This is a genomic window from Methanomicrobiales archaeon, from assembly GCA_030019205.1.
GTDB lineage: Archaea > Halobacteriota > Methanomicrobia > Methanomicrobiales > JACTUA01 > JASEFH01.
The window spans coordinates 1-53,077 of record JASEFH010000019.1 but is presented as its reverse complement, the minus strand read 5'-3'; the positions used below and the strand labels follow the sequence as shown (position 1 = coordinate 53,077).

Genomic DNA, 53,077 nt, shown 5'->3' with positions numbered 1-53,077 from the left:
CCATACGTTCCATCCCCCTCTTTCGATTCTCCGGTGCTCCCGGGAGGGCTGTCGCCCCCGCCGCAGCGGCGCCCCCCCCGGTGCGATAGGCCTTACTCCAGGAGGCGATCGATCGGAATGGGCTCTGCTCCGTGAAGTTCCAAGAATATCCCAGCGCAGGACTCCGGCATCCTGTATCCTCTTGCAGTCGCACCAGCAGCGGAAGGGGGAGAGAGGGGATACAGGAGGTCGGGATGGATGGAAAAAAATCTTCGACGCGGCGGGATGCGCGTGCTCGGGGGATCATACGGATCCGATTATTCGGTCCCGGTGTCTGGTGTGTGGAGTCCCGGAATTATCGCAAGAAAAGCGGCGGGAAGAGAGGAGGATGGGGGCCTGACGGATTGGTCCCGGCTGCACGCCGGGAGGTTGCCGTTCTCTCTTCGCCGGCCCTACTCGTAACCCTCCTCGTAGGCCGGCAGCTCCGGCTGGACGGCCCGCCGACCGCTGCGGGCCGCGGGAAGGGCCCGCTCGATCGCCCCGGCGACGAACGCCTTCGAGCGCTGGAAGGCGCCGCGCTCGTCGCAGCCGAGCGCCAGGTAGGCGGCGAGGGCCGCGGCGAAACAGCAGCCCGTGCCGTGCACCTCGTAGGGGAAGCGCTCGCCTTTCAGGATCTCCTCGCCCTGGCGGTCCATGTAGAAGTCCATCGCCTCGCGGCCGGGGAGGTGGCCGCCCTTGACGATCACCGCCCTCGGGCCCATGTTGAGAATCCTCCGGGCCGCCTCGCGCACGTCGTCCAGGCTGCGGATCGTCTCCATTCCGGCCAGGGTCGCCGCCTCGGTGAGGTTCGGGGTGATGATCGTGGTGCGGGGGATGAGGTGGTCTTTGATCTCCTGGATCGCCTCCGCCTTCAGGAACGTATAGCCGGTCGTCGAGATCATCACGGGGTCGAGCACGAGGGGGATGTCGCGCGGGAGGTAGTCGTGCAGGGCGTGGATCGTCTCGCGGTCGCAGAGCAGCCCGGTCTTGATCGCCCCGACGGGGAAGTCCTCGAGGACGGCTGCAAGCTGGGCGACGACCGCCTCCGCCGGGAGCCTCCAGAGGCCCATCACGGTGCGGGTGTTCTGGGCGGTGACCGCGGTGACGACCGTCACCCCCCAGACCCCGATGGCCGTGAAGGTCTTCAGGTCCGCCTGGATCCCGGCCCCGCCGCTCGAGTCCGAGCCGGCGATCGTGCAGGCGCATGCCATCTCATCTGCCATCGTTTCCCCCCTTCGGTGCTGAAGTGACTTCTGCCATGGTGCTATCTTCCCCCATTGAGATCATTTAATACTTTTTGAATCTGGGGTTTCAGAAATGGAAAGTCTTCCTGGATGACCTTCCAGACTCTGATTGGATCAACCCCGAAATAGAAGTGGATGAGTTTGTCCCGCATACCTGCGATATCTGACCAGGGAATATCGGGGTAGCGCGATCGTACCGATGCAGGAACGTGTTTTGCGGCTTCCCCGATAATCTGGATGCACTGTATAACGGCAAAGTACGTCTTTTCATCGTGAGAGAGGGTATCGTACTCCATACCTCCGATGAACCTCTCGATGCGGTAGATATTGTCGAGAATGTCCGTGAGGTAGATCCTGACGTTCCTGGATTCTTCCTTCATGCATATACAGTTTCGCGGAGGATCCGATCCTTCAACTCGCTCCGGATATCGTCTTTCGGGACGACGTCGACCTTTTGGCCGAGGAGCTCGCTCAGGTAGTTCTCCAGGGATACCAGCTGCAGCAGACTGATGACTTCGTCAAATTCCACGATCACATCGACATCGCTCCCGGGATGCGTCTCTCCTCGCACGTACGAGCCAAACAGCCCGATTCTCTTTACCTTGTATCGCCGCCGCAGCGTATCCTCATGATCCCGAATTATCTTCATGATCTCGGGGAGAGTCTTCATGCATGATCAGCTGGGTTTCAGGTATATAAGGGTGTTGCGCCGTTTATCCCATTCTGATACGTTTGAATCTTCGATAGCCTGCGACATTCCATGGACTCTCTGTAATCCCTATCGTACCAGTCCTCCTCCCTGTGGGAGGGGGGCGGCCTTCAGGCCGCGGGGGTGGGGAAGAAATCGCGTATCTGCATTGGGAAATTTCATCTTCTCACGTCTCCTAGGAAGAAGCAGAGATGGCCGTTCAGAAACCCCCCGTAGGGAAGCGATCCGTTATCGGGAGGCTCGAATAGGTGCTCCCTTACATCCGGAAACGATTCGGCGTGGCCAAGATCGGGATTTTCGAATCCACCGTCCGGGGAGAGGACAGGCCGAACAGTGACATCGACATATTAGTCGAGTTTGCGCCGGGGGAAACCACGTTCCGGAATTTCATGGAGCTGGCATACTACCTTGAGGACCTCCTTGGTCGCCGCGTGGACCTGGTCACCGGACAGGGGCTTGGCCCGTACCTCCGGCCGTCCATTGAACAAGAGGTCGTCTGGGTTGAAGCGTGATGCGATCCGGCATATCTCTAAGTTCACAATCTCTCTAAGATCAAAATCGCCAGCTTTTGAAATGCGCACCTGGAGATGGCCGTGCGTGGTAATTCGAGACCGATGCATTTCTGAATAAAGACTCGGTCTGTAAGTTAATTATAAATATAGAATGTAAAATGAGATATATAAGTTAATTATAAATAATAGAACTAAAAAGTTACATATTCCTATGAAGAGCGCATCGAGTACAGATATCTATTATGGCGCGAAAACAGAGAGAATATATCGAGTTCTGCTGAGCAGGAAACTGAAAAATCCAACGCGGTACCGTATCGCAAAAGAGGCTGGCGTCAGCTACACGTACGTGTTCAATGTATTAAGGGAGCTTGAGCGGGAAGGAATCATCCGTGAACATATCCTCCGCGATCCGGAAAAACTGTTTTATCTCTGGGCAGGACGGAAAGAGACGCGCTTATACCGAGAATACAATATCCAGAACCCGGCACAGTTATTCAAAGACGTAAAAAAAGAATATGCGATCACGGGATATTTTGCGGAGAATCTAATGAGCCACTATCTGTTTCCGAGGTCCGTTGAATTCTACATCAAGCCCGGCGATCAGATCTATTGGCACAATCTTCTGATGAGCAATGGGTATGCCGGCAAAGGAAATGTCAAAATTATTCTCACCGATCCCCATGTGTTCTACGAACGGAGCAGAATTGACCATTATTTTGTGGTCTCCATTCAGCAGTTGATAGTGGATCTCATCCGCGAAGGGGCCGAATGCAGGGAAGCGGCCGATATCCTGATAAAAAGAGTGTATTATGACCGATGAGTTGTACAATCCATTCGAGACGGAATCTGCTCTTGCTGCCCTCACTCACCTTGCCCGCTCTTTACCGGAACCCTTTTTACTCCTTGGAGGATGGGCGGTGTATTTTACTGTCAATCATTCCTTTCGAGAATGCGCGGATCAAATTATCTGGGATCGAGGGATATCGATGTCTGTTTTCACATCGAGAGGGAGAGCGAGCCCCATGAATTCAAAGAATGCACGTTTGCCAGAGCAATCCGGATCATCCGGACGTTGGGCTACGTGCCTCACAGCAACGGCCGTTTCTGCAAAATAGTACACAAAGAGACAGGGGAAGTTCTCACGGAGGAGAATGCCAAAAGATTCGCCATGTATGATTTGTACTATTTGTACGTCGATGTCATGGTCGATTATATTCATCCCCTGCACGAGAGCCTATTCGGTTGCGGGGTGATCGATGAACCGATATTCGAGAGAGTCTTTAACGAGCATTCTGGGTTGTCGGTGGTCCACCTTGATTTAGATATTTTTGTGCCTCCCCCGCATATCCTGCTCGCATCGAAATTAAAATCAATTTCAAACCGAACCCAGGACGACAAACAGGTGAAAGATGCGTGCGATATCTTTGCGATTCTGTGGCACTCCCCGGCATCCTACGCAGAAATTCTATCGTATGTCCGAAGAGAGTATCCTGTTGAAACGATGAACGGCGTCAATGCCATCTCTGATGATATTGCACGAAAAGCCGCAAGACATCTGGGAATCGAGCTCGAAGAATATCTGGGAGTCATCGGAGGCTTAAGCAGGAGATAAGGCATCCTTGTTGAAAAAATCCGTCAATCTATTTTTACATAATCTAATAACCCCTTTCTTAAACCCTCTCCTTATCACAGCGGAAGGCCAGATCGCTCGACAAAATCGCCTATATCACGCGTGTTTTGCTCTCATCTTCCCGGACCTATCGTACCAGTCCTCCTCCCTGTGGGAGGGGGGTGGCCTTCAGGCCGCGGGGGTGGGGCGGAGAGAATGCTGGAGATTCCAGGCGAGAAGAAATATTCCGGATGCATGTGCGATAGGGACTGCTCCCCGAGGAGGACAGCCACGAATACCGCCGCCGCTGTCCGGCAACCCAAACACCTTAACTGATCCCCCGATCCATCTCTATACACCTATGGATGCGGAAGGATACGCCCGCCGCCTCCTGGCCCGGGGGGTTGGCGACGGGGAGATCGTGGAGAGGCTCGCCGAGCGGATCGTGGAGGTGAAGGGGGCCGATCCCGCCTACGCGCGGGAGTTCGCCCGGGCCGTCCTCATCGAGGTGAACAACACCAAGGGGCTCACCGGGGATCTGGTCACCTTCGTCCCCGCGGGCGTCAGCATGGGGGAGTTCGGCGTCGGATCGAGGGGGAGCGGGGACTTCTACGCCCACCGCAAGATCGCCGAGATCATCGGGCGGACGGGCGCCGCCGTCGGAGTGGACGAGATGGACGACTCCGGGGCCGTCGTGGCCTCAGGAAGGTATATCGTCAGCACGGTGGACGGCATGCACTCCCGCCTCTCGGACTTCCCCTTCCTCGCCGGGTTCCACGCGACGCGCGCCACCCTGCGGGACATCTACGTCATGGGGGCCCGCCCCGTCTCCCTCTTCTCCGACATCCACGTCGCCGACGACGGGGACGTCGCGAAGGTCTTCGACTACACCGCCGGGATCGCGGCGGTCGGGGACGCGATGGGCATCCCGCTCGTCACCGGCTCCACCCTCCGCATCGGGGGCGACATGGTGCTGGGCACCCGCATGACGGGGGCCGTCGGCGCCGTCGGGGTGGCGGACCGCCTGACGGCGCGGAAGGAGATGCGGCCCGGCGACCTGCTCCTGATGACCGAGGGGGCGGGCGGGGGGACGATCGCGACCTCCGCCCTCTACTACGGCTACCCCGAGGTCGTGGAGGAGACGATCAACCTGGCGTTCCTGAAGGCGAGCGAGGCGCTGCTCTCGAGCCCCTGCCTGGCGCGGATCCACGCGATGACCGACGTGACGAACGGCGGGCTGCGGGGCGACGCCTACGAGATGGCACAGACCGCCCGCTGCCGCATCGTCGTCGAGGAGCAGAACCTCCGCCGGCTCGTGAACCCCGCGGTCCTGGCCCTGCTCGACCGCCTGAAGATCGACTACCTGGGCGTCTCGCTGGACGCCCTCCTGATCGCCGCCCCGCCGGACGCGGCCGGGGAGATCATGGCGGTCGTCCGCTCGGCCGGGGTGGAGATCGCGGAGATCGGCCGCGTGGAGGAGGGAAAGCCCGGGGCGGTGCTCCGCGTGGACGGCGAGGACCGCGACTTCTCCCCCCGCTTCCGCGAGTCCGCCTACACGCCGCTGAAGAAGGTCGTGGAGAAGAGCGGCCGCAGCATGGAGGAGATGAAGGCGGGCATCGACCGCGCGGCGGCTGCCGCGATCGAGAAGAAGCGGCGGATCGTGGAGCGGCTGCGGGGCTGATCCTCGCTTTTGGCAGCCATCCAGCTGATATACTCTTTCATACCATCGAGGACGCTCCCGGGGCCATCGCCCCCGCCGCTGCGGCACCCCCCGGGTGCGAGAGGGCCTGATCAAAGAATCTCACCGGGGGTTCTGGCGATACCGAAGCCCCAAGTATCCGGGATGTTTGAAGCAGTGGAGTATCCAATACGTGCCAATCGCACCAGGCCCCTCCCCTTCGAGGGGAGGGGGCGGCCGAAGGCCGCGGGGAGGGGTCCTGGGCGGAATGGATACGGTCTTTTGACGGTCAGACCCCGTCACTCCAGCGGCTTCTTCCCGCTCGCCAGGATGTTGTAGGCGAGAGCCGGCAGATTCTCCTCGACGAACGGCTCCGCGGCCTTGAAGATCCGGAAGAGCGGGTCGGCCAGGTGGATGTTTGCGAACGAGCAGCGTTGCACCTGGATCGCCTCGAATCCGGCCCGGTCGAAGAGTTCGAGGATCTCCTCCTCCGAATAGTAGTGCTCGTTGAAATCCCCCACGCCGACACGGCGCACGCCCAGGAGCTCCCCCAGGCGGTAGACCGCCGGCACCAGAACGAGCGTGAGCAGGGAGGACCCCAGCGTGCAGATCGCCACGCTCCCCCCCGGCCGCAGCACGCGGTAGGTCTCCCGCAGCATCCGATCGGGGCGGGAGAGGTAGCTGAACGCGAGCAGACTCGCCACCGCGTCGAACTGCCCCTCGCGGAAGGGGAGCACCTCCGCGGTCCCGACCACGAAGTCGCTCGCGGGGCAGCGGCGGCGGGCCATCTCCACCATGCCGCCGCTGATGTCCAGGCCGACCGCCGTCCCCCCCTCCGCGGTGTAGCGCTGGATGAAGAGTCCCGTGCCGCAGCCCAGATCGAGGAGCGAGACCCCCCGCGGGAGCCGCTCCATCACCCGCCAGCTGATATGGCCGTGGTATGCCTTCCCCCGCGGGGAGTCGTAGCGGCGGTCGTAGATGCCCGCCACCGCGTCGTAGTGCTCGGCGACCTTCTTCAGTCCGATACCTCCGATCCTGCCGTGCCGTCTGGAATTGAAACCGCCCTTCTGTAGATGGAGCCGAATCTAAATGTTCCGCTTCGCGGGACGAATCTGTCGATTCTGTACATTCGCTTCGAGGTTTTAAGACTCTTTTTATCCATTCCGGACAGATGCGGCAGGGATGCTCCCTGCCGGCCCGCGGATACGGGACCGGGCTCCGCCGTGGATCCGATGCCCGTGTCGGTCGCCGGCGCCCCCGCGGGCGAGCAGCCGGGAGCGGCGGCAGGCGGGCGGTGCGGGCATGGGAAGATTGCCCGGATCCCCGGCGCTGCCGGATCTGCTGGATTTATGGAGACGTTCGCAGAGAGTAGGGTATGGCATACCCCCGGGCCCGCCCTGCCGCCGTGGCGGCGATGCTGCTCGCTCCCCTGAATATCTACATCATCGGCTCATTTCTGGGAACCGGAATCCAGTGCGCTCTCTTCCGGTACCAGCAGACGTACCTCGGCTCGAACTGGATCTCCCTGCTCCAGGATATCGGTTACGTGACGGGAGGCCACCTCGGCGGGCGGACGGCGTGGAGCATCGTCGTCTGGTGCTGCGCCGTCCTGCTGCTCGTTCTGGCCGTTCTGCTCGCGGCCGATGACGCCTCTCCCCGGACCGCGAAGAACCGCGCCGGATACGCGGTGATGGGAAGCGGCGTCCTCTTCCTCCTCTCGTGCGCGATCCAGTACGGTCCGCTGCTCCACGGCCCGGGCGGCATCTCGATTCCCGTCGGCATCCCGATGCTCCTCGCCGCGGGCTGGTGGATGCAGAGAGATGCGCGGGTCGCCCTCGAGCCGGAACCGCCGCACGATTCAGGCGTGCAGGCGTGAAGCGCCGCCATTTCGCTGCGGCACCCCCTCCATCATCGTCGCCAGGAGGGCGTTCACCTGGACGTACTCGTTCCCCCCCCGGGTCAGGCGGTAGTCCGCCTCCGCGATCCGCTCCACCAGCCGGGGATCGTTGTACTCCCTCCGCACCGCCCGCCGCAGGGCGGCGAGCACCTCGGTCGCGGTGAGGCCGTAGTCGATGAAGAGGGACTCGACCTGCTTCTGGGCCGCCGCGAACTCCCCGCTCCGCACCGAGGCGAACGCGGCCGCGGCGACGTTGTCGGTCTCGGAGATGGCGATCTCGGCGAGATCGGTCTTTCCACCGGACGCGACGTGGATCTGGATGAGCAGGATCGCCATCCGCAGGTCCCCCCGCGCCGCATGGACGATCAGGGCGAGATCCTCATCGGGGAGGACCGTGTCGGGCGCCTCCTGCCGCAGGATGCGGCGGAGCGTCTCCTCGATCCGCTCCGGGGGGAGGGGGGAGAAGAAGAGCGGCAGGCAGCGGGAGCCGATCGCGGGCAGGATCGCGGAAGGATTGGTCGTGACGAAGACGAAGCGGCAGGTGGCGGAGTATCTCTCCATGATCCGCCGCAACGCCGCCTGCGCGTCCTTCGTGAGCCCCTCCGCGCCCTCGAAGACCATCAGCTTGAACTCCGCGCCCAGGGGGCGGAGCGAGGCGTACCACTTCACCACATGCTTGAAGTTCGCGAGAAGGGTCAGGTCCCTGCGGTAGAGGTGGCCGAACCGCTCGTCCGCCTCCAGGTAGCGCTTCCCCTCCCCGAAGAGGTCGGCGGCCGGAATCACGGTCGTGTTCTCCTCCCAGAACTCCCCGTAGAGACTCCGCGCGAAGCACTCGACCGCGGCGCTCTTCCCCGTGCCGTGCGGTCCGCAGACGAGAAGGTGCGGCACGTTGCGGGTGGCGGCGAACGTGGCGAGGTGCTCCATCACCCGCTCCTGCCCCGCCACGTCCTCGAACCGCCGCGGGCGGTGCTTCTCAATCCAGAGCATGGAAAAGTCGTTCTCCTATCGCATCCAGGGCGGATCGCAGTAGATACGTATTGTCGAGACGGCTGATCAGCCTTGCGCTCTCCGCATCGGTGAGCGTTGGGTACGCCTCTGCAACCGCCGGAATCGCCCGTGTCACCTCGTCCACGATGGTGAGCGTGGCGGAGCGCGCAGTGCGGGAGAGGGGGTTCAGGTCGATTGCAATCACCTGCTTCCCGAGAGAGCGTAGGGCCTGGCAGCGGTCCCCGTCCTCCAGGGGGACCAGCACCACGTCAGCGGCGTATATCCCGTCCCGCAGGCAGTACGCCCGATCGTGGGATAGGGGGATCAGCCTCTCCGCCTCGCCCGCGAGGACCGACACCCCCGCGTCCTCCAGGATTCGTGCGATCCGCCGCACCCGCTCCTCCGTGCGGTGGAAGAGGTTCACCTCCACGGGGATCCCCGACACCCGCTGGAGGGCGGCGATCGCCCCGGCGGCGAGCGCCGCGGTGTTCCCGTTCACGGAGAAGACGGGGCGCTCCGCCATCCGCAGCATGGCGGCGGCGGTCCGTTCGGCCAGAAGGGCGCTCTCTATCGTCCGCTCCCCCAGGAGGTAGTCAAAGGCCTCCCCCCGCCCGTGGGCGATCAGGCCTTCGAGCGCCACCACACCCTCCCGGGCATACGCCGCCAGCCGCTCCCGCACCACGAGCGAGCGGTGGCGCGGGTGATCGGGGGGGATCACCCCCCCGCCTCCCGCAGCCCGAACCCGCTCTTCGCCACGGTCAGGGGGATCGCCTCGCCGAATTCGGAGAAGACCGCTCGGGCTCCCTCCCCCAGGGCGAACACCCCGCGCCCGAGCATCGTCATGCTCGCCGGCACCCCCGCCGCATCGCAGGCGGCCAGCACCTCCGCCACCTCCGGGGTGACAAGCCCGCTCTTCTCCGCGAAACTTCGCGAGAGGGCGAAGAAGTCGCGGATGTCCCGCGGAAACCGCGGGGGGTAGGCGGCCGCCACCCGCTCCATCGCGGCGGCGGAGCGGAGCACCGTCGGGCTGTCCAGCGGTCCGAACGTCACCGCGAAGATCGGCTCCCGCACGTCGGTACAGCGCACGATCTCCGCCCGGGTCCCGGGGCCCTTGCGGCAGGCGACCCCTCCCCCCTGGCAGGCGGCGACGTCCCCCAGGCCGGTGCGGTGGACGATCTCGGACTCGTGGGCCAGGGCGGCGATCTCCGCCCGCGATAGCCCGAGGGAGTAGAGGGAGTTCAGGGCGGCCAGGGACGCAAGGATCGAGGCCGCGGAGAGGCCGAAGCCCGATCCAATCGGCAGGCGGCAGACAGTGGTGACCTCGGCGGCGATACCCAGTCTCCGCAGCACGTAGGCGAGCGGCGGGGATCCCTCCTCCGTCACCGCCCGTCCCCCCGAGACGCTGTGCACCACGATCCGCGTCTCATCCGCCGGCGAGACGCAGGCCCACACCCCCTCGGCGATCACGATCCCGCCCCCGACCGAGCCCGAGATCGCGGGATCGCCGCTGCACACCGCCCGGAAGAATCCCGATATGTGGCCCGGGGAGTAGCCTACTGCAACCGGGCCCATAGCGCCGCCGCCACCTCCTCCTTCGAGCCGCAGAGCGGCAGCCGCCCGTTCCGGTCGATCAGGACGAACTCGCCGCGGGACGCCCCCATCGCGGCCGGGGTGTTCGCCACGACGACGGAGACGCCCCGCTCGAGCATCCCCCGCGCCTTCTCCTCCGCGTCCCATCCCAGTTTGAATGCCGCGACACGGGGAGGCGGATCCGCGGCGAGCACCGCATCCAGCAGCTTGGGGAGGGGGCGGAGCGAGACGGTGACCGCCCGACCACTCTCGATCTTGCCCTCCCGGCGCTCGGGGGCGAAGTCCGAGACCGCCGCGGCGCTGACATAGTAGTCCACGCCGGCCTCCACGCGGCGGAGCACCTGCTCCGCCATCTCGGCCGCGGTCTCCGCCATGACATTCTCCACGGCGGGGAAGGAGTCGCCGTGGACCACCGTCACCTCCGCCCCCAGACGGTAGGCCTGGAGCGCCAGGGCGCGCCCCATCCGCCCGCTCGAGCGGGTGGTCAGCACCCGCACGTCGTCGAGCGGCTCACGGCAGGCCCCGCTGGTGACGAGCACCCTCCTCCCCTGGAGCGGTCTTCCCATCACCGCCCGCTCCGCGTGCAGCACGATCTCCTCGATCCCGGCGATCTTCGCCCGCCCCTCCTCGATCCGCGGGGGGACGACATCGATCCCCCAGCCCTCCAGGCGGGCGAGGTTCTCCCTCACGCGCGGGTGGCGGTACATACTCCCGTGCATCGCCGGGGCGACGACGAACGGCATACCCCGCCCGATGGCGGTCGTCGCGAACGTCGTCACGGCGGTATCGTCGATCCCGGCGGCGATCTTGCCGATCGTGTTCGCCGTGCAGGGGGCGATCAGCAGCAGGTCCGCCCGCCCCCCCTCGCCGCAGTACTCCACGTGCTCCACCCGCCCCCCGCAGCGGAGGATCGTCTCCCGACCGGTCGCGTACGTCAGGGCATCCGGATGGAGGATCCCGCACGCCGCCGCACTCATCACGCCCTGGACCGCGGCGCCGCGGCGGCGGAGGGCGTGGGCGAGCCGCACCGTCTCGACGGCGGCGATGCTCCCCGTGACGGCGAGCACGATCACCTTCCCGGCGAGCGTCTGGACGGTCATGTAAGCCTCACATCCTGCACCACGTGGAGGGCGCGGGGCCCGTACTTCTTCACGCGGCGGACGCTCACCTCGGCCGAGAAGCCGTGGGCGGCAGAGAGGGCCCGGATCTCCGCCTCCATGCTCCCGATACTGTGGACGTGGAGCACGCTCCCCCCCCGCGCATGCTGCAGCGCGGCGGGGAGGAACGCCCGGCTCCCGAAGTGGCCCAGCACCAGGCGGTCGTAGCACCCCTCGAGCAGGTCGCGGCAGTCCCCGCAGGAGCACTGCACGCGGTCCTGCACCCCGTTCTCGGCCACGTTCCGCTCGAGGTAGCGGAACGCGACGGGGTTCAGCTCGATTGCGTGGACATCCCCCCCGCTCCGGGCCATCGGGACGGTGAAGTAGCCGATCCCCGCGCACAGATCGGCGATCCGTTCGCACCGCCTGCTCTCCCGTACGACCGCACCCATACGCGCTCTCTCCTCCCGGTTGCCCTGCGCGAACATCACCCTTTCGGGATCGAGCCAGTAGCGGCAGCCGTTCTCGCGCTGGCAGACCTCTCCGCAGGTCCCGTAGAGGAGGACGGTCTCCGGTGTGCGGGTCGCCCCCTCGAGGGATCGCAGGTGCAGGATCCCGCGGGGGCGTTCCCAGGCGACGATCGCCGCGAGCTCGCCGGCATCCGGCGGCCGCCCGTGCAGCACGATCACGTCGCCGAGCCGCTGGAACCCCCGTCCGCGGTAGGGCATCCGCTCGGGGAGTTCCGTATCCCAGGCGCAGCCCTCCCGCACGGGGACGTACGCCGTCTCCCCGCAGAGGTGGATGCGGCGGGAGGGATCGACCCACGCCTCCGCTGCGATCCGGGGGAGATCGCCCCTCCTGCACCTTCGCGCCCGCATCCCTCACCCGACCGGCACCAGCCGCTCCCGCTCGCGGTCCCGCAGGACCCGCACCGTATCCCCGCCCTCCAGGGGGAGCCAGCGGATCGGCTCCAGTTCGTGCAGGACATAGGTATCGGGGTCCAGGATGCCCAGGGCGGCGCCGTCCCGGTAGGCGACGATCGCGTCCCGGGCTTCGCGCACGTTGCCGATGCGGCGGGCGGGCTGATCCTCCGGAATCGACCGCGCCGAGCCGCTCACGAGGTCGAATACGCGGAGGTACTGGTTCTCCACCTCCCGCACCTCGTAGTAGCGCCCCTCCGCCTCGATCACGTCACCCTTCTGGTAGAAGGGGAGGCGGATGGAGTAGGTGATGCGGTAGAGCGCTTTTCCGTCCCTCTCCCCGACGAGTTTGGGGTGGGTGGTGAACCGCCCGCCGAGCTCGGCGGTGATCGCCTGGGCGAGGAGCAGCCCCAGGTGCTGGGTGCCCACCACGATGTCGAGCCCCTCGCGGAGTTCCTGCATCTCCGAGACGAACGAGAGACGCTCGCCGCTCTCCTGCAGCCGCCTCTCCAGATCGCAGGCGATCCGCGCCGCCGCCTGCACCTCGCCACCCGTCGGGGCACGGTCTTTCGCGCGGACCTGCACCACGCCCTCGTAGTAGCCTCCCCGGATGCGGCTGCAGCGGGTGCACTGCTCGCTCCGGAACCTGATCTCCGTGCGGCAGGTGGCCGAGAGCGGCACGGAGTAGAGCGTCCCGGAGACGGACGTGGTGGCGACCGTGCGGTTCTGGCTACGCTCCTGCAGCGCGGTCGAGACGCGGACGTCCTCCACCTCGGGATGGAGGTGCACTGCCCGCAGGGCGAGCTCGCGGGCGAGCTGCTCCCGCTCCGCGGCGGACGCGACCCAGGCGCCCCCCTGCTTCACCGCCCCGCAGATCGGACAGGCCACGCTCTCCATGCGGGGATCGCAGCGGATCCACACGACCTCCGCGGCGCGGCAGCGATCGCAGATCCCCTCGGAGGGTCGTCCGCACCGCGGGCAGAAACTCTCGAGGATGCCCTTCATGGACGTATCCGCATCACAGTCCGTAGATCTGGGCGTGCGGCACATCGCCCAGACGGATACAGCCATCCCGGCAGACGAGACCCAGGCGGATCGCGATCGCCGTGCACCGCTCCCCCATCAGGTTGACGTTGTCGGCAGCCGCGAGGGCCCTCTCCACATCCGCCTCCGTGGCCGGCGTGTTCCCGTAGAACTTCTCGGAGATGAAGATTTCGACCTCTCCGCTGCGGACGGTCGTATTGAGAAGCTCGCGGTCGCAGACGGCGACGACGGCATGGCCGTCCGGGGTGCGGTGGATTTTCATGTACATTGCCGGTAGATCATCGACGGGAGGCATGAAAAAATGAACGCCGGGAGCTCGTCCGGGTACGCCCATGACCGCGGGAACCGTCAGAGCGCGATCTCGACACCGTACACCGCCGCGGGGGTGTCCGCGTGGATGCGCCAGGCCTCCTCAACGCCGATCCGCCCTTCGGCGAGGAGTCGGTTCGTCGCGCGGGGGACGGACTTCGGCCCCAGCACGGCGCCGGGCCGGCTGGTCTCGTCCATGTAGTCGCTCTCCATCGTGAACCGCCTGCCCCGGAGGGCGAGATCCGCGATCCCCTCGTGGCGGGCGATGAGGGAGGGCACGAGAGGCGTCTCGGGCACGGCGAAGTGCTTCACCACCCTCCCCGGGTCCATGCCGACCGACTCCGCCATGCCGACGATATCGGCGCAGGGCCCGCTCTCGGCGTGGACCTGCAGGGCGCATCCGCAGTCGGCGGCCAGGGCGAGGGCGTGCCGCAGTACGCCGTTGCTGGCATCCCAGACCTCCGCCGGGACCGGGTAGTGGGGGCGCCCGCTCTTCAGGCCGACCGCCCGGCCCTCCCGCACGTAGGCGGCGGCGACCTCCAGCCCCCGCCGCATCGCCGCCGCGGCCTCGGGAAGGGGCATCCGTTCGGACAGGCGGGTGATCTCCGCCGGATGCACCCCGAGCACAGCGAATGCCACGACGCCCGCCTCCCGCACCCGCTCGGCGACCGAGAGGGTGTACTCGAACACCGCCCCGTACTCCGCACCGCTCGCGGGCTCGACCCCGCAGCTCCAGGAAGGTTTGGAGACCAGGAAGATGTGAGTGCCCCCCGCCCGCCGGAACTCCTTCGCAGCCTCGATCCCGCGGCCGTTGCGGGGATCGATGTGGATGTGATCGTCGGTGATGGGAATCCTCTCAGCCCTCATCGCAGGACACCAGATCCATCAGGGGGTAACCGTCCCGGCTCTCGAGAACGGCCCGGCAGACGGCCCGCCCCACACGGGTCGTCACCTCCACGCGGAACATCAGCCCGCGGAGTTCGGAGTAGCCGAAGAGGTTCGGCTCCATCAGGCTGCGGTCCAGCCGCACCCGCACCCCCTCAACGCAGGGCTGCAGGGCAACGGCCTGCTCGATCGCGGTCTCCACCGTCCCCGCGGTCTCCGGGGAGATGGGCGTGCCCACCCACTGGTGGTAGAGGGCCCCGAGTTTGATGCCGGCCTCGAATGCCGCCCTCTCTCGATCGGTGATCATGGAGAAGGGTAGGGGGTCCGGAGGATTTAGATGAGCTGGATGACACCGTGCCGGGGCTCGATCGCCTCGCCGTGGCGGATCAGGAGCTCGATCTGGGCCTCCACCTTCGCGCGGTCGAACCCCTGGGAGACGACGCTCTCGATCACCTGGTCGATCCGCGCGCGGTTCCCGCCCTCGCCGCTCAGGGTGCGGATCGCCTCCTTGATGGTGCGGATGATGTCCCGCTGCGTCTTCGGGACACCGGTGACCAGCTTGTCGATGTCGAACGTGTTCGTCTCGGCGTCGTAGGCGACCATGCGCAGGCAGGTGTCCACGATGCGGATCACCCGCTCGGCATCCTCGCGCTCGATCGTCTTTGAAAGACGGATGCGGGCGCTCGCCTCGGCGAGGCGCACGAGCGCCTCCAGCTGCCGGGCGGTCACCGGCACCGGTTTGTTGCTGTCGGCGAGCCCGCGGAGCCGCATGTAGTACTCGACGAGCGTCTCCTTCGCCTCCGCAGAGAGAATGGGGAAGCAGGTCCGCTTGGCGTAGGCGATGTACTTCCGCAGCCGCGTCGGCTCGATGTCGGGTGTGACCGGCGCCCGCTCGCGCTCGATGTACGCCTCGTCCACACCGGGGATGGGGGAATGCGCGTGCTGGACGAGAAGTTCGCCCAGGCGGTGGGCCTTCAGGATGTGCTCCGCGATCGCCTCGTCCCTCTTCTTCTCCGGCTGGTCCTGCATCACGAAGATCAGATCGAAGCGGGACAGCAGGGCCGGGGGCATATTGATCTGCTCGGCGATCGGCACGAACTGGTCGAACCGCCCGAGCTTGGGGTTTGCAGCCCCCAGGAGGGCGCAGCGGGACTTCAGGGTCGCGGTGATGCCGGCTTTTGCCACGGAGATACTCTGTTGTTCCATCGCCTCGTGGAGGGCGGAGCGGTCCTCGCTGCGCATCTTGTCCATCTCGTCCACGGCGGCGATCCCCATGTCGGCAAGCACCAGGGCGCCGGCCTCCAGCGTCCAGCGCCCGTCCCCGAACTCGTCTTTGACCGCGGTCGCCGTGAGCCCGGCGGAGGTCGAGGACTTCCCGCTGGTGTAGATCCCGCGGGGGGAGATCTTCACCACGTAGCGGAGCAGCTGGCTCTTGGCGATGCCCGGGTCCCCCACGAGGAGCATGTGGATATCCCCGCGGAGCCGGCTCCCGTCGGGCATCTCCTTCGGGATCCCGCCGAAGAGCTGGAGCGCGATCGCCTCTTTCACGTCGTCGCTCCCGTAGATCGTGGGGGCGATCGAGCGCGTGATCTTCCGCACGAGCCCCGGCTCCCGGCTGAGCGCCAGCAGATCCTCCTCGTCCTTCTCGCTGATCTCCACCTCCTCGAACTCCTTCTCCGCCACCTCGATCGAGTTGCACTCCAGGTAGATGTCAAAGAGCGTGCTCTTGTTCATGCCGACGACCCGCTGGAGGGAGCGGAGGATGCCATTCACGATCACGCGGTCGCCCGGCGAGACGATGCCGGTCAGGTCGTCTGTCACGTCCACGTCGAGCGTCTGCGGCTGCTCGCCCCCCCGCAGCCCCTCGGGGGACTCCTGGATGCGCAGCTTCTGGGCGTCGATGAACCGGGAGCGGGAGGGCAGCAGCTCCATCTTCACCCTCTTCTCGCAGTGCGGGCAGGACTCCGGCTCCTGGAACCGCCCGTGCTTCTGCGGCACCATGTGGGTCCGCCCGCAGGAGGGGCATCGGAAGACCGCCTCCACGATCCGCGGGCGCACTTCGGTCGTCTTCCGGAGGATCCCCTCCACCGAGAGGAAGGTGTTCATCTGGTCGGCGCGGATGTCCCGCACCCCCGTCCGCCGGGGGAGGTTCAGGAAGCGCACGTTCACCCGGCTCTTGTCCTCCTCACGCTTGACGGTGCCCAGGTTGTGGAGGGCGTCGCGGATCGTCTCGATGGTCGATCCCGGGCTGTCCAGCACGCTCTGCTGCAGCTTCAGGTCCAGGATCTTCCGAAAATCGATGTATATCGAGCGGCGCTTCGGGAACTCCCGCTCCAGCTCCCCGATCTCCCTCTTGTAGCTCCTCTTCAGGAACCTCTCCCACTGCCCGGTGACGTTCGTTACCGTCGTCTGGGGCTGCTCCACGCTGCTCACTTCCTCTCTGTCGCGGAGAGGACCATGCGGGCGATCAGCGCCTCCATCTGGATGTCGCTGTTCGCCCCCTCCGAGAGGCGGAACTCCGTCTCCGCCAGGTGATCGATCAGCTCCACCTTGAGCCCCCCGTCCATCTCCCTCCGCACCAGGGCGCGGTAGATCTGGCCGATAAGCTCCAGCGGCGCGATTCCGCGGTCGTTCAGGAGGGCGCGCAGCGCCCGCTCCGCCTCGTCGAACGCCGCCCGTCCGCTCACCAGCTCCAGGAGTTCGTCGATCTCCTCGGGTCGTGCCGTCGCGGTGATCGCGTACACCCGGTCCTCCTCGATCCGGCTCCCCAGGATCGCCGCCCCCTGCAGCGCGTTGATCGCCTTCCGCATGTCACCCTGGGCGATGTAGACGATCGCGTTCATCGCCGCGTCCGTGACAGTGAGCCCCTCGATCGCGGCGATCCGCTTCAGCTCTTCCTCGACCGCCTCCCGCGGGAGCGGGCGGAAGCGGTAGATGGCGCAGCGGCTCTGGATGGGATCGATGATCTTGGACGAGTAGTTGCAGGAGAGGATGAAGCGGCATGTGGCGGCGTAGTTCTCCATGGTTCGGCGAAGCGCCGCCTGCGCATCGGGTGTCAGGGCGTCCGCCTCGTCCAGGAACAGGATCTTGAACGTCGCCCCTCCCAACGGCGCCGTGCGGGCGAACTGCTTGATCTGGTTCCGCACGACGTCGATGCCCCGCTCGTCCGAGGCGTTCAGCTCGCGGAAGTTCGTGTGCCAGTTCTCCCCGAAGAAGTCCCGCGCGAGCGCGATCGCCGCAGTGGTCTTGCCCACCCCCGCGCTCCCCGTGAAGAGCAGGTGGGGCATGCTCCCGTTCCGCACATAGGACGTCAGGCGCTCCACGATCTCCTCCTGCCCCACGATCTCCGAGAGGGTCGTCGGGCGGTACTTCTCGATCCATATGGTGTGGACGGGCGGTTCATCTGTCACGATGCCATTCTCCTGCGTCTGCTGCTTATATATTGGGATGGCGAAGGTATTACGTTTTAGCATGCATCGCGGAGGTGAACAGGGCGGTTCCGTGCGGCGGCGCACCTGCCGCCCTCGCCGCGCTGGCCGCGGGATGGTTTTATGGGGCCCGGCGACCAATGTTTGAGGAGAATTCCGGGGGGCGGATCGGCGGGAGTCCCCGCGGGGCGGAACGATGATGGATGCAGCGAGGAGGGTGTTTGCGGCTGAGTTCAACCGCTCTACCCTGCTGCTGGAGTCCGATCCGCCGCTCGTCGTGACGCCGGGGGGGCTCGCCTGCCGCCGCCTCTACATCGTCGGCGCCCTCGTCGAGGTGAAGGGGCGGCGGGGGGGCGTGATGCACGCCCGCATCGCGGACCCGAGCGGCGGGTTCAGTCTGGAGGCGGGCTGGCAGCAGCCGGAGGTCGCTGAGGTCCTCGATACCCTCCCGATCCCGGGGTTCGTCGCCGTCACCGCCACCGCCTGCCTCTTCCAGAAGGGATCGCGGTCCAGCGTGCGGGTGCGGCCCGAGACGCTCTGGGCGTCGGATCGGGCGGCGCGTGACGTCTGGGTGATGCGGACGGCGGAGCTCACCCTCGAGCGGCTCGAGCGCCTCCTCGCCGCCGTCCGCGGCGGGGCGGCAGAACCCGCGCTGCGGGCGGCGATCGCCCACTACGGGATCTCGGAGGCGCAGCTGCGGGAGCTCGGCGGGATGGTGGAGAGTGCGCTGCTGAGTGTCCGCGAGGGGGAGCCGCCACCGCCATCGCCCCCGCGGGAGATCCTGCTCGCCCTCCTGGCGGACTGCACGGAGCCGACCCCGATCGACCTCCTGATCGCGCGGGCCGGGGAGAGGGGCTGTCCGCCCGCGGAGGCGAAGGCCGCTCTCGAGGCGCTCCTGGCGGAGGGGGAGTGCTACATGCCGAGACGGGGGCTGATCCGCCTCGCATAGGATTCCATGCATCTGACATTCATCGATACCGGCCCGGCGCTCCAGGTGGAGAACAGAGAGAGGGTGCTCGTCGTCGCGGACCTGCACTACGGCATCGAGGCCGACCTCGCGCGGCGCGGCGTGCACGTCCCCAGCCAGAGCGCGGGGAGGACGGAGCGGGTGATCGCCTGCATAGAGCAGGCGGACCCGGATCTCCTGATCCTCCTCGGGGACGTCAAGCACAGCATCCCGATGACCACGCGGCAGGAGTATCGCGAACTCCCCGGGGCGCTCGCAGCGTTCCGGAAGCGGGTTCCGATCCGTGTGGCGCCGGGCAACCACGACGGCGGACTGGAGCGGTTCCTGGAGGAAGGGGAGCTGCTGCCGGCGAAGGGCGCACTCGTGGACGGCGTCGGCTACCTTCACGGACACACCGTTCCGGATGCGGCGCTCGCCGGCGGACGGCTGATCATCGGGCACCTCCACCCGACGGTCTCCCTCCAGGACGAGGTGGGATGTGCCCTGCGGGCGCAGGCCTACCTCTCCGCCACGCTGGATGCGGCGTGCCTGGGATTGCCCGCCGGCAGGTGCGAGACCCGCCTCCTGGTCATGCCCTCCATCAACGAGTTCGCGGGTTTCGACGTGCAGCGGTTGAAGAAGACATCCCTCGGGCCGATGGCCCGCTGCATGCGGATGGAAGAAGCAGAGGTGTACCTGACCGATGGGACCTACCTTGGCCCGCTCCGTTCCCTCCAGCCAGGCTCTGACACCCCTGGATGAACGGGTGCGGGCGGCGATCGAGAAGCGGGGCTTCACCGAGCTCTCGGAAGCCCAGGAGGAGGCGATTCCGCGTCTCGTCGAGCGGAAGCACCTGATCCTGATCGCGCCCACCGGCACCGGCAAGACCGAGAGCGCCATGATACCGCTCTTCGACGCCCTCCTCCGCACCCCGGGGGCGGGTTTCAAGGCGCTCTACATCACCCCGCTCCGCTCGCTGAACCGCGACATCCTGGACCGCCTGGCCTGGTGGTGCCGCGAGCTCGGGATCACCGTCGGGGTGCGCCATGGAGACACCCCCGAGGCGGAGCGGAGGCGCCAGGCCCTGCACCCGCCCGACCTTCTCATCACCACGCCCGAGACCCTGCAGGCGCTCTTCATGGGCAGGAAGCTGCGTGGTTACCTGCGGAACGTCCGGTACGTCGTCATCGACGAGATCCACGAACTCGCCGGATCCAAGCGGGGCGCCCAGCTCTCGATCGCGCTGGAGAGGCTCGCCGAATACGCGGGGGAGTTCCAGCGGATCGGCCTCTCCGCCACCGTGGGGAACCCCGGGGAGATCGGCCGCTTCCTCTGCGGGAATCGCCCCTTCGATCTCGTCCAGATCCCGGTCGCGCCCTATCTGGAGGTCGGGGTGCGCTACGGGGGAGCGGATTTCCTGCAGCAGTCGAAGGCGGTGGCGGCGTGCCTGGACGGAAACCGCTCCACGCTCGTCTTCGTGAACACCCGCGTCACCGCCGAGGCCCTGGGCCACCAGCTCTTCGAGCGGGGGGACGTGGAGGTCCACCACGGCTCCCTCTCGCGGGAGGTTCGGATCGAGGCGGAGGATCGCTTCAAGAAGGGCGAGATCTCCGCTCTCATCGCGACATCCTCGATGGAGCTCGGGATCGACATCGGGCACGTCGATCACGTGGTCCAGTTCGGGTCCCCCCGCGAGGTGGCGCGGCTGGTGCAGCGGGTCGGGCGGGCCGGCCACCGCCTGCACCTGGTCTCCCGCGGAACCATCCTGGGCACCGGGTTCGACGACCTCCTGGAGTCCGCGGTGATCGCCCGCATGGCCGGAGCGGGTGCGTACGAGCCCGTCGTCCCCCACTGTCAGGCCGCCGACGTCCTGGCCAACCAGGTCGCCGCGATCTCCGTCGAGTACGGCGAGATCCGGAAGGCGCAGGTCCTCTCAATCGTCGAGCGTTCGCACTGCTTCCAGGATGCGCGGGAGCTGCTGGACTCCGTCTGCGCGCAGATGGCCCTCCACCGCCTGATCCGCGTCGAGGGGGACCGGATCGTCCGCACTGCCCGGGCGCGCCGCTACCTCGCGCTGAATCTCTCCATGATCCATGACGAGCGGAAGATGGCGGTCTTCGACATCGTCTCCCGCCGCTCGGTCGGGACCCTGGACGAGTCCTTCGTCGTGGGCTGGATCCACAGCGGCGCCGTCTTCATCACCAAGGGCCAGCCCTGGCGGGTGCTGGATATCGAGGCGGACCGGATCATGGTGGAGCCGGCGAAGAAGGTGCAGGGGGAACTCCCCTCCTGGGAGGGAGAGCAGATCCCGGTACCCTTCGCCGTGGCGCAGGAGGTCGGGCGCGCCCGCCGGGAGCGCGACTTCGCGAAGTACGCCCTGGACAGGCGCGCGAGGGAGTTCTTATCGGGATTCCTGCAGCGGATGGACGAAGCCGGATCTCCCGTCCCCTCCGATCGCCTGATCACCATCGAGAGCGCCCCCGAGGGCGTGGTCTGCAACGTCTGCGCCGGCCACAAGGCGAACGAGGCGCTGGCTCGGGCGCTCTCCATCCTCCTCTCCGCCCGCTACGGCACCACCGTCGGGATCGAGGTGGGGGCCTACCGCTTCCTGCTGCGCCTCCCCTCGAACGTGGGGGCACCGGAGGTGCGGGATCTTCTCCGGGAACTCGAGCCCGCCCACGTCGGAGGCATTCTCCGCCTGGCGCTGAAACGGACCGCCCTCTTCAAGTGGAAGCTGGTGCAGGTCGCCAAGAAGTTCGGGGCGATCGACGCGGACGCCGACTACGAGCGGATCAGCATCCAGCGGCTGATCGACCTCTTCGAAGGCACCATCGTCCAGGCGGAGGCCTACCGGGAGCTCCTCTCCCAGTACATGGACGTCGCCGGGGCGGAGGCGGTCCTCGCCGCCATCCGATCGGGGGAGGTTGGGGTGCGGACCGCCCGCCTCTCGGCGCTCGGGAGCGAGGGTCTCTTCTCCTCGAGGGACATGATCCCGCCGCCGGAGGCGGACCAGGCGGTGATCGCCGTCCTGAAGAGGCGGCTGGAGCAGGACCACGTCATCCTCTTCTGCATGCACTGCCGCCGCTGGAAGAGCCGCACCGTCGTTGCCAGCGTGCCGGAGCGCCCGCAGTGCCCGGTCTGCGGCGCCCGCCTGATCGCCGCCCTGAAACCCTGGGAGGACCCGCAGATCGCGGCGGCGACCAGAAAGAAGAAGACCGAGGAGGAGCGCGCCATCGAGCTCCGCCTGCTGCGCAACGCCAATATCGTGCTCTCCAGCGGCAGGAAGGCGGTCATCGCCCTCGCGGCGCGGGGAGTGGGGGCGGAGACCGCGTCCCGCATCCTCGCCACCGGGACGGAGGGCGACGCGTTCTATCGCGAGATCCTGAAGGCAGAGAGAAATTTCGTGCGGACTCACCGATTCTGGTAGATCACATGATGTTGGCGAGCTTCTTCTCCAGGAAGTCGAGCCCCCGCTTGATATCGTCCAGGTTCTTCCCGCCGGTCAGGATGATCTTGCCCGAAGAGAAGAGGAGCGCCACGATCTTGGGATCGGCGATGCGGTAGACGAGACCGGGGAACTGCTCGGGTTCGTACTCGATGTTCTCGAGGTTGAGGGTGATCACGACCTTGTTCAGGTTGATGTACTTCCCGATGTCGTAGGAGCAGACGATGTTCGTGATCGCCACCTGCGGCTCGTCGTAGGTCGCCACGCCCGCCTCCCGGAGCGAGCGGATGATGATGGAGAGACCCCTGTCCAGGTCCGCCTTGTCCCGGATGCCGGTCAGGACGACTTTGCCCGAGGAGAAGATGAGGGAAGCGATCTTGGGGTTGTCGATGCGGTAGACCGCGCCGGGGAACCGTTTCGTGTTCAGCTCGCAGCTCCGAATCTTGCTGGATACTTCCAGGAGATCGATGGAGTCGGCGATGACTCCGGACGCCACGATATTCTCGATCTTCAGTGTCTCGTACTTTGCGCCTTCCATTGATCAAGTGTATCCCCTTTTAAACCATAACAGTATCGGGATATCCGGCAGAAGCGCATCGACAGGTTCGTTTCTCCCGGAAAGAGCCGATTCGCCGAAGAATATCGTTCGGAATGGCAAAGCCAGAACGATCTGGGCCGGGTATGCCTCCAAAGGGTAATAACCCGGATCGAGGCCACCCGCGAAATAGCAGGCATCCACGCGGGAGGGAGGGCGCTCCGGGGATTCCCCCGTCCCGCAGACGGGATCGGGAGGCGGAGGACGGAGAGGTCGGCGCGGGAGGGGGAGCACGGGCGGAACGCAGCGGTCACCCGCCCGGCAGCGCCGCGGTTGAAAAGAGACACCATTAAACGTCCATAAACAAAACTGTAGGAACGGTTTTATGGCGGAGTCAGAGCACAATATGCGGGACTACGAGGAGGTGTACAGGAACTTCTCCATCGACGTCCCTCCCTACTTCAACTTCGGTTTCGACATAATCGACATGTGGGCGGCAAAGGACCGGAACAAGCTCGCGATGATCTGGGTGAACCAGAAGGGCGATGAGAAGAAGTACACCTTCTGGGATCTGAAGACCGAGTCCAACCGCGCGGCGAACATCCTCCTGAAGTACGGCATCCACAAGGGGGACCGGGTGCTGATCATGCTCCCCAGGGTTCCGGAGTGGTGGATCCTGACCATCGCGCTGATCAAACTCGGGGCGGTGTACAGCCCTGCGCCCACCATGCTCACCCCCAAGGACATCCGGTACCGGGTGAACACGGCGGACTTCAAGATGGTCATCACCGACATGGAGAACGCGGGCAAGATCGAGCAGATCTGCGCAGAGAGCCCGTCCCTGCAGCTTCGAATGGTCGTGGACGGGGAACTCCCGAACTGGATCAGCTACCCGCAGGAGCTGCGCTACCCGGCACCGGTCTCCTACAGGCTGGTCAACCTCCCCGGCATGCGCCGCACCCGGTCGACTGACCCCCTGGTGATCTTCTTCACCTCGGGAACGACGGGCGAGCCCAAGATGGTTGTGCACGACCATTCCTACCCCCTCGGGCACATCACGACGGCGCGGTTCTGGCATGACCTGAAGAGCACGGACCTCCACTTCACACTCTCGGACACGGGCTGGGCGAAGAGCGCCTGGGGCAAGTTGTTCGGGCAGTGGATCGAGGGTGCGGCGATCTTCGTCTACGACATCCGGGGCAAGTTCAAGCCGACGGAGATCCTGCCGCTCCTGGAGAAGTACGCGATCACCACCTTCTGCTGTCCGCCCACGATCTACCGAATGCTCATCCTCGCTGACCTCTCGCGGTTCGACTTCTCCGAGCTCCGCCACTGCACGAGCGCCGGGGAGCCCCTGAACCCGGAGGTGATCCGCGCCTGGAAGGAGGGGACGGGCATCACTATCTTCGAGGGATACGGCCAGACCGAGACCACCCTCTGCGTGGGGACGTTCCCCTGCATGGAGTGCAAACCGGGCTCCATGGGCAGACCGGCGCCCGGCTGGATCGTGGAACTGCACGACGACGACGGGAACCCTGTCGGGATCAAGCAGGAGGGGCGGATGGCGATCAAGCTGGATCCCCGCCCGGTCGGGCTCTTCCGGGAGTATATGGGGAGTCCCGAGGAGAACAGGAACTCGTTCGTGAACGGCTGGTACTACACCGGGGATCGGGCGTACCGGGACGATGACGGCTACTACTGGTTCGTGGGGCGGGACGACGACGTGATCAAGGCCTCCGGATACCGCATCGGCCCCTTCGAGGTGGAGAGCGCGCTCCTCGAGCATCCGGCCGTCGCCGAGGCGGCGGTCGTCGGGTCGCCGGACGTAATCCGCGGGCTGATCGTCAAGGCGTTCATCGTCCTGAAACCGAACTACGAACCCTCGGACTCCCTCGTAAAAGAACTGCAGAAGCACGTGAAGCAGGTCACGGCGCCCTACAAGTACCCGCGGGCGATCGAGTTCGTGGACTCGCTCCCGAAGACCATATCCGGCAAGATTCGCCGCAACGAGCTGCGGGAGCGCGAGATGCAGAAGTTCTCGGACAGCAACAACGGGGGATTCGGCGGTTCGGAGAGCGGTCGGAGCGGCAGGTAGGCAGCGCACGCACTCTTTTTTTTGCCGGGCCTGCATCCGCACGGGATCCCGCATGCGGAGGGTCCGCGTGCCGGCGCCCGGAATGAAGCGCGGGACGTGCCCGGAGGGCAATGAGCAGGGGGGGGCGGGCGGCAGGGCAGGATACCTGCCATGGCGATCGGCGGGATCGTCGGGCCTGCGAATCGCGCCGGAGGCTTCCTGCCCGCCCGTCGCCGCATCCCCTCTTCCTGCAGCCGATCCCGAACAGAGCCCGCAGTGCCGCACCCCGACTGCGCCGCCCATCGTCCCGGCAACGCAAGGGGCACGGGGAGCGGCTCATGTGCCGCTCGTTCGTGCAGGTTCCCGGTCCGCGGGAGCCGTGCGGCTGCAGGACACGCACCTTTATGTGATGGGCCGGGAAATAATATGGATGCGCGATGGATGCCCTGCCTGCGAAAGGCAGCGGTATCCGCGGCTCCTTCCGGGAGTCGCGCTCGATCGCTTGGGCGGAGGTTGCCGAGCCAGGTCAAAGGCGCAGGATTCAGGGTCCTGTCTCGCAGGAGTTCAGGGGTTCAAATCCCCCCCTCCGCATTCTCTTGGGCTCTAGCAGATAGCCGGGCGTCCATTTCGCGCGAACGCCGGCCTGTCCCGTTCGATCCGCCCCGCTGCGCGGCCCTCCGGGAACGGATGCCCGCACCGCGCGTGCGTGAGGGACTTCTGTGCCGGAAGAATTGTTCTGTTCCTGCTGGTACGCTGAAGCCTGCAGGGAGACCGCATCGTCCTCTTTTGCAGATGTCGGCGTGACCGGCACGACAGCAAGGATCCTATCGCGCAGACCGCGATGCATGGTCCGCCTGTACCGGCACGGATTGGCACAGCCTGCCGTCCAGCAGACCAGCATCGTCTGCTCGTTCGGTCTCTGCATCGCCCGGATCCCGATGCCATCGGAAGAGCGCGATCGCCTGCATCCATTCGAAGGGGAACGAGCATGTTCGTCCCCCCGCTGTGAATATCCGGAATTCATCACCGCACCTCATCTCGATAACGAAAAAAAGAAAATTTATCCGTTTTTACCCCGCATATGGGGGGGTTATGAAATGCGATAGCTGCGATCAGAAGGTATCGAAGAAAGGAAAGAAAGACCGGTGCAACATGCACCGCACCGAATGCGATAAAGTGCCGCACTGCATTCGCTGGAACTGACTCTTTTTCTCCCGTGCCCGAGGGATTCGCCGAGAGAGTGCGCTTCCGAACCGCCGGACGCCGCCAGTCTGCACCGTGCGGATCATCCGATCGATGGACGATCCCGCCATGGCAGCGGCGCTCGGCCTGCGGGCTGGCGGTATGCGGAGAACGAGGATACGAGGGGTCCGTGCAGGCCCGCGGAACAGTATTGTGCGGTTGCCATGCATCGGACCGCATGTAAACCTCTCTTCGGCCAGATAATAAGTTTCCATTTCAGCATTTGCCGGAAACGACGGTTATGCGCGGTTTTCCGGGCTGCGCTCCAGGGCATAATTTTTTGGATCCCGAATGACCACAGGTATACTGCATACGAACCGGCCGCATCGACGTACCGCCGGTATCATTCAGATACATCATGAGACTGCACCCGCGCTCACTGGACCCCTTACCGGGAGGAGCCCCTCCCGATCCGACGACGGGAACGCGGTCCGTCTTCAACGTCCTCTTCATCGCCGTCTTCTCGGCGATGATCGGGCTCGGCATCGTGATTCCGCTCCTCCCGTTCTACGCGGAGAGCCTGGGGGCGACGGGGTTCTGGATAGGCGCCATATTCTCCGGATTCTCCCTCTCAAGGGCCATCGTCATGCCCATCGTGGGCTCCATCTCGGACCGCCGGGGCCGAAAATCCTTCATCCTCGCCGGCCTCCTGCTCTACACCCTCCTCTCGCTGGGCTATATCCTGGCCACCAGCGTCTATGCGCTCACGCTGGTGCGGCTCATCCACGGCATGGCCTCGGCGGCGGTCATACCGGTCGCCATGGCCTACGTGGCCGACGCGGCTCCGAAGGGGGAGGAAGGGAAGTACATGGGCACCTTCTCCATCGCCATGTTCCTCGGCATGGGATTCGGGCCCTTCATGGGCGGCATCATCAAGGACATGGCCGGCATGGAGGCGGTCTTCCTCTCGATGGCGTTCTTCTCGACAGTCTCCCTGCTCGTCTGCCTGGCGTTCCTCCCGCAGTCCGCGCCTTCCCTGCGTGTCCGCGTCCCGGTGAAGGATACGATGCGCCACCCCCTGATGCGGGCAGTGATCATATTCCAGTTCATGAACTCCTTCGCCAACGGCACGTTCTGGGTGTTCCTCCCCCTCGCTGCGGCCATGCTGCTGCTCCTGTCGCCCACCGAGATCGGGATCGCCATCTCCCTCTCCATCTTTACGACTGCCATCTTCCAGCGGGCCTTCGGACGGGTCGCCGACCGCCACAACAAGAACATCCTGGTGATCGCCGGTTCGGTCCTGGTGGCGGCAGCCCTGACCAGCATCCCCTTCCTCGCCGGGTTCCCCGCTCTCCTGGCCGCCTCCATCCTGATCGGGCTCGGCAGCGCGATCGTGGTCCCCTCGGCGACCGCCATCACCACCATCATCGGCAGGGATATCGGCCAGGGATCCGCCATGGGTGCCTACAACACCGCCTCGAGCGCCGGTATGATCATCGCCCCCGTCGTCTCCGGGCTGGTGATGGACCTCGCCGGCATCGTGAGCGTCTTTGTCTTCTCCGGGGCAGTGAGCCTCATCTCCGTGATCATCTTCTGGATCGGCACGGAGAGAACCGCCACCTCCGCCACCCCGGCCCTTTAGGAGAAATTCTTATCTCGCCCGCAGGCAGAGATCGGGCCATGGCCAGGGATACCGGCAGAGCAACCCGCCGCGAGGTGCAGGAGAGCGTTCTTCGCGAGCGTCTCCAGCTCCTCATCGGCGAACTCCGCGAGATGAAGCGCCGCGAGCTGAGGGTGCTGGACGAGATCGACGCGATCGCCGATGCCCTGATCCCGCTGGAGGGGGGAGATCGGGATCAGGGCCGGGAGGGGTAGCGGCCTGCCGCACTCAAGAGAACAGGGGGCGTATTTTCGGGGGAGAGGGACCGTTCACAACGCTGCACGGGGCGTGACCATCCAGGTCGTGCTGCTGGAGTAGCTCCACCGCACGATATCCAGGTCGTCGCAGATCTCCGCCAGGATCCCCAGGTTCGTCCCCACCTCTTTGGGGGAGAGCCCCAGGTCGCTTGCGATGTACTTCGACTTGAAGAACCGCTTGTCCTTCTGAATGCCCGTATAGAGGTAGTTCAGAATCTTCTGCTGCGTCACATTGTAATTCTTCCAGATATTCTCGTGCATACCCATCCATCACCCCTGGGTTTGCCTAAATACATACATACATATATACATATATAACCCTGTCGAAACGTTCCTTGCAGATGCGCACCCGGTATAAAAGGAGAGCGGTCGATTCGACCGCTCCCGCGAGAGCAGGGGAGGGCAGGCACTCCGGGGGCGATGCCGGACCCATGAACCCGCCAGCGGATCTGCGGACGGACAGGAGGCTGCGGTTTGAAGAGGCAACCCCCGATCGTGAACCGATTCCGTTCTTATAGGGGGAGGGACAATCTATCTCTGAAATGATACTGAAGTGCCAGAAGTGCGGCTACGAGTGGATCTACCAGGGAAAATCCCGGTGGCTGACCACCTGTCCCCTCTGCAAAACGCCCGTCGATATCAACCAGAACCGGGACGCCACGAAGGAAGAGAGCGGCTAGGCGCAACGGCTGCGCTTCGGGCACGCCTCGTCGTACGTCGGGGAACCTCTTTTACCCGCACTCGCACCTCCCGATCGTGAGAGCCATCATCGCGGTCATGGCGGCGACCACCGCAAAGGCGGCCAGGAAACTCACGTTCTCCGCAACCTGGGCCGCGATGAAGGGCAGAATCGCGAAACCCGCGTAGTTCGCGGCGGAGTACAGACCCATCAGCACCCCCTGCGCAATGCCGCTCTCGGCCAGGAACGCCATCTGGGAGACGATCGCGAATCCCGCGCACAGCCCGATGACGGGGAACGCCAGCGGCGTCACGAACGATCCCATGACAGCGATCGCCATGCCGATCGCAGCGATGCGGATCGTGCGGATCGGCGCCAGCTGCCACCGCGGGGCGACCAGGACGGCGGCGATGGTTGCCATGTTCATCGTGGCGAGTTCGAGACCGAGGAGAGCGGGATCCCCCCCGCTGAACTGGGGATAGATCGCCGGGATCGCCCCCGTGACGCCGAGCAGCACCACGGCGGAGAGGTAGAGCCAGAGGTACCTCTGCCCGAGGCGGAGGATGTTCGGCACGCGGAACCCGCGGCGGTCGCCTTCGGAGATGCCCCCGCTCAGCAGGAGGGGGATCAGGGAGAATGCCGTGAAGAAGGCGATCCCGCCGAGCGCCGTGGAGGCAAGTGCGCTCAGCGCGCCCGCAACCAGGAGCCCCGCGAGGAGACCCAGGTTGAGCGAGGCGAAGAAGTAACCGGAGAGGCGGACGTGATCCGCCCGCGAGTTCACCCAGGAGAGACCGGCTGCAACGAAGAGCCCGGCCGCGATCCCCTCGAGCAGCCGCCCCGCCAGCAGCGCGATCCCCTGCGGGTAGAGCAGGATCACGGCGCCGGAGGCGACGGTCAGCACGAGCCCGCCCCGGATCAGGATCCCCCGCCCGATCCGGTCGCTCGCCACGCCCGCGGGCAGGACGGTGATGAGCGCCCCCAGGAAGTAGGCGGCGTAGATCGCTCCCTGGAACGAGACCCGGTCCGAGAACGCGGGAAGGACGGGTACAACCGCGTTGGAGAGCGCCATCACCCCGAATATGCCCAGGAGGACCGCCCACCGATCCCTCATGTCAGATCATGCGGTAGGTTTCCAGGTTCATGGGGGAGTGCGTCTCGATGCGGTAGCGCTTGTAGATCGAACTGGCCAGATCGATCGTCTTGTTCTCGTCCCCGTGTATGGTGAAGATCTTCTCCGGCCGGGGCTGGACGTGGCCGACGTAGTTCATCAGTTCGCGGCGATCCGAGTGACCCGAGAACCCGTCGATCGTCACGATCTCCATGTTCACCGCGATCGTCTCCCGCCCGCCGAGCGGCAGCTCCCGCCACCCCTTCTGGATGCGCCGCCCGATCGTGCCCTCCGCCTGGTACCCCACGAAGATGAGGGCGTTCCGCTGGTCCGATGAGATCCCCCGCAGGTACTCCATCACCGGTCCGCCGTTCAGCATGCCGCTCGTGGTGACGATCACGCAGGCGCCGCCCTGGATGACACGTTCGCGGATCTCGGGTGAGTCCACCTGCACGAAGACGTCCGATAGGAACGGATTCATCCCCTCGCGGAAGATCTGGTTCCGCAGATCCGGGTTCAGGTACTCGGGATAGGCGGTATGGATGGCGGTCGCCTCGCGGATCATCCCGTCCAGGTAGATCGGGATCTTCGGGATCTTGTTCAGGCGGATGCCCTCCTCGAGAGCCAGCATGACCTCCTGCGACCGCCCGACCGAGAACGCGGGGATCAGCACTTTCCCGCCGCGGGAGAGGGTGGCGTTCACCTCTTCGTAGAGCTTCTCTTCGGCCTCCTTGCGGGACGGCTGGATGTCGTTCGAGCCCCCGTATGTGCTCTCGATGAAGAGCGCCTCGAGCCGCGGGAACTGGGTCGTCGCCGGGCTGAAGAGACGGCTCTTGCTGTAGTTGAAGTCACCGGTAAAAGCGACGTTGTAGAGCCCGTCCCCGATGTGGAAATGGGCGATCGCAGAGCCCAGGATGTGACCGGCGTTGTGGAACGTGAGCTTGATATCCGGCGCGATGTCGGTCACGTTGCCGTAGTTCAGGGCGATCGAGCGCTTGATGTACTCCTTCACCTCGTTCGAGGTATAGGGGATCTTCTCGTTCTCCTTGCGCAGCACCTCCAGGTAGTCGAGCTGCAGCATCGCCGAGAGATCGCGCGTGGGCGGCGTGCTGTATACGGGCCCCTCGTAGCCGTATTTGAAGAGGAGAGGTATGTAGGCGCAGTGGTCCAGATGGGCGTGGGTCAGCACGACCGCATCCAGCTGGGAGAGCGGGTGGATCTCCGGCACGTAAAGGTAGGGCGTGCCGTTGCTGTTGCCCGGTTTCTCGCCGCAGTCCACCAGGATCTTGCTCTCGGGCGTGGAGAGGAGGAACGCCGACCGCCCCACCTCGCGGCAGGCTCCCAGCATGGTAACCCGCGCCCACTGGTCCTTGCTGGTGATCTCACGGTGGATCCGCCTCCCGATGACCCGCAGGAACTCCTTGCGCTCATCCTTGACGGCGCGGAGGTACTGCCGCACCTGCTTGATCGTCGAGGACTCGATCGGCGGCGTCCGAACCACCTTCGGAGTCCAGCCGATGTGCCGCGTGATCTCGCGCAGCGTCGAGCCGTTCTTGCCGATGACCACGCCGGGCTTCTCCGCCTCGATCAGCACCTCACCCGTATCGGCATCGAAGAAGACGTCGGTGATCCCCGCGCTCTCGGCGACGACCGCACGGATCTCGTTCAGGGCAACCTCGGGATCCTCCAGCACGTTCGGGCGCACCACGATCCGCTTCCGCAGGTCCCGTGCCAGCACCTTGATGAGATCCGCCTGCTCTGCGAAGACCTTCGGGTCGTCGGTATAGATGACCAGCTCCGGTCCCTCGAATTCTACCTGGGAGACAGTAATCCCTCGGGGGACGATACTGTTGATCTTCTCCTTTAATTCCTTAAGCCTCTCCTCAATAAGCATACATATGTTCCCAAAAAAGAATTTTTCAAACGGTTGAAGCGACGGACGCCTTCGGCTTCACGACGATGGTGGCCTCTTCGTACTTGTCAGCGGCGATCACAACGACCGAGATGTCCTCTCCCGAGGCGATGTCCCGGCGCATGGCGGCTTTCAGGGCGCGGATAGCCAGGTCGGCCGCCTCCTTCTCCTCCAGATCGGCATGGTACTGGTCTTCCAGCACGCCCAGCGCCATCGGCGAACCGGATCCCGTGGCGATGAACTCCTCCTCCCGCGTCGCACCCCCGAGGGCATCCACCGAGAAGATGCTCGGTCCGTTGCGGTCGTATCCGCCCACGAGCAGCTGCACGTAGTAGGGGAAGTAGCGGTTCTGGTTCAGGTAGTTGGACAGCAGCGTCGATGCGGCCGCCACGGTGATGGGCTTTCCGCGCCGGATCTCGTACAGGCTGCACTCGACCGTCATGATGCGCGCCAGCTGCTGGGCATCCCCCACACCGCCGGCGATGGTCATCCCGATCCGATCGGCGATGCGGTAGATCTTCTTGGCTTTCTTGCTGGCGATGAGGTAGCCCATCGTCGCCCGCTTCTCGGTCGCGAGCACCACGCCTCCGCTGAAGGTCAGACCCACCGTAGTGGTACCCGTCATCGTCTGGGGATACGTATCGGACATATATCTTCCTCCGAATGGTATAAACGCTGGAAATTATATAAAAGTGCTCCAGAGTATAGAATGACAGCAACCGACTTAAATATTGTTGTTACCCCTCATTCCTGCAGAGCACTTTGATGAGTTCGCGATCGAACAGCATGGCGACGAGTTCCTTGTCGCTGTTCACCACCGGGAGCTGATCGACCCGGGCCCGCTTCATCTTCAGGGCGCAGTCGCTCACCTCGGCATTCAGGGGCACCATCACCACGTTCCTGATCATGGCGGACTTCACGGGACGGGGCGGAAGCTTGATCCTGGAGACGCCGTAGGTGAGGGTGTGGAGATCCCGAATGCTCTCCCAGGTCCATTCGTCGTCGTCGGTGCCATTGCTGAAGTCGCTCGTCTGGATGCTGTCCTCGACGCTGGAGTTTCTGATGAGGTCCCGCTCGGTGATGATGCCGGAGAGTTTGCCCTCCTCGTCCAGGATGGGGATCGCGTCGAAGCCGGATATCTCCATGATCCGCCCCACGAGGCAGAGAGGAGTCTCCTCCCAGAGGGCGAACGTGTGGCTTGTGTAGAGATCCTTGATCTCCTGCTTTATCCGCATCTGTGCGATGGCGGTGATCAGGTCCGCCACGCTGATGATGCCCGCCAGGCTGCCATCCTCGACCACCGGCAGGCGCCGCACGTTGTGCGCGATCATCAGGCGTGCAGCCTCGTCCAGGGGGGTGTCCCGGGCGACACTCACCGGATTCTGCGACATCAGGAGCCCGAGCTGGGTCTCCTCGGACTTCCGGAGCAGATCTTTTCTCGTGATGATCCCCACGAGTTTGCCGTCCTTGAGCACCGGCACACCGCTGATGCCCGTCCGCTTCAGGATCTTCAGCACGTCGTCCCGGCTGCCGGGGATCTCGACGCTCACCACATCGGTGGTCATGAAGTCGGCGACGGTCATCACGACTATGATCTCACCACCATGGTCGTTATGGGGCTGTACTTCACCACGTGCGAGCTCACGCTGCCGATCAGCAGGCGGTCGATATTGCTCTTGCCGTGGGCACCCAAGACAATCAGGTCGGCTCCTAGTTCCTCGGCCAGGCGGATGATCTCGTTGCCGGCCCGCCCCTGCCGCATATGGGTGGCGATCTCCAGGCCAGCCGCCTTTGCGGTCTGCCGTGCAGCGGAGAGCGCATCCTGCCCCTCCTTCTCCAGCAACCCGTAGATCACCTCCCAGGTGTTGTCCATCGGGATCGACGAGAAGAGACCGGTCTCCACCACGTAGACCACGTGGAGTTCTGCCGACCATCGTCTTGCCTCGTCGATGGCCTTCTCCAGAGCCTCCGTGCTGGTTTTGGAGCCGTCAATAGCCGCAAGTATCTTGCGAAACATACACACCCTCGGAAAATGAGACTACCCTTAATTATTTACATGAAGTACTAATAACGTTTTTCTCGATATCGCACCGGGTTACCCTTTTTACAATAGTGGAGCAGCGATCCGCGCTGAATACCAGGCTGGATCGCGCGGGTCTGATCAGGAGGAAGTCTGCGGGGGCGCCTTCTTCGATAAAGAAGGAGCGGAAGAGGAGTCTGGAGCCCAGCACGGCAGCCCGGATCAGGTCCCGGGGATCGAGGCGGTAGACGTGGTATGCAAAGGACATCTCCGCGAACATGTCCGGCTGTATGAACATGACGTTGTCCGTGCCGAGGAGGACGGTGCAGCCCAACTCCCGCATGCGGCGGAGCGGTGGGTGCTGCGCATCCCCGGCAACACCGAGAATCCAGTTGGAGCGGGGGCAGACGGCGATCGGGATCCCCCGATCCGCGCACTCTGCCAGCTGCGCGTCCGTTGCATGCGTGCAGTGGACGAGGAGATCGGGCTCGAGGGCGAGCGCCCGCTCCACGTCGGACGCATCCCGTTCGCCGGCGTGGATCGCCACGAGCTTGCCGGATCGCCGTGCCTCCTCCGCCAGCGTCTCGGCAGAAACGACATCCCGGATGCTGGATATGCCGATCCCGTCGCCCTCCCGCTCCCCGCCCTCGCGCCCGAAGATGACGGGCGCGATATCGAGGGAGGCGAGCGCGCTCCGCAGGGCGAGCACCCCCTCCACACCCCCTTCCCGGAAGTCCGCGAAACCGTGCGTGCCGGATGCGAGCATCCCCTGCAGGCTCGCCCGCATGGCGGCGACGAGGCGGGGACGGTCCGTGGCAGCCAGGATGCGGTGCTTCAGGCCGTCCGGGGGGGCCACCAGGGCTTCCAGCGATCCCTGCAGCGGGATGTCCATGCCGACAGTATCGCCGACGTGGGTGTGGGCGTTGAAGAAGGCGGGGCAGATCCAGAGTTCGGGGACGCTCCGCGCCTCCTCGATGCAGGCGATGCGGCCGCTCTCCACGTGGATCCGCACGCTCCTCTCCTCCAGATCCTCCCCGACGAGCGCGTGGCCGGCATAGACGGTCGAAGACAACTGCGGCACCTGCTACTTCTTTATACCATGCGCGAGAAAATATCCTTTATGGCAAAGAAGGGTGGCGGAAGGCTGATCTCGTCGGCGGGTCTCGTCAACTACTACGAGAGCGAGGACCGGCGGGCGATCCACATCAACCCTGTGCTGGTCGTCGCATCCGCGATCGCGATCGGGGTATCCATTTACATACTGAACGTCGTCTATTGAGCGAACACCCTCTTTTCAGGGATTAAACCCGGCATCAGCACCGGGCGGGAAGCCCCGGCGGGGCGGATCACGGCAGGACAGATGCGTGACGGCCGGGGATCGATCCTGCGAGTGACCGGGGGACGAAGGGGACCGCTTCACCCTCTCCCGCGGCTCCAGAGCGCGCCCGGAGGTGCCAGAGGGGACGCCGCAGGCGGGATCCGGCGGATTCGATCCGTTCGTCTGCAGGTCTCCTGGATCGCGAGGAGACGGGCAGAGGGGGGGGTACGGTCAGGGTGGACGTCGACGACCTCTTCGGATTCTGTAGAGGGCGTCGTCTGCATGGCGCGATGCAGAATCCCCAGCTCTCCGTCAGCGCGGGACGTGCGAAAGCAGACCCGCTGGCACCCTCTCCGGAGCGCTGCATGGCGCCGTTGTGCGGGAAAACCCGGATGAACGAGAATTTAGGAATCTATTTATCCAGACATGCGTATCTACCGTTACTGATGTACCTCGTCATCCGCTGTCCGGGATGCAAGACCTTCAGCTACGTGGACCGGTACCAGCGCTGGAAACTCTGCCACGTGTGCGGAGAGACCATCAATATCAGCAGCATCCCGATCTACCTAGACGTCCGGGATCACCACGAGGCCGAGAGCGTGGTGAGCCAGCTGGAGACGTTCCTCCGCGAGACGGGGAGAAAGGACCTCACGGGAGAGGAGCTGCGGAGACTGCGGGAGAGGTACCTGCAGTGGCTGCGGAACCAGACGTGATCACCAGAGCTTCCCGCACCCCGGGCAGACCGCCGTCACCCTCCGCCCGCAGCGGGGGCAGAAGAGCCCGATCCGATCCCGGTCCTCGAGCGGTCCGCCGCACTTCTTGCAGTGTATGTTCGCCTCGAAACCGCAGGAATGCCTGAGCATCAATCCATATATCGGTAGTTCCGTATAAAAAGGGTTCCCTTTCCTCTGTTGGCGATATCCCCCTCGAAAACGGCGTACGGCGGCCCTCCCGCCGTCAGCGGAGCGGTGCGGATCTTCCGGAACGTGGGGAGCAGGTTATGGGCCGTTCCGTGCACGGTGCACGTGCCGCCCGTCATGTTGCCGCAGGGGCGGTAGCAGTCGCCGCCGATGACGAGCTCCCCGCCCTTCATCTCCACACCGGCCATGTCCCCGGCACTGCCGTGGATGGTGACCGATCCGCCCGCGAGGTATTCAGCCGCGAAGTCCCCCGCATTCCCGTGGACGATGACGGTGCCGCCCCGCATGCCGTGCTTCTCCCCGCGGTAGCCGGATGCCAGGTAGTGGGCGGCGTCCCCGTGGCAGATCACCGTCCCCCCCTGGAGCTCGCGGGCGAGCCAGTGGTCCGCGTTCCCGCCGATCTCGATCGTGCCGCCGCTCATGAAGTTACCGCAGTGCATCCCCACGGAACCCTCGATCAGGATGCACCCCCCGTCCATGTACTCCCCGATGCGCTTGACGCGCGATACGTCCCCGCGGAGGATCACCTCCACCTCCGAGACGTCCCGCGCCTCACCCTCGATGGAGACCGAGAAGAGGTCGGTGAGCCGCCGCTCCTTGTTCCCCTCGAAGACGGTGAACTCATCGCCCTCGAGGAACGTGCGGGGGAGGATGCGCTCCGCTTCGATGGGAATATTGGGCTTCTTCCGCGGTTTTGCCACCAGGAGCACCCGCATCATAGCTCCGCCTCCGTCTCGATGCAGATGCTCCTCCTGATGTACGCCTCCTGCACGGGGTAGTTGCCCATCCGCACCGTGTAGTAGCGGGCGAACTTCTTCGCAAACTCCGGATCCCGCCCCATGTCGTACTCCTCGGATATGCGGGGCTTCACCCAGATGGTGCTGTTGTCGCCCTCCACGACGACCCTTCCCTCGCGGCTCACCACCCGCCCCCGCTTTACGGTATAGAGGGTCTGCCGGAACCCCTCGATCACCCTGCGGTACTCGGCCGAGGGATCGATCTCCCCGATGCGGACGGGGTAGATGGCGAGGTCCGCCGCGGCCCCGGGCCCGAGGTGCCCCTTGCCGAGGGGGAGAAGACCCAGCGCCTTCGCCTGCCCGGCTCGCGTCATCACGGCGATCTCGTTCCAGTCCAGTTCGCGGTCGATCGCCGGCAGTGCGATGCGGCGCTCCGCTTCGGGATGGAGGGTGGCGAGTTCCGCGTCCCGGTACTTCCTGCTCATGAGGAGCCCGATGATCTCGGGGTACTTCACGAAGGGGGCGCCGTTGGGGTTGTCCGTTGCGAGGAGGCACTGCCAGGGGCTGCGGGTCAGGAGGGCGAGTTCGAGGCCCACCGCCCACATGACGCAGTTCACCGTGCTCTTCCGGCTGTAGTAGACGGGGATGATCCCCGAACCCGTCTCCAGCTCCACGTCGTGGTTGGACCACTTGTTGTGGTGGAGGCGGTAGAGGTTGAACTCCATCGGCCCGTCCGCCGTCATCGTCGTCGTCTTCCCGAACATCACCTGCCCCATGTCCATGACGATCTGGGGGCGGTCGTTCACGGCACGGGCGACCAGATCCGCGCGGGAGCAGATGTCCTTCCAGGACGAGCCCCCGTAGGCGTGGAACTGGACATGGGTGGCGTAGAGGCTCTGCCGCTCCGGGTTCAGGTCGGGGATGTGGCGGAAGGTGTCCACCGTGCACCAGGCGTTCCCCGGCACGCCCAGGCGGTTGCAGTGCAGGTGGACGGAGTGCGGGAGGTGCAGGAGCTCGTTCGCCCGCACCAGGGCGGTGACGATCTCGATCGGGCTCACCTCGAAGTGGGGGACCGGATCGTGGATGCACTCCACGTTCTTCCCCCAGCCCCAGGCCTCGGTTCCGCCGGGGTTGGTCAGCTTGATGGCAAACCCCTTGACGGCGGAGAGCGTCCAGCCGACGATCGCGGCGGCTCTCTTCACGTCGTTCTCCTTCACCGCCTCCATCACCGCCCAGTTGCCGTCGAAGAGCGTGTTCGCCATCGTGTCCTGGAGGGGCGTCGCGGAGAACTCCTCGTGGGTGTGCCGCGCCTCGAGGGGGGCCATGGCGCCCTCCAGCACGGTCGTGTATCCCATCGCGCTGTAACGGTAGCTGTTCCCGAAGGTGGTGGGCACGCTGTAGCCCGAAGTGGCGTGCATCCCCCCCTGCCGCGCCGTCCTCCCGGCCCGCATGTCCTCCGGCATCATGTAACGCCCGAAGTTCACCTTGGTGCCGCAGATATGCGTATGCGAGTCGATGCCGCCGGGGAGCGTGAGGCATCCCGCGGCATCGATCACCTCCGCACGGCCGCTCACCGACTCCACGATGCGGGCGTCCCGGATCAGGATATCCATCGTCTCCCCCCGGATGCCGTTGATGGGATCGATCACGCAGGCGTTGCGGATCAGCAGTTCGGTCATCTCCCTTTCGCCTCCCGGATCCGCTCGAGCATCTGCTGCAGGACGGTGCGGTCGTCGGGATACCCCAGGTCCAGGATCTTCCGCGTGCGGATGGGCACACCGTCCATGCGGTAGGCGGTCCCCTCGGCATCGATGCCGGTCACGGCGACCGGTATCTGGATCTCGGCGAAGGCGGTGGTCGCATTGGGATAGGGATCGAGCTGCACCAGCGGAATATCGGCGAGATGCGCCACGGCCGAGCGGGGAAGATGGGCCGCCGGATCGCTCGCCACCACCAGGCAGGCGTCGCACTCCCGCCGGGCCAGGAGATCGACGGCGCTCGTCTCGCCGGGGTTGTACCAGGCGATGCCCCGCGAAAAGTCCACGGCAAAGGGGTATCCCGTCATCCAGGTGCAGACCTCGTTGAACCCGTAGACGTTGAAGTGACCCCGCATCGGCGTCAGCGTGAACTTGGTATGGCGGTTCAGCTCGTCCACGAGCTCGATCGCGTTGCGGATGTTCTTGTATTTACCGCCCGTCTGCGTCAGCCCCATGCCGAAGAAGAGGGCGCCGTACTGTGCGGACTTGCAGATCGCGGCGACCCGCCGCAGTTGCTGACGGGAGACACCGCTCACCGTGGGGGGGATCATGTCATCTTTTCCCCTCACCATCGCGCGGAGGGCGGAGAGCACGGCGTAATCCCCGCCGGGCTTTATCTTTATGAACTCGTCAGCCACCTGCGCGGTATCGGTCCTGCGGATATCCACCACGATCACGGTTCTGTCGCGGTGCGAGTTCCCCAGGAAGAACCCGTCAGTATAGGTGGTGTAGCGGCTCATGTGCCGCGGATGGGCCTCGATGGGGTTGCAGCCCCAGTAGAGGATCACGTCGGCGCGGTTCTTCACCTGCCCGAGCGTGCATCCCGGGTGACCCACCTCCTGGATCGCAAGGATCGAGGTGCCGTGGCAGACCGACGTGGTTGCGTCGATCACCCCGCCCAGGATCTCCGCCAGCTGGACGCCAACGCTCTGGGCCTCCCCGCATGTGCCGCTCCAGCCGTAGAGCAGGGGGCGATCGGCATCCAGCAGGATCTCCGCTGCCCGCTCGATGGCGGCGGTATAGGTCTCCTCCCCCCAGACCCCCCCTCGGCGGCGGATCGGAGCCTTCAGCCGCCCCTCGGTGGTGAACTTGTGCGCCCCGAGCTCGCAGGCGTTGTCCACCCCCCGGATCCGCCCGCCCTCGACGGTCACCTCCAGATCGTCGCAGAGGCAGCCGCAGAAGGTGCAGACGACGTCTCTATGAATCGTAGGGAACACCCCCCAGGCTCCCCATCAGCTCGCCGACGGTCGACCGCTCATCGTCCGTCGGCTCCACGTCCACCCAGACCAGCTTGAAGTCCGGCATGCCCGTCCCGTGCGTCTCTGCCGGTATGAGACAGTTGGCGTAGGGTCCGTAGGGCACGAAGAGGGTCCCCCGCTCCGCGTCGTCCCGTTCGACCAGGCGCAGCACCACCTCGCCCGCACCGTTCCGCACGCGCACGTTCCCGCCCGGCACGACCCCGAGCTCCAGCATGTCGAGCTCGTGCATCGCACAGACGGAGGTCGCCTCGCGATAGCCTGGTGCGTACTTGAACTCGACCGAATCCCCCTGCCGCACGGTCCGCGCGGTGTTCAGCAGGAGACGCATGCTATGCCCCCTCCTGGACGGGCTCCAGGATCCGCTCCACCCGGATCGCACCGTTCGGGCACGTATTCTCGCACGTCCTGCACCCCGTCGTCTTCTCCGGATGCAGGATGCGGTGCTGCCCCTGCTCGATGCGCATGATCACTTCGTCGCTGGCGCTGTGCCCCCCGTACGCGATCTCGGGGTCGATCTCCTTGTTGACCGGGCAGGAGACGACGCAGTTGCCGCACTTCATGCAGCGCTCCGGATCGACGTGGATGTGGAACCGTGTGCGGAAGCCGCTGCGGTCGCGGCGGCGGACCTCCAGGATTCGGCCCGAGGAGAGGACGTCCTCGGTGCAGACCTCCACGCAGAGCCCGCATCGGATGCAGTGGCCCGGGGATATCCGCGGCTCCCATCCGTTCGCCGTCTTCCTGACCTCGATCGCCCCCGGCGCGGGGCAGATCATCATGCAGAGCAGACAGTGCGTGCACTCCCTGCCGGTCAGCGCCGGGAAGTCCCGGAAGTGGGGCGGGGCGGCAAGAGGAGCTGTCCTGGCAAAGAAAAACTTGGTCAGCCACTCCCGCCGCAGGAACTCCTTCAGGTACCAGAGGATCGACCGGACCATCCCTACCGCTCCGTGCAGGCGACGCAGGGGTCGGAACTGATGAACGTGGACGTGATGTCCGCTGCCGAGAGGACGCCCCGGAGCATGAAGTGGGTGCAGGCCTCGATGTTCATGATGGAGGGCGTCCGCACGGCGATCTCCGCGATCCTGCCATGGTCGTCCGTCTTCACGTAGTAGGTGAGCTCACCCCGGGGCGCCTCCCCCGCATGGCGCGCCTCGCCGCCCCGCACCTCACCCCCGCCCCGCACGGGGCCGGGCTGCATCTCGTCCAGGCAGCGGCGGATCAGCCCGATGCTCTGGGCGACCTCGTCGAACCGCAGCATGGTGCGGGCGTAGTTGTCCCCCCCGGTGCGGGTGACGGGGGCGAATCCGAGCCTGCGGTAGGTCGGATGCTCCGTCCGCAGGTCGACGGCGATCCCGCTGGCCCGGGCCGTCGGCCCCACGGCGTGGGCGACACGCGCGTCCTCTGGGGTGAGGATGCCGATCCCGCGGCTGCGGAGGGCGATCAGGGGACCGTCGCGGAACATCCGCACGAACCGCTCGAGCTCCGTCTCGATGTGGTCGAGACCCTGCCGCAGCGCCGCCGCATCTTCTTCCGCGAGGTCAAACCGCACGCCGCCGGGCACCATGTAGGAGCAGGTGACGCGCGCGCCCGTGACCCGCTCCAGCTCGTCCATCGCCGTCTCGCGGAGGTTCAAGAGGTACATCGCCAGCGTCTCGTGCTCGATCGTGTAGCAGTAGGAGAAGTTCGCCAGGATGTGGCTCTGGATCCGGTCGAGCTCGTTCACGATGACGCGCAGGTAGGCGGCCCGGTCGGGGACAGCGATGCCGCTGATCTCCTCCACCGCCTCGATGTACACCATGTTGTGGATGACGGAGCAGATGCCGCAGATCCGTTCGGCCAGGAACATCACCTCCTGCCAGGGCCGCCCCCGCATGATCCGCTCGATGCCCTTCTTGACGTAGCCGAGTTCCACCTCGGTGCGCACCACGGACTCGCCCCGGGTCTCGCACTTCAGCCGCGCAGGCTCCTTGAAGCAGGGGTGCAGCGGCCCCAGCGGCAGCGAGACGTCCACGGTCTTCTTCATCGCCTCTTCTCCTCGAAGTCCCGGAAGATCGCCGGGGCGAGCGAGAGGATCGCGTTCAGGAGCTCCGTCGGGCGCGGCGGGCAGCCGGGCACCTCCGCGGCAACGGGGATGTGCTTCGATACGGGCGGATCCACGTACGAGCCCCGGCGGTTGAAGACGCAGCCGGAGATGGGGCAGTTCCCGACGGCGATCGCCGCCTTGGGCTCGGGGATCTTGTTCCAGATCGAGAGCAGCTTGTCCTCCCACTGGGGAGTGACCGCACCGGTCACCAGGAGCACGTCCGCCTCCCGCGGGTTGTTGTGCACGTAGATGCCGTACTGCTCGATGTCGTAGCGGGGCGCCAGCATGGCGAGGACTTCGATGTCGCAGCCGTTGCAGGACCCGACGTTGACGTAGCAGACGTGGATGGACTTACGACGAACGGTATTCTTGATATCCTGAAGGAGGCTCATGCAGAGAGCACCTCCCGAACTTTTTCGATGGCGGATGCGACGGCCCGCTCTTCGGAGAGACCGTTCGCGATGGATCTTTTCGCCTCCGATACGATATACCGCATGGACGGCGAATCCAGCAGGGGAACGTAGCGCGTGAGCAGCTCCTCCCCCAGTCGCCTCTCCACCGCACCCCCCGGATCGCCCAGGGCGAGCCAGGCTTCGTAGCGCGCCGGCAGATTCTCCAGGAGGATCATGTCGAGCCTCTCCATCATCAGCCTCCGCAGCCGCTGCTTCTCGATGCCGTAGCGGCGGGCGATCTCGGCGACGGTCCAGTCGTGGCGCAAGCTGGTGAGGATGTTGAGCTGCATGCCGCGCAGATCCTTCTCGTACAGGAACTCCAATCACACCACCCCCGCCAGTTTCAACGCGGTGTATGCCGCGAAGAGCAGGACGGCGAGCCAGAGGATCGCCATCTCGCAGGCCTTCAGGCGGTGCTCGTCGCTCCCCCACGAGACCGCCGCGGCGAAGGCGAGCAGCCCCAGCACGCCGATGGTCTGGATCCGGAGGGCGGTATTGTCCACGAACTGCAGCACGGCAAGGATCCCGTAGATCAGGGCTGCGATGGCGAGCGCCACGCGGAGCAGGCTCAAAAGATCACCCCCAGCACCAGGGCGTAGACGACGATCCCGGCGGTCGCCAGGAGCTGGACGGTGACGGTATCGTAGGGGGAGAGCATCGGGGTGAGGGCGCAGACGAACGAGAGCGAGAGCAGGATCAGGAGCATGACGAGCAGCGCCGCCCATGCGGGCAGGCTCCCGATGAAGATCAGGGTGAAGGCGTAGAGCAGCACGAACGTCTTGAGGGCGAACCCCACCTCGAGCCCCGCCCTCCAGACCCCGAAGTGCTCCGTCCTGTTCCCGCTCACGATCTCCTTCGCCTCGATGACGGCAAACGGACTGTAGTGCATCTTCGAGAGGAGGACCAGGTACATGGCCAGGGCGGCCGGGGGCGCGATGAGCAGGAGGGGGCCGTGCGCCGCCTGGTAGGCGAGGATCTCGGAGAGCATCAGCGATCCCGTGAAGAGGTAGATCGCCCCGATGGTGGCGAAGAGCGGGATCTCCGAGGCGGCGGTCATCACCGAGCGGATCGCGCCGAACTTGCCGTAGGGGGAGCCGGAGGAGAGCCCCAGCCCGTGCTCCACGATCTTGTGGAGCATATAGAACCCGAACAGCAGCAGGATGCTCCCCGAGGCGAGGAGGACGAAGAGGGAGGCGCTCCAGATCGCGATCGCCACCAGCACCACCGCGACAAAGAGCGACTGGCTGGCGGTCTTCGGGATCCACGTCTGCTTGAAGGAGAACTTCAGGGTGTGCAGGATCTCCTGCCAGACCGGCGGGCCGGGCCTGCCCTGGATCCGCGCGATCACCTTGCGGTGGATGCCGTGGAAGAGCAGCCCGAGGAGCGTGGCGGAGAGGAGGTATCCGATCATGTCAGTACCCCACGAAGGGGATGTCGTCCTCCCCCTCCTCCGCGCTCCACCACAGCCCGAGCGAGGCGACGAACAGCGGGAACGTGCAAACGAGCGCGATCGCCGCGGCCCATGGCGGGAGCGGCGGCAGCGCTCCGGAGGCCGCTGCACCCAGGCAGGCGATGCCCGAACCGATCGCCAGCGTACGTGCGTTCTTCTTCTTCATTTCCCTCACATCGATACGACAATCTCGACGACCCGCAGGAATATCAGGAGCGAACTGACGTGGATCATCAGGATGAAGGGGGCGCCGGGCGCCCGGGTGATCTCCGCCTTGGCGATGTAGAACGGCGCCATCCCCTCCCCCATCACCCCGAGCACCAGGAAGGCCCTGGCGATGAGGGGCACCTCGACAGCGCTCCGGTAGAGCTCCCACAGGCTCAGGGTTCCGGTGGTCGCCAGGGTGATCGCCGCCCCCCCGAAGAGGGGGACGGTGGCGACCATGGCGACGATGCCGTACTGGAACGCGGCGTCCAGCACGTGGCGGATCCGGTAAGCGGCGACGATGCCGATGTTCGTGATCCCGATCATGGACGTGAAGAGGGTGAAGTTGAAGACATCCCCGCTCGCCATCGCACCCATGGTGGCAAACCCGCAGGCGATCGCCATGAACCGCTGGAACCGGAACTCCTTCTCCTGGACCTCCTTGGTGTAGTAGGCGTCGCCGCCGAACGCGATGTCCACCTGGCGCTCGGGGCGGGCCAGGATGACGAGGAGCGTGAATACCAGGGCGAACGCGAAGAGGCACGCGGTATAGGGCGTGAAGTAGTCCACAATGTCGCCGAACTCCAGCACCAGGATCTCGCGGCCACCGATGGCCGCCCCGGGGAGCTCAAACATTCGATCCACCCCGCATGGTCCCGACGAGCGCCATCTTCGCCATCACCTTGAGGAGGATCGCCCCTCCCGCGATCATCACGGCGAAGAACCAGTAGGCGGGCAGGAGCATGAAGACGAAGAAGGCGAGGATCCAGATCGCCCAGGCATAGCCGCTCGCCACCTCGATCGCGTGGAACCGCTCGCGGTGCCCGCGGCACAGGAAGTAGAAGATCACTCCGAGAGCGGCGACCGCTCCTCCCGAGAACCCGGAGAGCACGATCCCGTAGCCGACGAGGATGACGGCGATGATGGGGGGTGCGCTCTCCATCACCTCGATCCGCACCCGCTGCTCCGGCTGCCTCGTCAGCCCTTCCCGCAGAATGTAGACCTCGGAGACCGCCATCAGCTCGGAGATTCCCACGACCAGTCCGGGCAGGATGAGGGCTTCTGCGAGGTCCGTCGCGATCAGGGCGATGACCGCGAGCGCCAGGATCTCTGCGAGGTCCGTGAGCAGGATGCGGTGGAGGTCGTCTCTCTCCCGGACGAGGGCGGAGAATCCTGCCACGATCCCCAGAAACGCGACGAGAAGGCCCAGGGAGTACTCCGCAGCCATGTCAGTCCCTCCTCCGGAAGATGTAGGATGCGATGGCGAACGCCGCGAAGAGGATGCTCGTCTCCACGACGGTGTCCAGGCCCCGTGTGTTGTAGAGGATCTCGTCAATGATCCCCCCGGGGTGGGAGACGATCGTCGTCCCCATGTGAAGCGTGCTCTGCGCCATGTAGAGCGAGAGGGGCGTCAGGTAGGCGGTGACATAGCCGGCATAGGGCGAGTTCTCGATGTACTGGGCCTTCACCCCGGTGGCATTGAAGGGGGTGCCCCCGCGGTCGTAGGGATCGAGCGAGCTCCCCCGATCGATCGCCTTCGGGTAGAGGGCGTCCCCCCGGTACTCCAGGAGCGGGAGCGTGACGAGACCGACGATCGTCACCGCGACGACGACGAGGGCGTAGACGGCGGTCAGGTTCTCCAGGCGGGAGATCGCCTCCGATATGCGGCGGACGATCACGGCGCCTCCCTCCTCTCGATCACACGCACGAGGACGAACGTGGCGATGGCCGTGACCGCGATGAAGGTGAGAAGGGCGAGGGTCTCGTCGTAGGAGAGCATGACGAGGAGGAGCCCGAACGCCGGAATCTCCAGGTTGATCAGCCGGTTCACGTAGGTCTTCGGCCGCGGGAAGACGGCGGCGAGCACCCCGATCCCGAGGATGACGAGACCCAGGAGAAACTCCGCCGTCACGGGCATCCCCTCCGGCACACGAGCAGGATAAAGATGGTCGCGATCGGGACGATGAGGGCATACGCGATGGCGACATCCAGGTAGCCCCGATCCACGATGAAGGGGACGATGCCGCCTGCGAGGATGCCGAGCGATACGAGTTTGTCGAACGGATCCTTCTGGATCATCGCGGCGACGGCGCCCAGGATGGCGACGAAGCCGAAGACGAGAGCGAATCCCTCATTCACGCGTCTCTATCCCTCCGGCGTAAGCGCTCGCGATCGCATTGGACTCGAGAGTCGATCCGACAAAGTAGGCAGCCGCCGCGACGATGGCGAGCGGGTGGGGAACGATCAGGGCAACCGATCCCGCGATGGCAAACCCGAGCACGTTCAGGTACGGGAGTTTCCGAAGGGTTCTCCTCTCCAGGACGATGCGGAATGCCGAGAAGAGGGCGATGCCTGCACAGAATGCGAGAGACAGTTCTGCGGGGATCATCCGCGCCTCACGCTCCACAGACGCGCCAGGATACTGCTGGCATGCACGTGCGAGATGCCCTGGATGGTCAGGATGGCGATCACCATCCCCGCGATGAAGTCCGATGCCAGAAACCCGATCTGGGTGAACCCGAAGACGGCGAAGGTGGCGGCGATCGCCCCCGTGGTGCCGGCATAGCCGGGATCATGGCAGATGCGGTTTCCGATGTAGACCAGGAGGGCGGCAAAGAGCCCGCCGGGGATGCCGGCGATATAGACGCCGATGGACGCCAGCAGGGTTCCGGCGGAGGCGTCCGGTGACGAGACGATGTTGCCCATCATGTAGCCGCCGGCGAGCGCCCCGCCGTCATGCTCGATCGCTCTCCCGATCGCCGTCGCCCCGCTCACGCCGCCCTTCTCCGGCAGCCGGAAGAGTATGTCGATGGGAACGAAAATGAGCCAGCAGACGGCAGACGCGATAAAAATTCGCGCCACAACATCCAGCATTCAGGGAACTCCGACAGTAGAGGTTGTTGTGCGGTGCGATTAAGGTTTCCAGTTACCGGAATATTGCGCTCTTGAGTAATTAATACATCGCACTGCCGAGGATCTGCCTTCTGCTTCTGACACCGAATATGCCCCTGTCGCAAACGAGAAACCCCAAACAGGGCTTCTGCGGACGCGATCCCTGCTGCCTGGACGAGCGTCTGGTGGGGCCCGGCGAAAACGGAGACTGCCGGCATCCGCCCCGGGGCGAACCGCACGAAATCGTACCGCGTTCTGCCGTTCACGGAGCAACCTATAACTCATCAGGAGTCGATCAATTATGCGATATTCAGGGCGAGGGTTGCCGAGCCAGGTCAAAGGCGCTGGATTTAGGGTCCAGTCTTGAAGAAGTTCAGGGGTTCGAATCCCTTCCCTCGCATACTGCATGATCGATCGGGTTTATGGAACAATTCCTGCACGAAGTCGATGCAGAATAACAATTATCGATGCATTTGCCATGAATGGGCACCTCGATGCAAAAATCGCTCTGATATTGGTGTCATTCCAATCCTGCTCACGAACGGGAATATCCGGTCCATCCCCAGTCGGATACGGATTTTGAGGATCATCCGCATGGGAAGAAGGGATCGTTCGCCGGAAGAAGGCGATGTGAGCAACCGAGACGGTACGGGAGCTGATCAGGGAGAATTTGTGAGGGAGCGGAGTGCGCCAGACATCGGTTCTCCCCGAAGAATACTTCTTCGGGGTAGGGTGAACGGGCCCCGCGCAGCCTGTGCGAATACGATGATGCGGACTATCGGACTGCAATAACACAGGACCCCGAGGATATTTTTCAAGGAGTCCTATCCCCGCAATGGGGGTCGAAGAAGAGATCATGGATTCTCCTCCACCCAATCCCTCGATCGTCTCTTCCCGCCGCCCATCTGCCGCACGGTTCGCTGCGCTCCGCTGGACGGATGCGGCAGCCCTCCCGCATCGGGGCGCTCCACCGCGGGCGGGAGTGTCGGTGCCCTCCCCCCGAATCCATCCCGCGGCAGGGTACCTTTATCACCTCAGCTCCCGTATAGATACAGGCAGTGCAACATCTGCATGAGAGAATATAATGGAAAGTCGTAGAAGTTTTGGCGGCCCGAGAAGTTTCGGTCCGCGAGAGATGCACAAAGTGATCTGCTCTGACTGCGGAGCAGAGTGTGAAGTTCCTTTCAAGCCCACCGAAGGCAGACCCGTATACTGTCGCGAATGCCTTCCCAAGCACAGAAAGCCGAGATTCTAATCACTCCATTTTTTCGGTTCCCCGTTGGCGGAGACATCCGCGCCGCATCCGCCCCGCTGCGTCGTGCTGCTCGAACGCCCCCGCCTGCCGGCGGAATGGTGTCGTGCCCGCGTCAGGTTTATTAAATTCCAGTACCATAAAAGACACCATGCAGCATTCGCTGCAGTAGCGAGAGATGGATGGAAGGTGAATCCCATGGCATGGAGAAGACGGGAACCTTTTGAATCTGTCTGGCGAGAGTTCGAAGCGATGATGGCGGACATGGAACGCCGCTTCCAGGAGCTCAGCAGCGCAGGGCCGAGGATGCTCCCCTCGCCGAGATGGGGCGGGTTCCCCGCATGGCGGGGTCCTGAATTCCAGGTCGACGTCCGCGAGCACGAGAACGAGGTGCTGGTGGTCGCCGATCTCCCCGGCGTGGAGAAGGAAGGCATTTCGATCCGTCTCATGGACCCGCAGACCCTCCTGATCGAAACGGAACGGAGGGGAGAGCGGGACGAGGAGCGGGAGGGCTACTTCCTCCGCGAACGCTCGTTCGGCTCGATGTCGAGAATGGTCACCCTGCCTTCGCCGGTGACCGAACAGGGGGCATCGGCGAGTTTCAAGAACGGCGTGCTGGAGGTCCGCCTCCAGAAACGTGCGGAAGCGCAGGGGAAACGGATCTCGATCGACTGATCCCGCGGGGGAGACGACTCTTTCCTTCCCCCATCCCGCAATGGCGGGCAGGATCAGCGCGGCAGCGCCGATCGGGATGACTCGTACACCTGCCGCAGGGACTCCTCCGCCCTCTTCCAGTCCGAGATATCCCTGATGGACTCGATCGCCCCGATGTAGTTGCCGTTGCTGTCCGTGAGGCGGGAGGCCTTGCCCCAGATGTAGGCCCCTCTTCCGTGATGCAGGGAGGGCACAAACGCCTCCACGAAGATGCTCTCGCCGAAGCGGCGCACATCGGGGTACGATCGGGCGATCTCCTCGGACGGCAGATCGAGCAGATCCACGAGTATCGGGCGGGATCCCTCGAAAATCTGAAAAGCCGCCTGGTAATCGGTTCTCCCCAGAATTTTCTCCCGTTCGATCCCGGTGAGGCTCTCCATCGCGTGGTTCCAGGCGACCACCCGTTTCTCGCGGTCCACGATGAAGGTGGGATCGGACATGAACTCGATCGACTCCTGCAGCTTCTCGTAGGTGCTCCGGAGCGCATCCTCCATATGCTTCTGCTCGGTGACATCCACAACGGATGCCAGGTAGCAGAGGGTTCTGTTCTCTCTGTCCTGCACGCGGGTGACGGAGAGGTGCAGGTTCATGGGGCGACCCTCTGCGTCGATCGTATCGATGCTCCCGACCCATTTCCCCTCCCTCTCCACGACCTGCTCGATCTCGCGCAATCTCTCCACCAGCCCCGGATCGTGCGAGTAGATCTCCCGGAAGTGTTTCCCGGCGATATCCGAGACGCTGGCGTACCCGGATATGTCCAGGAACGCCCGGTTCGCGTACGTCAGGGCGGCATCGGGGCTGAAGATGGCAATCCCGTCGATCGAGGAGGCAATGGCGGTCTCCATGATCCGCAGCTCCTGCTCCGCCTGCCTGCGCTCGGTCACGTCGCGACCGACTGACTGGATCTCCAGGAGAATCCCCCCTTCGCCGTACAGAGCGCGATCAGTCCACTGCAGCCATCGCACCTCGCCTCCGGGCCGCGGATGCCGCACTTCGTACGTGACGACAGGTTCCGCCGGGCACATCTTCCTGTGCGCCTCCGTGCGGTGCGCCAGATCCGTAAGCGGCATGCCGGGAAAGAACTTGTGCCCCACGAGATTCTCCGCACTCATACCGAAGTAGCGGCAGTAGGCGTCGTTCACGAATGTGATCGTCCCGTCCGGCAGGCGGCGGCAGATGAGTTCCGTCTGATCTTCGACGATTGCCCTGTACCGAGCCTCGCTCGCCTTCAGCTGCTCCTCGTACTGTTTGCGGAGCGTGATGTTCTCCGCGATCAGAGTGACACCTTTGCTCCCGTCGTCGAAGACGGTCGGAACCATCTTGGCCCGAAAGAAGACCTCCTCGCCGCCCCGAGGGATGCAGATCTCCCGCACGATCTCGCCCTCCGCGTTCGGGTCGCGGGCAAGAGTCTGCAGGGGGAGATCCGACAGGAGAGGCAGCTTCGAATAGTCCTCCCCCAGAATCGCTTCCCGGGCCAGACTGAAGAACGACAGAAAGTTGTCGTTCGCCTGCACGACCTTGAGATCGCCGTCCAGCATGACGATCAGGTCCGTTGAGAATTTGAGGAGGGCAGAGAGCGGCACGCGGCGGGAGAGGTAGTATACCTTGGCCGTGCCGAACGACTCCATCTCCACCTGTCCCGAGACGAGCAGAATCTCCAGGTACTTCGCAAGCGAGTTGCGGTTCAGGTTCACCTTCTGCGACAGTTCGGATATTGTCAGACCTTTGGAATTCCTCTTCAGGATGCCTTTAATCGTATCGATCCTGTCCTGGTGGAGGAGCATATACGAACATACACCATTCAGGTTTATAAGCAGCTCTCCTTTTTCGGTACGATCCCCACGATGACGCGCATGAACGCATCGCACGAAAGGACGGCAAGGGCTTGCCCGACCTGAGAAAGCGATGCGCAAACATCGTGGTGAATGCACCGGAATGAAAATGAACAGTGACGCCCTCCCGCATCGAACGTCCCCGGCCGCCGGGGGAGCACGGGCAGCAGCCCCGGGTTCTCCATAAAAACGTCCATTCATCTTAACCCTCATGCGTGCGGTGACAGCGGGAATCACGCTGCTCGACTATATCACGACGCAGCGTCACCCCGAGCCGGAGGGCCGCTTGTTCGAGGCGCATACGGGGGTACCGGCGTCAATACCGTGCACCCGACCGACTCCGCCTGTCTGCCCTACGGAGCGACGCTCAACCGCCGGAGGGAACAGGGATTTCTCCCCTTCATGAAGGAGCATGAAAAGTCGGGGAGGGGGCCCGTCAAAGACGGACCCGGAGAAGGTGAAGGCCCCGATCGACGAGACGATCGTAGCCAGACGGGAATCGCATGCACGGTGGACCTGTATATCATCAACGCCTCCGGCATCCTCGAGTTCGCCACCTTCGAGCCCGGGCGGGGCCCGCCCTTCCGCCAGTACCCCTCCCCGTACACATACCTGGAAAGAATCCGCCTGAGGGGGGATTGTTCCCGATGGAATGGGTGTGGAGACCTCTGCCGCCTCCGCAAGGATGCCTGCCAGCCGACACCGGATCACCCGTAAAACCTCGGGTTCGGCCCTGCCGGACCGGTATTCGAGCAGGAACGATCGAGGATTCGGGGACGGGAGATGCTCGGCCAGACCCCTGCCGACAATCCCTGTCTCGTCGATATCCGGATTTTCGACTACCCGCGGAGACTGATGGACGATCCCGCCGCTGCCGTGGATGGGAGTACAACGGCCATCGTACAGGAGGGGATATCCCGGAAGAAGAACGTCGGGATCGGAGGGGTTGGAAAGGAGAGCAAGTATCTCTCCATCGGCTCCCCCTTTGGCGACCATGCCTCTGATACCGCCCGGGTCATCGAACTCGCATACAACACCGCACCGCTGGAGAGATCCCTTCCCGAATCGATCCTCTCGCATGTCACGATTGTCATCCCTGGCACCGATCCTGGGATCCGCGGGTGCCATCGTCATATCACGATAGATCACGCGCCCCGCCACCGAGATCGTGCGGGATGCCGGGATCATCCCGCAGGGAGACCATAAGCACCAGATCCCGCCGACCGGGGGCGCGAGTTCGCCCAGCTCGAGGAGAGCGCCAATACGAAGGTCGGCAGGCTCGATCGCACGTCCGCATCTGGAGGAGAGCCGGGAACGCCTCACCAAAAGCGAGGAGCGGCATGGGAGCATCGCAGGCATCATCCCGGACTATGCCTGTGCGTTGCAGGCGGGACCCGACGGCAGGTCCGTTCCCGGTTGGATCACGGGATCTCTCGAACGCATAACGGGCTATCCCCCATGAGGGGCTGTTGAAGCAGGGGGTGTGCTGTTCGTCATCCATCCCGAAGACCGCGCACGGTTTCTGGACCAGCAGAGCCAGCTCGAAAATGACCGGTTGCCGGCGGGTGAGTTCCGGATCTGGACAAGTTGCGGCGAGACGCGGTGGGTGAACCACAGGACACGGACAACACAGGTGGGATCGGCGGTGAGCGACCTGGAATCTTTCGGCCACCCCATCTCCCCCGATCTTCGCGCACCCCTTCGGGCCATCGACGGCTACAAGCGGATCCTCCTGGTAAAGGAGCCGCCGGCCATCGCCCCCGACGATCGGATCTGCCCGGGGAAGGTTCGGGAGAATGTCGAAGGGATGGCGAAATCTCCCCGCCAAGCTTCCCGATTTTGCACGGATGGGACGACAGGGAGCCCACAGGCAGGCGGTATCGATGGAGACGAGTGCCGCCGGGACGCTGGCCAGCCTGTGCCAGGAGCAGGAAAGCCGCACAGTCGAGGCAATCCTTGGCAGTCTTCCCGAAATACAGGCAGATCCTCCCCCATGATCCGGCATTTCTGAATCTTAGCGACAACGCCCTGAAGTTCACACGGAACCGGACAGTCGCGCAGATCGAGATCGGATCCCCTCCCGCGGAAGGGCGGACCGTCTGCTGCGTCCGGGATAACGGGATCGGGTTCGATATGCAGTAGCCGGAAAACGCTTCAGGGCCTTCCAGGGGGTCGATCCCCGCGAGTACGAGGGAACCGGCGTCGGTCCCGCCGCCGTGAAGCGGATTCGCGAGCGGCACGGCGACCGCATCGGGGCAGAGTCCGAGACGGATAAAGGCGCAACGTTTTTCTTTCCGCCGGGTGGATCATCAAGCAGGGAAGGGGCGATGAGCGGTCCAGCTCGCGGGGATACTCAACCGTCCGCTGCAAAGAGGCGTCCTTTCTCCACGTACCTCCTGATCTCGATTGCGCTCCTGACCCTCGCTGCCGTGCTGGGCACAACGATAGTCGACTACCTGAACAGC

General features: G+C 64.7%; 61 protein-coding genes and 2 tRNA genes. 20 read left to right on the top strand and 43 right to left on the bottom strand.

What is annotated here, in order from left to right:
* Positions 1 to 431 precede the first annotated feature (431 nt).
* From thiD to QMC96_10380, 3 genes are read right to left on the bottom strand one after another with little or no spacing between them, the layout of a single operon-like run.
* On the bottom strand, positions 432 to 1,241 hold the full coding sequence (thiD, locus tag QMC96_10390; protein MDI6877164.1) for a bifunctional hydroxymethylpyrimidine kinase/phosphomethylpyrimidine kinase: 810 nt from the start codon (positions 1,239 to 1,241) through the stop codon (positions 432 to 434).
* Between the two features lie 41 nt (positions 1,242 to 1,282).
* The gene (locus QMC96_10385; GenBank protein MDI6877163.1) at positions 1,283 to 1,642 is read right to left on the bottom strand and encodes a DUF86 domain-containing protein; all 360 of its coding nucleotides are present in this window, start codon (positions 1,640 to 1,642) and stop codon (positions 1,283 to 1,285) included.
* Positions 1,639 to 1,932, bottom strand: coding sequence for a nucleotidyltransferase family protein (locus QMC96_10380; GenBank protein ID MDI6877162.1), 294 nt, complete (start codon positions 1,930 to 1,932; stop codon positions 1,639 to 1,641). The genes QMC96_10385 and QMC96_10380 overlap by 4 nt, the downstream gene beginning before the upstream one ends.
* 287 nt (positions 1,933 to 2,219) lie before the next feature.
* On the opposite strand from QMC96_10380, the gene QMC96_10375 reads away from it, so the two are divergent.
* The 4 genes from QMC96_10375 (at position 2,220) to QMC96_10360 (ending at position 5,773) form a co-directional block, all read left to right on the top strand.
* Positions 2,220 to 2,483, top strand: a complete 264-nt coding sequence (locus QMC96_10375; protein ID MDI6877161.1) for a nucleotidyltransferase family protein — start codon at positions 2,220 to 2,222, stop codon at positions 2,481 to 2,483.
* Between the two features lie 211 nt (positions 2,484 to 2,694).
* Entirely contained in the window at positions 2,695 to 3,303 is a 609-nt protein-coding gene (locus QMC96_10370; GenBank protein MDI6877160.1) for a helix-turn-helix domain-containing protein, read from the top strand.
* 90 nt (positions 3,304 to 3,393) lie between these two features.
* Entirely contained in the window at positions 3,394 to 4,095 is a 702-nt protein-coding gene (locus QMC96_10365) for a hypothetical protein (GenBank protein MDI6877159.1), read from the top strand.
* Positions 4,096 to 4,453: 358 nt separating this feature from the next.
* The gene (locus QMC96_10360) at positions 4,454 to 5,773 is read left to right on the top strand and encodes an AIR synthase-related protein (protein MDI6877158.1); all 1,320 of its coding nucleotides are present in this window, start codon (positions 4,454 to 4,456) and stop codon (positions 5,771 to 5,773) included.
* 296 nt (positions 5,774 to 6,069) lie between these two features.
* Here the strand turns inward: QMC96_10360 and QMC96_10355 are convergent, their stop codons facing one another.
* A complete protein-coding gene (locus QMC96_10355) occupies positions 6,070 to 6,789 on the bottom strand; it encodes a methyltransferase domain-containing protein (protein MDI6877157.1) in 720 nt (239 codons plus the stop codon).
* Positions 6,790 to 7,145: 356 nt separating this feature from the next.
* Here QMC96_10355 and QMC96_10350 point away from each other — a divergent pair, with 356 nt between their 5' ends.
* The gene (locus QMC96_10350; protein ID MDI6877156.1) at positions 7,146 to 7,646 is read left to right on the top strand and encodes a hypothetical protein; all 501 of its coding nucleotides are present in this window, start codon (positions 7,146 to 7,148) and stop codon (positions 7,644 to 7,646) included.
* Here the strand turns inward: QMC96_10350 and QMC96_10345 are convergent.
* The 11 genes from QMC96_10345 to QMC96_10295 all read right to left on the bottom strand — a co-directional run bounded on the left by QMC96_10345 (position 7,629) and on the right by QMC96_10295 (position 17,909).
* Positions 7,629 to 8,654 (bottom strand): replication protein C, encoded by a 1,026-nt coding sequence (locus QMC96_10345; protein ID MDI6877155.1) that lies wholly within the window; start codon positions 8,652 to 8,654, stop codon positions 7,629 to 7,631. The two genes, QMC96_10350 and QMC96_10345, sit on opposite strands and share 18 nt — an antisense overlap.
* Positions 8,641 to 9,372, bottom strand: a complete 732-nt coding sequence (locus QMC96_10340; GenBank protein MDI6877154.1) for a 4-phosphopantoate--beta-alanine ligase — start codon at positions 9,370 to 9,372, stop codon at positions 8,641 to 8,643. The genes QMC96_10345 and QMC96_10340 overlap by 14 nt, the downstream gene beginning before the upstream one ends.
* Positions 9,369 to 10,226, bottom strand: coding sequence for a pantoate kinase (locus QMC96_10335; GenBank protein MDI6877153.1), 858 nt, complete (start codon positions 10,224 to 10,226; stop codon positions 9,369 to 9,371). The genes QMC96_10340 and QMC96_10335 overlap by 4 nt, the downstream gene beginning before the upstream one ends.
* Complete coding sequence (gene coaBC, locus QMC96_10330) at positions 10,208 to 11,344, bottom strand: bifunctional phosphopantothenoylcysteine decarboxylase/phosphopantothenate--cysteine ligase CoaBC (protein ID MDI6877152.1); 1,137 nt, start codon at positions 11,342 to 11,344, stop codon at positions 10,208 to 10,210. Before coaBC ends, QMC96_10335 begins: the two co-directional genes overlap by 19 nt.
* Positions 11,341 to 12,219, bottom strand: a complete 879-nt coding sequence (locus tag QMC96_10325) for a methyltransferase domain-containing protein (protein MDI6877151.1) — start codon at positions 12,217 to 12,219, stop codon at positions 11,341 to 11,343. Before QMC96_10325 ends, coaBC begins: the two co-directional genes overlap by 4 nt.
* Positions 12,220 to 12,222: 3 nt before the next feature.
* Positions 12,223 to 13,266: a 60S ribosomal export protein NMD3 gene (locus QMC96_10320; protein MDI6877150.1), complete on the bottom strand. Its 1,044-nt coding sequence runs from the start codon at positions 13,264 to 13,266 to the stop codon at positions 12,223 to 12,225.
* 13 nt (positions 13,267 to 13,279) lie between these two features.
* Positions 13,280 to 13,573 (bottom strand): DUF424 family protein, encoded by a 294-nt coding sequence (locus QMC96_10315; GenBank protein ID MDI6877149.1) that lies wholly within the window; start codon positions 13,571 to 13,573, stop codon positions 13,280 to 13,282.
* An 80-nt stretch (positions 13,574 to 13,653) separates the two neighbouring features.
* Positions 13,654 to 14,481 (bottom strand): TatD family hydrolase, encoded by an 828-nt coding sequence (locus tag QMC96_10310; protein MDI6877148.1) that lies wholly within the window; start codon positions 14,479 to 14,481, stop codon positions 13,654 to 13,656.
* Positions 14,471 to 14,806, bottom strand: a complete 336-nt coding sequence (locus QMC96_10305) for a dihydroneopterin aldolase family protein (protein MDI6877147.1) — start codon at positions 14,804 to 14,806, stop codon at positions 14,471 to 14,473. Before QMC96_10305 ends, QMC96_10310 begins: the two co-directional genes overlap by 11 nt.
* A 26-nt stretch (positions 14,807 to 14,832) precedes the next feature.
* A complete protein-coding gene (locus QMC96_10300) occupies positions 14,833 to 16,932 on the bottom strand; it encodes a minichromosome maintenance protein MCM (protein ID MDI6877146.1) in 2,100 nt (699 codons plus the stop codon).
* Positions 16,929 to 17,909, bottom strand: a complete 981-nt coding sequence (locus QMC96_10295; GenBank protein MDI6877145.1) for a replication factor C small subunit — start codon at positions 17,907 to 17,909, stop codon at positions 16,929 to 16,931. Before QMC96_10295 ends, QMC96_10300 begins: the two co-directional genes overlap by 4 nt.
* Positions 17,910 to 18,126: 217 nt before the next feature.
* On the opposite strand from QMC96_10295, the gene QMC96_10290 reads away from it, so the two are divergent.
* The 3 genes from QMC96_10290 to QMC96_10280 are packed head-to-tail and all read left to right on the top strand — an operon-like array spanning position 18,127 to position 22,300.
* On the top strand, positions 18,127 to 18,876 hold the full coding sequence (locus tag QMC96_10290) for a hypothetical protein (GenBank protein MDI6877144.1): 750 nt from the start codon (positions 18,127 to 18,129) through the stop codon (positions 18,874 to 18,876).
* A 6-nt stretch (positions 18,877 to 18,882) separates the two neighbouring features.
* Positions 18,883 to 19,635, top strand: a complete 753-nt coding sequence (locus QMC96_10285) for a metallophosphoesterase (protein MDI6877143.1) — start codon at positions 18,883 to 18,885, stop codon at positions 19,633 to 19,635.
* Positions 19,577 to 22,300 (top strand): DEAD/DEAH box helicase, encoded by a 2,724-nt coding sequence (locus QMC96_10280; GenBank protein ID MDI6877142.1) that lies wholly within the window; start codon positions 19,577 to 19,579, stop codon positions 22,298 to 22,300. The genes QMC96_10285 and QMC96_10280 overlap by 59 nt, the downstream gene beginning before the upstream one ends.
* Before the next feature lies 1 nt (position 22,301).
* On the opposite strand, the gene QMC96_10275 is transcribed toward QMC96_10280, so the two are convergent.
* Entirely contained in the window at positions 22,302 to 22,856 is a 555-nt protein-coding gene (locus QMC96_10275; protein ID MDI6877141.1) for a TATA-box-binding protein, read from the bottom strand.
* 382 nt (positions 22,857 to 23,238) lie between these two features.
* On the opposite strand from QMC96_10275, the gene QMC96_10270 reads away from it, so the two are divergent.
* From QMC96_10270 to QMC96_10255, 4 genes are all read left to right on the top strand, one after another.
* The gene (locus tag QMC96_10270; GenBank protein MDI6877140.1) at positions 23,239 to 24,948 is read left to right on the top strand and encodes an AMP-binding protein; all 1,710 of its coding nucleotides are present in this window, start codon (positions 23,239 to 23,241) and stop codon (positions 24,946 to 24,948) included.
* A 485-nt stretch (positions 24,949 to 25,433) separates the two neighbouring features.
* Positions 25,434 to 25,518, top strand: a tRNA-Leu gene (locus tag QMC96_10265).
* Between the two features lie 1,009 nt (positions 25,519 to 26,527).
* Positions 26,528 to 27,751 (top strand): MFS transporter, encoded by a 1,224-nt coding sequence (locus QMC96_10260; protein MDI6877139.1) that lies wholly within the window; start codon positions 26,528 to 26,530, stop codon positions 27,749 to 27,751.
* A gap of 38 nt (positions 27,752 to 27,789) precedes the next feature.
* Entirely contained in the window at positions 27,790 to 27,984 is a 195-nt protein-coding gene (locus QMC96_10255) for a hypothetical protein (GenBank protein ID MDI6877138.1), read from the top strand.
* Positions 27,985 to 28,038: 54 nt separating this feature from the next.
* Here the strand turns inward: QMC96_10255 and QMC96_10250 are convergent, their stop codons facing one another.
* Positions 28,039 to 28,293, bottom strand: a complete 255-nt coding sequence (locus QMC96_10250; GenBank protein ID MDI6877137.1) for a hypothetical protein — start codon at positions 28,291 to 28,293, stop codon at positions 28,039 to 28,041.
* Between the two features lie 275 nt (positions 28,294 to 28,568).
* Here QMC96_10250 and QMC96_10245 point away from each other — a divergent pair, with 275 nt between their 5' ends.
* The gene (locus tag QMC96_10245; protein ID MDI6877136.1) at positions 28,569 to 28,706 is read left to right on the top strand and encodes a hypothetical protein; all 138 of its coding nucleotides are present in this window, start codon (positions 28,569 to 28,571) and stop codon (positions 28,704 to 28,706) included.
* A 51-nt stretch (positions 28,707 to 28,757) separates the two neighbouring features.
* Here the strand turns inward: QMC96_10245 and QMC96_10240 are convergent, their stop codons facing one another.
* The 6 genes from QMC96_10240 to QMC96_10215 form a co-directional block, all read right to left on the bottom strand.
* A complete protein-coding gene (locus QMC96_10240) occupies positions 28,758 to 29,816 on the bottom strand; it encodes an MFS transporter (protein MDI6877135.1) in 1,059 nt (352 codons plus the stop codon).
* Position 29,817: 1 nt separating this feature from the next.
* A complete protein-coding gene (locus tag QMC96_10235) occupies positions 29,818 to 31,707 on the bottom strand; it encodes a beta-CASP ribonuclease aCPSF1 (GenBank protein ID MDI6877134.1) in 1,890 nt (629 codons plus the stop codon).
* Positions 31,708 to 31,732: 25 nt separating this feature from the next.
* Complete coding sequence (psmB, locus tag QMC96_10230; GenBank protein MDI6877133.1) at positions 31,733 to 32,374, bottom strand: archaeal proteasome endopeptidase complex subunit beta; 642 nt, start codon at positions 32,372 to 32,374, stop codon at positions 31,733 to 31,735.
* An 88-nt stretch (positions 32,375 to 32,462) separates the two neighbouring features.
* Positions 32,463 to 33,308: a CBS domain-containing protein gene (locus QMC96_10225; GenBank protein ID MDI6877132.1), complete on the bottom strand. Its 846-nt coding sequence runs from the start codon at positions 33,306 to 33,308 to the stop codon at positions 32,463 to 32,465.
* A 5-nt stretch (positions 33,309 to 33,313) separates the two neighbouring features.
* Positions 33,314 to 33,742, bottom strand: a complete 429-nt coding sequence (locus QMC96_10220; protein MDI6877131.1) for a universal stress protein — start codon at positions 33,740 to 33,742, stop codon at positions 33,314 to 33,316.
* A 31-nt stretch (positions 33,743 to 33,773) separates the two neighbouring features.
* Positions 33,774 to 34,826 (bottom strand): amidohydrolase family protein, encoded by a 1,053-nt coding sequence (locus tag QMC96_10215; GenBank protein ID MDI6877130.1) that lies wholly within the window; start codon positions 34,824 to 34,826, stop codon positions 33,774 to 33,776.
* A gap of 39 nt (positions 34,827 to 34,865) precedes the next feature.
* Here QMC96_10215 and QMC96_10210 point away from each other — a divergent pair, with 39 nt between their 5' ends.
* Together QMC96_10210 and QMC96_10205 are read left to right on the top strand one after the other, a co-directional pair.
* Positions 34,866 to 35,024, top strand: coding sequence for a preprotein translocase subunit Sec61beta (locus tag QMC96_10210; protein ID MDI6877129.1), 159 nt, complete (start codon positions 34,866 to 34,868; stop codon positions 35,022 to 35,024).
* Positions 35,025 to 35,509: 485 nt separating this feature from the next.
* Positions 35,510 to 35,776 carry a DUF1922 domain-containing protein gene (locus QMC96_10205; GenBank protein ID MDI6877128.1) on the top strand — a complete coding sequence of 89 codons (267 nt, stop codon included), beginning with the start codon at positions 35,510 to 35,512 and terminating at the stop codon, positions 35,774 to 35,776.
* Here the strand turns inward: QMC96_10205 and QMC96_10200 are convergent, their stop codons facing one another.
* From QMC96_10200 to QMC96_10110, 19 genes are read right to left on the bottom strand one after another with little or no spacing between them, the layout of a single operon-like run.
* On the bottom strand, positions 35,777 to 35,926 hold the full coding sequence (locus tag QMC96_10200) for a DNA helicase PriA (protein ID MDI6877127.1): 150 nt from the start codon (positions 35,924 to 35,926) through the stop codon (positions 35,777 to 35,779). It abuts the gene before it with no gap.
* Complete coding sequence (locus QMC96_10195; GenBank protein ID MDI6877126.1) at positions 35,926 to 36,699, bottom strand: formylmethanofuran dehydrogenase subunit C; 774 nt, start codon at positions 36,697 to 36,699, stop codon at positions 35,926 to 35,928. The genes QMC96_10200 and QMC96_10195 overlap by 1 nt, the downstream gene beginning before the upstream one ends.
* Positions 36,699 to 38,399, bottom strand: coding sequence for a formylmethanofuran dehydrogenase subunit A (locus QMC96_10190; GenBank protein MDI6877125.1), 1,701 nt, complete (start codon positions 38,397 to 38,399; stop codon positions 36,699 to 36,701). Before QMC96_10190 ends, QMC96_10195 begins: the two co-directional genes overlap by 1 nt.
* Entirely contained in the window at positions 38,396 to 39,694 is a 1,299-nt protein-coding gene (locus QMC96_10185; GenBank protein ID MDI6877124.1) for a formylmethanofuran dehydrogenase subunit B, read from the bottom strand. The genes QMC96_10190 and QMC96_10185 overlap by 4 nt, the downstream gene beginning before the upstream one ends.
* On the bottom strand, positions 39,675 to 40,064 hold the full coding sequence (locus QMC96_10180) for a molybdopterin dinucleotide binding domain-containing protein (protein ID MDI6877123.1): 390 nt from the start codon (positions 40,062 to 40,064) through the stop codon (positions 39,675 to 39,677). Before QMC96_10180 ends, QMC96_10185 begins: the two co-directional genes overlap by 20 nt.
* A gap of 1 nt (position 40,065) precedes the next feature.
* Complete coding sequence (locus QMC96_10175) at positions 40,066 to 40,668, bottom strand: 4Fe-4S binding protein (protein ID MDI6877122.1); 603 nt, start codon at positions 40,666 to 40,668, stop codon at positions 40,066 to 40,068.
* A gap of 2 nt (positions 40,669 to 40,670) precedes the next feature.
* Positions 40,671 to 41,756, bottom strand: coding sequence for a nickel-dependent hydrogenase large subunit (locus QMC96_10170; GenBank protein MDI6877121.1), 1,086 nt, complete (start codon positions 41,754 to 41,756; stop codon positions 40,671 to 40,673).
* A complete protein-coding gene (locus QMC96_10165; GenBank protein ID MDI6877120.1) occupies positions 41,753 to 42,208 on the bottom strand; it encodes an NADH-quinone oxidoreductase subunit B family protein in 456 nt (151 codons plus the stop codon). The genes QMC96_10170 and QMC96_10165 overlap by 4 nt, the downstream gene beginning before the upstream one ends.
* Positions 42,205 to 42,591 (bottom strand): DUF1959 domain-containing protein, encoded by a 387-nt coding sequence (locus QMC96_10160; GenBank protein ID MDI6877119.1) that lies wholly within the window; start codon positions 42,589 to 42,591, stop codon positions 42,205 to 42,207. The genes QMC96_10165 and QMC96_10160 overlap by 4 nt, the downstream gene beginning before the upstream one ends.
* A complete protein-coding gene (locus tag QMC96_10155) occupies positions 42,592 to 42,840 on the bottom strand; it encodes a hypothetical protein (protein MDI6877118.1) in 249 nt (82 codons plus the stop codon).
* Entirely contained in the window at positions 42,837 to 43,679 is an 843-nt protein-coding gene (locus QMC96_10150; GenBank protein ID MDI6877117.1) for an NADH-quinone oxidoreductase subunit H, read from the bottom strand. The genes QMC96_10155 and QMC96_10150 overlap by 4 nt, the downstream gene beginning before the upstream one ends.
* A 1-nt stretch (position 43,680) precedes the next feature.
* Positions 43,681 to 43,884 (bottom strand): hypothetical protein, encoded by a 204-nt coding sequence (locus QMC96_10145; protein ID MDI6877116.1) that lies wholly within the window; start codon positions 43,882 to 43,884, stop codon positions 43,681 to 43,683.
* A gap of 5 nt (positions 43,885 to 43,889) precedes the next feature.
* The gene (locus QMC96_10140; protein ID MDI6877115.1) at positions 43,890 to 44,558 is read right to left on the bottom strand and encodes a hypothetical protein; all 669 of its coding nucleotides are present in this window, start codon (positions 44,556 to 44,558) and stop codon (positions 43,890 to 43,892) included.
* Positions 44,551 to 45,150, bottom strand: a complete 600-nt coding sequence (locus QMC96_10135; GenBank protein ID MDI6877114.1) for an EhaG family protein — start codon at positions 45,148 to 45,150, stop codon at positions 44,551 to 44,553. Before QMC96_10135 ends, QMC96_10140 begins: the two co-directional genes overlap by 8 nt.
* A gap of 1 nt (position 45,151) precedes the next feature.
* The gene (locus tag QMC96_10130) at positions 45,152 to 45,601 is read right to left on the bottom strand and encodes a DUF2106 family protein (protein ID MDI6877113.1); all 450 of its coding nucleotides are present in this window, start codon (positions 45,599 to 45,601) and stop codon (positions 45,152 to 45,154) included.
* Complete coding sequence (locus QMC96_10125) at positions 45,598 to 45,834, bottom strand: DUF2107 family protein (GenBank protein ID MDI6877112.1); 237 nt, start codon at positions 45,832 to 45,834, stop codon at positions 45,598 to 45,600. The genes QMC96_10130 and QMC96_10125 overlap by 4 nt, the downstream gene beginning before the upstream one ends.
* Entirely contained in the window at positions 45,831 to 46,061 is a 231-nt protein-coding gene (locus QMC96_10120) for an EhaD family protein (GenBank protein ID MDI6877111.1), read from the bottom strand. Before QMC96_10120 ends, QMC96_10125 begins: the two co-directional genes overlap by 4 nt.
* Positions 46,054 to 46,311, bottom strand: a complete 258-nt coding sequence (locus QMC96_10115; GenBank protein MDI6877110.1) for a DUF2109 domain-containing protein — start codon at positions 46,309 to 46,311, stop codon at positions 46,054 to 46,056. The genes QMC96_10120 and QMC96_10115 overlap by 8 nt, the downstream gene beginning before the upstream one ends.
* Positions 46,308 to 46,796, bottom strand: a complete 489-nt coding sequence (locus tag QMC96_10110) for a hypothetical protein (protein ID MDI6877109.1) — start codon at positions 46,794 to 46,796, stop codon at positions 46,308 to 46,310. Before QMC96_10110 ends, QMC96_10115 begins: the two co-directional genes overlap by 4 nt.
* Before the next feature lie 333 nt (positions 46,797 to 47,129).
* Between QMC96_10110 and QMC96_10105 the strand changes: the two genes are divergently transcribed.
* The 3 genes from QMC96_10105 (at position 47,130) to QMC96_10095 (ending at position 48,741) form a co-directional block, all read left to right on the top strand.
* Positions 47,130 to 47,214 (top strand) — tRNA-Leu (locus tag QMC96_10105).
* A gap of 684 nt (positions 47,215 to 47,898) precedes the next feature.
* Positions 47,899 to 48,069 carry a DNA-directed RNA polymerase gene (locus QMC96_10100; protein MDI6877108.1) on the top strand — a complete coding sequence of 57 codons (171 nt, stop codon included), beginning with the start codon at positions 47,899 to 47,901 and terminating at the stop codon, positions 48,067 to 48,069.
* Between the two features lie 195 nt (positions 48,070 to 48,264).
* Entirely contained in the window at positions 48,265 to 48,741 is a 477-nt protein-coding gene (locus QMC96_10095) for an Hsp20/alpha crystallin family protein (GenBank protein ID MDI6877107.1), read from the top strand.
* A 53-nt stretch (positions 48,742 to 48,794) separates the two neighbouring features.
* Here QMC96_10095 and QMC96_10090 read toward each other — a convergent pair whose 3' ends face one another.
* Entirely contained in the window at positions 48,795 to 50,564 is a 1,770-nt protein-coding gene (locus QMC96_10090) for a PAS domain S-box protein (GenBank protein MDI6877106.1), read from the bottom strand.
* Positions 50,565 to 50,936: 372 nt separating this feature from the next.
* On the opposite strand from QMC96_10090, the gene QMC96_10085 reads away from it, so the two are divergent.
* Together QMC96_10085 and QMC96_10080 are read left to right on the top strand one after the other, a co-directional pair.
* A complete protein-coding gene (locus QMC96_10085) occupies positions 50,937 to 51,329 on the top strand; it encodes a hypothetical protein (GenBank protein ID MDI6877105.1) in 393 nt (130 codons plus the stop codon).
* A gap of 66 nt (positions 51,330 to 51,395) precedes the next feature.
* The gene (locus tag QMC96_10080; protein ID MDI6877104.1) at positions 51,396 to 51,818 is read left to right on the top strand and encodes a hypothetical protein; all 423 of its coding nucleotides are present in this window, start codon (positions 51,396 to 51,398) and stop codon (positions 51,816 to 51,818) included.
* The last annotated feature ends 1,259 nt before the right edge of the window (positions 51,819 to 53,077 follow it).

Coding starts and splice junctions, on each gene's coding strand:
- thiD (MDI6877164.1), bottom strand. CDS start 1,241: ATGGCAGATGAGATGGCATGCGCCTGCACGATCGCCGGCTCGGACTCG.
- QMC96_10385 (MDI6877163.1), bottom strand. CDS start 1,642: ATGAAGGAAGAATCCAGGAACGTCAGGATCTACCTCACGGACATTCTC.
- QMC96_10380 (MDI6877162.1), bottom strand. CDS start 1,932: ATGAAGACTCTCCCCGAGATCATGAAGATAATTCGGGATCATGAGGAT.
- QMC96_10370 (MDI6877160.1), top strand. CDS start 2,695: ATGAAGAGCGCATCGAGTACAGATATCTATTATGGCGCGAAAACAGAG.
- QMC96_10365 (MDI6877159.1), top strand. CDS start 3,394: ATGGGCGGTGTATTTTACTGTCAATCATTCCTTTCGAGAATGCGCGGA.
- QMC96_10360 (MDI6877158.1), top strand. CDS start 4,454: ATGGATGCGGAAGGATACGCCCGCCGCCTCCTGGCCCGGGGGGTTGGC.
- QMC96_10350 (MDI6877156.1), top strand. CDS start 7,146: ATGGCATACCCCCGGGCCCGCCCTGCCGCCGTGGCGGCGATGCTGCTC.
- QMC96_10345 (MDI6877155.1), bottom strand. CDS start 8,654: ATGCTCTGGATTGAGAAGCACCGCCCGCGGCGGTTCGAGGACGTGGCG.
- QMC96_10335 (MDI6877153.1), bottom strand. CDS start 10,226: ATGGGCCCGGTTGCAGTAGGCTACTCCCCGGGCCACATATCGGGATTC.
- coaBC (MDI6877152.1), bottom strand. CDS start 11,344: ATGACCGTCCAGACGCTCGCCGGGAAGGTGATCGTGCTCGCCGTCACG.
- QMC96_10325 (MDI6877151.1), bottom strand. CDS start 12,219: ATGCGGGCGCGAAGGTGCAGGAGGGGCGATCTCCCCCGGATCGCAGCG.
- QMC96_10320 (MDI6877150.1), bottom strand. CDS start 13,266: ATGAAGGGCATCCTCGAGAGTTTCTGCCCGCGGTGCGGACGACCCTCC.
- QMC96_10315 (MDI6877149.1), bottom strand. CDS start 13,573: ATGTACATGAAAATCCACCGCACCCCGGACGGCCATGCCGTCGTCGCC.
- QMC96_10310 (MDI6877148.1), bottom strand. CDS start 14,481: ATGAGGGCTGAGAGGATTCCCATCACCGACGATCACATCCACATCGAT.
- QMC96_10305 (MDI6877147.1), bottom strand. CDS start 14,806: ATGATCACCGATCGAGAGAGGGCGGCATTCGAGGCCGGCATCAAACTC.
- QMC96_10290 (MDI6877144.1), top strand. CDS start 18,127: ATGGATGCAGCGAGGAGGGTGTTTGCGGCTGAGTTCAACCGCTCTACC.
- QMC96_10285 (MDI6877143.1), top strand. CDS start 18,883: ATGCATCTGACATTCATCGATACCGGCCCGGCGCTCCAGGTGGAGAAC.
- QMC96_10280 (MDI6877142.1), top strand. CDS start 19,577: ATGGGACCTACCTTGGCCCGCTCCGTTCCCTCCAGCCAGGCTCTGACA.
- QMC96_10275 (MDI6877141.1), bottom strand. CDS start 22,856: ATGGAAGGCGCAAAGTACGAGACACTGAAGATCGAGAATATCGTGGCG.
- QMC96_10270 (MDI6877140.1), top strand. CDS start 23,239: ATGGCGGAGTCAGAGCACAATATGCGGGACTACGAGGAGGTGTACAGG.
- QMC96_10260 (MDI6877139.1), top strand. CDS start 26,528: ATGAGACTGCACCCGCGCTCACTGGACCCCTTACCGGGAGGAGCCCCT.
- QMC96_10255 (MDI6877138.1), top strand. CDS start 27,790: ATGGCCAGGGATACCGGCAGAGCAACCCGCCGCGAGGTGCAGGAGAGC.
- QMC96_10250 (MDI6877137.1), bottom strand. CDS start 28,293: ATGGGTATGCACGAGAATATCTGGAAGAATTACAATGTGACGCAGCAG.
- QMC96_10245 (MDI6877136.1), top strand. CDS start 28,569: ATGATACTGAAGTGCCAGAAGTGCGGCTACGAGTGGATCTACCAGGGA.
- QMC96_10240 (MDI6877135.1), bottom strand. CDS start 29,816: ATGAGGGATCGGTGGGCGGTCCTCCTGGGCATATTCGGGGTGATGGCG.
- QMC96_10235 (MDI6877134.1), bottom strand. CDS start 31,707: ATGCTTATTGAGGAGAGGCTTAAGGAATTAAAGGAGAAGATCAACAGT.
- psmB (MDI6877133.1), bottom strand. CDS start 32,374: ATGTCCGATACGTATCCCCAGACGATGACGGGTACCACTACGGTGGGT.
- QMC96_10225 (MDI6877132.1), bottom strand. CDS start 33,308: ATGACCGTCGCCGACTTCATGACCACCGATGTGGTGAGCGTCGAGATC.
- QMC96_10220 (MDI6877131.1), bottom strand. CDS start 33,742: ATGTTTCGCAAGATACTTGCGGCTATTGACGGCTCCAAAACCAGCACG.
- QMC96_10210 (MDI6877129.1), top strand. CDS start 34,866: ATGGCAAAGAAGGGTGGCGGAAGGCTGATCTCGTCGGCGGGTCTCGTC.
- QMC96_10205 (MDI6877128.1), top strand. CDS start 35,510: ATGTACCTCGTCATCCGCTGTCCGGGATGCAAGACCTTCAGCTACGTG.
- QMC96_10200 (MDI6877127.1), bottom strand. CDS start 35,926: ATGCTCAGGCATTCCTGCGGTTTCGAGGCGAACATACACTGCAAGAAG.
- QMC96_10195 (MDI6877126.1), bottom strand. CDS start 36,699: ATGCGGGTGCTCCTGGTGGCAAAACCGCGGAAGAAGCCCAATATTCCC.
- QMC96_10190 (MDI6877125.1), bottom strand. CDS start 38,399: ATGACCGAACTGCTGATCCGCAACGCCTGCGTGATCGATCCCATCAAC.
- QMC96_10180 (MDI6877123.1), bottom strand. CDS start 40,064: ATGCGTCTCCTGCTGAACACCGCGCGGACCGTGCGGCAGGGGGATTCG.
- QMC96_10175 (MDI6877122.1), bottom strand. CDS start 40,668: ATGGTCCGGTCGATCCTCTGGTACCTGAAGGAGTTCCTGCGGCGGGAG.
- QMC96_10170 (MDI6877121.1), bottom strand. CDS start 41,756: ATGAAGAAGACCGTGGACGTCTCGCTGCCGCTGGGGCCGCTGCACCCC.
- QMC96_10165 (MDI6877120.1), bottom strand. CDS start 42,208: ATGAGCCTCCTTCAGGATATCAAGAATACCGTTCGTCGTAAGTCCATC.
- QMC96_10150 (MDI6877117.1), bottom strand. CDS start 43,679: ATGATCGGATACCTCCTCTCCGCCACGCTCCTCGGGCTGCTCTTCCAC.
- QMC96_10145 (MDI6877116.1), bottom strand. CDS start 43,884: ATGAAGAAGAAGAACGCACGTACGCTGGCGATCGGTTCGGGCATCGCC.
- QMC96_10140 (MDI6877115.1), bottom strand. CDS start 44,558: ATGTTTGAGCTCCCCGGGGCGGCCATCGGTGGCCGCGAGATCCTGGTG.
- QMC96_10135 (MDI6877114.1), bottom strand. CDS start 45,150: ATGGCTGCGGAGTACTCCCTGGGCCTTCTCGTCGCGTTTCTGGGGATC.
- QMC96_10115 (MDI6877110.1), bottom strand. CDS start 46,311: ATGATCCCCGCAGAACTGTCTCTCGCATTCTGTGCAGGCATCGCCCTC.
- QMC96_10110 (MDI6877109.1), bottom strand. CDS start 46,796: ATGCTGGATGTTGTGGCGCGAATTTTTATCGCGTCTGCCGTCTGCTGG.
- QMC96_10100 (MDI6877108.1), top strand. CDS start 47,899: ATGGAAAGTCGTAGAAGTTTTGGCGGCCCGAGAAGTTTCGGTCCGCGA.
- QMC96_10095 (MDI6877107.1), top strand. CDS start 48,265: ATGGCATGGAGAAGACGGGAACCTTTTGAATCTGTCTGGCGAGAGTTC.
- QMC96_10090 (MDI6877106.1), bottom strand. CDS start 50,564: ATGCTCCTCCACCAGGACAGGATCGATACGATTAAAGGCATCCTGAAG.
- QMC96_10080 (MDI6877104.1), top strand. CDS start 51,396: ATGCTCGGCCAGACCCCTGCCGACAATCCCTGTCTCGTCGATATCCGG.